Annotated in this window: 62 protein-coding genes (2 of these 62 running past the window's edge); 53 read left to right on the top strand and 9 right to left on the bottom strand. The window is 38.9% G+C overall.

Annotated features, from left to right (window positions below):
* Nucleotides 1-400 carry the 5' portion of an alpha/beta hydrolase gene (locus A3GQ_RS0105505; RefSeq protein ID WP_028776200.1) on the bottom strand. Its footprint begins 422 nt before the window's first position, so only the first 400 of its 822 coding nucleotides appear in the window; its start codon is at nt 398-400; its stop codon lies beyond the left edge, outside the window.
* A 408-nt stretch (nt 401-808) separates the two neighbouring features.
* Here A3GQ_RS0105505 and A3GQ_RS0105500 point away from each other — a divergent pair, with 408 nt between their 5' ends.
* The 8 genes from A3GQ_RS0105500 to A3GQ_RS0105465 all read left to right on the top strand — a co-directional run bounded on the left by A3GQ_RS0105500 (nt 809) and on the right by A3GQ_RS0105465 (nt 8318).
* The gene (locus A3GQ_RS0105500; RefSeq protein ID WP_028776199.1) at nt 809-1549 is read left to right on the top strand and encodes an SDR family NAD(P)-dependent oxidoreductase; all 741 of its coding nucleotides are present in this window, start codon (nt 809-811) and stop codon (nt 1547-1549) included.
* Between the two features lie 561 nt (nt 1550-2110).
* Nucleotides 2111-2569: a hypothetical protein gene (locus tag A3GQ_RS23505; RefSeq protein ID WP_051271233.1), complete on the top strand. Its 459-nt coding sequence runs from the start codon at nt 2111-2113 to the stop codon at nt 2567-2569.
* A gap of 6 nt (nt 2570-2575) precedes the next feature.
* Nucleotides 2576-4153 carry a hypothetical protein gene (locus A3GQ_RS0105490; RefSeq protein WP_028776198.1) on the top strand — a complete coding sequence of 526 codons (1578 nt, stop codon included), beginning with the start codon at nt 2576-2578 and terminating at the stop codon, nt 4151-4153.
* 7 nt (nt 4154-4160) lie between these two features.
* Nucleotides 4161-4352, top strand: a complete 192-nt coding sequence (locus tag A3GQ_RS0105485; RefSeq protein ID WP_169818250.1) for a hypothetical protein — start codon at nt 4161-4163, stop codon at nt 4350-4352.
* Nucleotides 4349-4867 carry a hypothetical protein gene (locus A3GQ_RS0105480; RefSeq protein WP_028776196.1) on the top strand — a complete coding sequence of 173 codons (519 nt, stop codon included), beginning with the start codon at nt 4349-4351 and terminating at the stop codon, nt 4865-4867. The genes A3GQ_RS0105485 and A3GQ_RS0105480 overlap by 4 nt, the downstream gene beginning before the upstream one ends.
* Entirely contained in the window at nt 4867-6417 is a 1551-nt protein-coding gene (locus A3GQ_RS0105475) for an AAA family ATPase (protein ID WP_028776195.1), read from the top strand. The genes A3GQ_RS0105480 and A3GQ_RS0105475 overlap by 1 nt, the downstream gene beginning before the upstream one ends.
* 116 nt (nt 6418-6533) lie before the next feature.
* Entirely contained in the window at nt 6534-7964 is a 1431-nt protein-coding gene (locus A3GQ_RS0105470) for an amino acid permease (RefSeq protein ID WP_028776194.1), read from the top strand.
* A 69-nt stretch (nt 7965-8033) separates the two neighbouring features.
* A complete protein-coding gene (locus A3GQ_RS0105465) occupies nt 8034-8318 on the top strand; it encodes a hypothetical protein (RefSeq protein ID WP_028776193.1) in 285 nt (94 codons plus the stop codon).
* Between the two features lie 34 nt (nt 8319-8352).
* Here A3GQ_RS0105465 and A3GQ_RS0105460 read toward each other — a convergent pair whose 3' ends face one another.
* Both A3GQ_RS0105460 and A3GQ_RS0105455 read right to left on the bottom strand, forming a co-directional pair.
* On the bottom strand, nt 8353-8967 hold the full coding sequence (locus A3GQ_RS0105460; RefSeq protein ID WP_028776192.1) for a PspA/IM30 family protein: 615 nt from the start codon (nt 8965-8967) through the stop codon (nt 8353-8355).
* A gap of 27 nt (nt 8968-8994) precedes the next feature.
* Nucleotides 8995-9369, bottom strand: a complete 375-nt coding sequence (locus A3GQ_RS0105455; RefSeq protein ID WP_028776191.1) for a hypothetical protein — start codon at nt 9367-9369, stop codon at nt 8995-8997.
* 316 nt (nt 9370-9685) lie between these two features.
* Between A3GQ_RS0105455 and A3GQ_RS0105450 the strand changes: the two genes are divergently transcribed.
* Complete coding sequence (locus A3GQ_RS0105450) at nt 9686-10201, top strand: NUDIX domain-containing protein (RefSeq protein WP_028776190.1); 516 nt, start codon at nt 9686-9688, stop codon at nt 10199-10201.
* 202 nt (nt 10202-10403) lie between these two features.
* On the opposite strand, the gene A3GQ_RS23500 is transcribed toward A3GQ_RS0105450, so the two are convergent.
* Nucleotides 10404-10901, bottom strand: a complete 498-nt coding sequence (locus A3GQ_RS23500; protein WP_051271232.1) for a CAP domain-containing protein — start codon at nt 10899-10901, stop codon at nt 10404-10406.
* A gap of 497 nt (nt 10902-11398) precedes the next feature.
* On the opposite strand from A3GQ_RS23500, the gene A3GQ_RS0105435 reads away from it, so the two are divergent.
* Nucleotides 11399-12220 carry a sugar nucleotide-binding protein gene (locus A3GQ_RS0105435; RefSeq protein WP_028776189.1) on the top strand — a complete coding sequence of 274 codons (822 nt, stop codon included), beginning with the start codon at nt 11399-11401 and terminating at the stop codon, nt 12218-12220.
* Between the two features lie 246 nt (nt 12221-12466).
* The gene (locus tag A3GQ_RS0105425; RefSeq protein ID WP_028776188.1) at nt 12467-13078 is read left to right on the top strand and encodes a tetratricopeptide repeat protein; all 612 of its coding nucleotides are present in this window, start codon (nt 12467-12469) and stop codon (nt 13076-13078) included.
* Here A3GQ_RS0105425 and A3GQ_RS0105420 read toward each other — a convergent pair.
* Both A3GQ_RS0105420 and A3GQ_RS26690 read right to left on the bottom strand, forming a co-directional pair.
* Nucleotides 13073-13489 carry a hypothetical protein gene (locus A3GQ_RS0105420; protein ID WP_028776187.1) on the bottom strand — a complete coding sequence of 139 codons (417 nt, stop codon included), beginning with the start codon at nt 13487-13489 and terminating at the stop codon, nt 13073-13075. The two genes, A3GQ_RS0105425 and A3GQ_RS0105420, sit on opposite strands and share 6 nt — an antisense overlap.
* A 78-nt stretch (nt 13490-13567) precedes the next feature.
* Nucleotides 13568-13957, bottom strand: a complete 390-nt coding sequence (locus tag A3GQ_RS26690; RefSeq protein ID WP_156877558.1) for a hypothetical protein — start codon at nt 13955-13957, stop codon at nt 13568-13570.
* An 869-nt stretch (nt 13958-14826) separates the two neighbouring features.
* Between A3GQ_RS26690 and A3GQ_RS0105405 the strand changes: the two genes are divergently transcribed.
* Nucleotides 14827-15156 (top strand): hypothetical protein, encoded by a 330-nt coding sequence (locus A3GQ_RS0105405; protein ID WP_028776185.1) that lies wholly within the window; start codon nt 14827-14829, stop codon nt 15154-15156.
* Here the strand turns inward: A3GQ_RS0105405 and A3GQ_RS0105400 are convergent.
* Nucleotides 15144-15359, bottom strand: coding sequence for a hypothetical protein (locus A3GQ_RS0105400; RefSeq protein WP_028776184.1), 216 nt, complete (start codon nt 15357-15359; stop codon nt 15144-15146). The two genes, A3GQ_RS0105405 and A3GQ_RS0105400, sit on opposite strands and share 13 nt — an antisense overlap.
* 249 nt (nt 15360-15608) lie before the next feature.
* On the opposite strand from A3GQ_RS0105400, the gene A3GQ_RS26685 reads away from it, so the two are divergent.
* From A3GQ_RS26685 to hslU, 9 genes are all read left to right on the top strand, one after another.
* Nucleotides 15609-15752: a hypothetical protein gene (locus A3GQ_RS26685; RefSeq protein ID WP_156877557.1), complete on the top strand. Its 144-nt coding sequence runs from the start codon at nt 15609-15611 to the stop codon at nt 15750-15752.
* A 158-nt stretch (nt 15753-15910) separates the two neighbouring features.
* Nucleotides 15911-17071, top strand: coding sequence for an ADP-forming succinate--CoA ligase subunit beta (sucC, locus tag A3GQ_RS0105390; RefSeq protein WP_028776183.1), 1161 nt, complete (start codon nt 15911-15913; stop codon nt 17069-17071).
* A gap of 24 nt (nt 17072-17095) precedes the next feature.
* A complete protein-coding gene (sucD, locus tag A3GQ_RS0105385) occupies nt 17096-18001 on the top strand; it encodes a succinate--CoA ligase subunit alpha (protein WP_028776182.1) in 906 nt (301 codons plus the stop codon).
* A 126-nt stretch (nt 18002-18127) separates the two neighbouring features.
* Nucleotides 18128-19111: a Gfo/Idh/MocA family protein gene (locus A3GQ_RS0105380; RefSeq protein ID WP_028776181.1), complete on the top strand. Its 984-nt coding sequence runs from the start codon at nt 18128-18130 to the stop codon at nt 19109-19111.
* 192 nt (nt 19112-19303) lie between these two features.
* Nucleotides 19304-20395, top strand: coding sequence for a DNA-processing protein DprA (gene dprA / locus A3GQ_RS0105375; RefSeq protein WP_037464017.1), 1092 nt, complete (start codon nt 19304-19306; stop codon nt 20393-20395).
* A gap of 159 nt (nt 20396-20554) precedes the next feature.
* Nucleotides 20555-22630 (top strand): type I DNA topoisomerase, encoded by a 2076-nt coding sequence (topA, locus tag A3GQ_RS0105370; RefSeq protein WP_028776179.1) that lies wholly within the window; start codon nt 20555-20557, stop codon nt 22628-22630.
* Between the two features lie 2 nt (nt 22631-22632).
* Nucleotides 22633-23964, top strand: a complete 1332-nt coding sequence (gene trmFO, locus A3GQ_RS0105365) for an FADH(2)-oxidizing methylenetetrahydrofolate--tRNA-(uracil(54)-C(5))-methyltransferase TrmFO (protein ID WP_028776178.1) — start codon at nt 22633-22635, stop codon at nt 23962-23964.
* 21 nt (nt 23965-23985) lie between these two features.
* On the top strand, nt 23986-24525 hold the full coding sequence (gene hslV / locus A3GQ_RS0105360; RefSeq protein ID WP_028776177.1) for an ATP-dependent protease subunit HslV: 540 nt from the start codon (nt 23986-23988) through the stop codon (nt 24523-24525).
* Between the two features lie 3 nt (nt 24526-24528).
* Nucleotides 24529-25908: an ATP-dependent protease ATPase subunit HslU gene (gene hslU / locus A3GQ_RS0105355; protein WP_028776176.1), complete on the top strand. Its 1380-nt coding sequence runs from the start codon at nt 24529-24531 to the stop codon at nt 25906-25908.
* Between the two features lie 27 nt (nt 25909-25935).
* On the opposite strand, the gene A3GQ_RS0105350 is transcribed toward hslU, so the two are convergent.
* Nucleotides 25936-27165 (bottom strand): PIG-L family deacetylase, encoded by a 1230-nt coding sequence (locus A3GQ_RS0105350; protein WP_028776175.1) that lies wholly within the window; start codon nt 27163-27165, stop codon nt 25936-25938.
* Between the two features lie 253 nt (nt 27166-27418).
* On the opposite strand from A3GQ_RS0105350, the gene A3GQ_RS0105345 reads away from it, so the two are divergent.
* From A3GQ_RS0105345 to pnp, 24 genes are all read left to right on the top strand, one after another.
* Nucleotides 27419-28141, top strand: a complete 723-nt coding sequence (locus A3GQ_RS0105345; protein ID WP_028776174.1) for a tetratricopeptide repeat protein — start codon at nt 27419-27421, stop codon at nt 28139-28141.
* A 158-nt stretch (nt 28142-28299) separates the two neighbouring features.
* Nucleotides 28300-29004: a 30S ribosomal protein S2 gene (gene rpsB, locus A3GQ_RS0105340; RefSeq protein ID WP_028776173.1), complete on the top strand. Its 705-nt coding sequence runs from the start codon at nt 28300-28302 to the stop codon at nt 29002-29004.
* Between the two features lie 118 nt (nt 29005-29122).
* Nucleotides 29123-29776, top strand: coding sequence for a translation elongation factor Ts (tsf, locus tag A3GQ_RS0105335; RefSeq protein ID WP_028776172.1), 654 nt, complete (start codon nt 29123-29125; stop codon nt 29774-29776).
* Nucleotides 29777-29841: 65 nt separating this feature from the next.
* Nucleotides 29842-30570, top strand: coding sequence for a UMP kinase (pyrH, locus tag A3GQ_RS0105330; protein WP_028776171.1), 729 nt, complete (start codon nt 29842-29844; stop codon nt 30568-30570).
* Nucleotides 30567-31124, top strand: coding sequence for a ribosome recycling factor (gene frr / locus A3GQ_RS0105325; RefSeq protein ID WP_028776170.1), 558 nt, complete (start codon nt 30567-30569; stop codon nt 31122-31124). The genes pyrH and frr overlap by 4 nt, the downstream gene beginning before the upstream one ends.
* 95 nt (nt 31125-31219) lie before the next feature.
* Nucleotides 31220-31990, top strand: a complete 771-nt coding sequence (locus A3GQ_RS0105320; RefSeq protein WP_037464013.1) for an undecaprenyl pyrophosphate synthase — start codon at nt 31220-31222, stop codon at nt 31988-31990.
* Between the two features lie 209 nt (nt 31991-32199).
* Nucleotides 32200-33003: a phosphatidate cytidylyltransferase gene (locus A3GQ_RS0105315; RefSeq protein ID WP_028776168.1), complete on the top strand. Its 804-nt coding sequence runs from the start codon at nt 32200-32202 to the stop codon at nt 33001-33003.
* 37 nt (nt 33004-33040) lie between these two features.
* Entirely contained in the window at nt 33041-34189 is a 1149-nt protein-coding gene (locus tag A3GQ_RS0105310; protein WP_028776167.1) for a 1-deoxy-D-xylulose-5-phosphate reductoisomerase, read from the top strand.
* 12 nt (nt 34190-34201) lie between these two features.
* A complete protein-coding gene (gene rseP / locus A3GQ_RS0105305; RefSeq protein ID WP_028776166.1) occupies nt 34202-35467 on the top strand; it encodes an RIP metalloprotease RseP in 1266 nt (421 codons plus the stop codon).
* 20 nt (nt 35468-35487) lie between these two features.
* Nucleotides 35488-37182 (top strand): proline--tRNA ligase, encoded by a 1695-nt coding sequence (locus tag A3GQ_RS0105300; RefSeq protein WP_028776165.1) that lies wholly within the window; start codon nt 35488-35490, stop codon nt 37180-37182.
* 920 nt (nt 37183-38102) lie between these two features.
* Nucleotides 38103-39002 carry a hypothetical protein gene (locus A3GQ_RS27980; RefSeq protein WP_245596739.1) on the top strand — a complete coding sequence of 300 codons (900 nt, stop codon included), beginning with the start codon at nt 38103-38105 and terminating at the stop codon, nt 39000-39002.
* A gap of 3 nt (nt 39003-39005) precedes the next feature.
* Nucleotides 39006-39593: a class D sortase gene (locus A3GQ_RS23485; protein WP_083964109.1), complete on the top strand. Its 588-nt coding sequence runs from the start codon at nt 39006-39008 to the stop codon at nt 39591-39593.
* Nucleotides 39594-39880: 287 nt separating this feature from the next.
* A complete protein-coding gene (rimP, locus tag A3GQ_RS0105280; RefSeq protein ID WP_028776164.1) occupies nt 39881-40333 on the top strand; it encodes a ribosome maturation factor RimP in 453 nt (150 codons plus the stop codon).
* 19 nt (nt 40334-40352) lie between these two features.
* A complete protein-coding gene (nusA, locus tag A3GQ_RS0105275; RefSeq protein WP_028776163.1) occupies nt 40353-41426 on the top strand; it encodes a transcription termination factor NusA in 1074 nt (357 codons plus the stop codon).
* Nucleotides 41423-41701, top strand: coding sequence for an RNase P modulator RnpM (rnpM, locus tag A3GQ_RS0105270; protein WP_028776162.1), 279 nt, complete (start codon nt 41423-41425; stop codon nt 41699-41701). The genes nusA and rnpM overlap by 4 nt, the downstream gene beginning before the upstream one ends.
* On the top strand, nt 41691-41990 hold the full coding sequence (locus tag A3GQ_RS0105265) for a YlxQ family RNA-binding protein (RefSeq protein ID WP_028776161.1): 300 nt from the start codon (nt 41691-41693) through the stop codon (nt 41988-41990). The genes rnpM and A3GQ_RS0105265 overlap by 11 nt, the downstream gene beginning before the upstream one ends.
* 17 nt (nt 41991-42007) lie before the next feature.
* The gene (gene infB, locus A3GQ_RS0105260; RefSeq protein WP_028776160.1) at nt 42008-44203 is read left to right on the top strand and encodes a translation initiation factor IF-2; all 2196 of its coding nucleotides are present in this window, start codon (nt 42008-42010) and stop codon (nt 44201-44203) included.
* On the top strand, nt 44204-44485 hold the full coding sequence (locus A3GQ_RS0105255) for a DUF503 domain-containing protein (RefSeq protein WP_028776159.1): 282 nt from the start codon (nt 44204-44206) through the stop codon (nt 44483-44485).
* A 12-nt stretch (nt 44486-44497) separates the two neighbouring features.
* A complete protein-coding gene (gene rbfA, locus A3GQ_RS0105250; protein ID WP_028776158.1) occupies nt 44498-44845 on the top strand; it encodes a 30S ribosome-binding factor RbfA in 348 nt (115 codons plus the stop codon).
* Between the two features lie 10 nt (nt 44846-44855).
* A complete protein-coding gene (locus A3GQ_RS0105245; protein ID WP_028776157.1) occupies nt 44856-45800 on the top strand; it encodes a DHH family phosphoesterase in 945 nt (314 codons plus the stop codon).
* Nucleotides 45797-46696: a tRNA pseudouridine(55) synthase TruB gene (gene truB / locus A3GQ_RS0105240; protein ID WP_028776156.1), complete on the top strand. Its 900-nt coding sequence runs from the start codon at nt 45797-45799 to the stop codon at nt 46694-46696. Before A3GQ_RS0105245 ends, truB begins: the two co-directional genes overlap by 4 nt.
* A complete protein-coding gene (locus A3GQ_RS0105235; protein WP_028776155.1) occupies nt 46696-47676 on the top strand; it encodes a bifunctional riboflavin kinase/FAD synthetase in 981 nt (326 codons plus the stop codon). The genes truB and A3GQ_RS0105235 overlap by 1 nt, the downstream gene beginning before the upstream one ends.
* A 134-nt stretch (nt 47677-47810) precedes the next feature.
* Nucleotides 47811-48080, top strand: a complete 270-nt coding sequence (gene rpsO / locus A3GQ_RS0105230) for a 30S ribosomal protein S15 (RefSeq protein ID WP_028776154.1) — start codon at nt 47811-47813, stop codon at nt 48078-48080.
* 118 nt (nt 48081-48198) lie between these two features.
* Nucleotides 48199-50322 carry a polyribonucleotide nucleotidyltransferase gene (pnp, locus tag A3GQ_RS0105225; RefSeq protein ID WP_028776153.1) on the top strand — a complete coding sequence of 708 codons (2124 nt, stop codon included), beginning with the start codon at nt 48199-48201 and terminating at the stop codon, nt 50320-50322.
* Nucleotides 50323-50456: 134 nt separating this feature from the next.
* On the opposite strand, the gene A3GQ_RS0105220 is transcribed toward pnp, so the two are convergent.
* Nucleotides 50457-51581 carry a winged helix-turn-helix transcriptional regulator gene (locus A3GQ_RS0105220; RefSeq protein ID WP_028776152.1) on the bottom strand — a complete coding sequence of 375 codons (1125 nt, stop codon included), beginning with the start codon at nt 51579-51581 and terminating at the stop codon, nt 50457-50459.
* A 121-nt stretch (nt 51582-51702) separates the two neighbouring features.
* Between A3GQ_RS0105220 and A3GQ_RS23480 the strand changes: the two genes are divergently transcribed.
* The 8 genes from A3GQ_RS23480 to A3GQ_RS0105180 all read left to right on the top strand — a co-directional run.
* On the top strand, nt 51703-52665 hold the full coding sequence (locus A3GQ_RS23480) for a polysaccharide deacetylase family protein (protein WP_037464004.1): 963 nt from the start codon (nt 51703-51705) through the stop codon (nt 52663-52665).
* A gap of 78 nt (nt 52666-52743) precedes the next feature.
* Nucleotides 52744-53973 (top strand): M16 family metallopeptidase, encoded by a 1230-nt coding sequence (locus tag A3GQ_RS0105210; protein WP_028776151.1) that lies wholly within the window; start codon nt 52744-52746, stop codon nt 53971-53973.
* 26 nt (nt 53974-53999) lie between these two features.
* The gene (gene dut, locus A3GQ_RS0105205; RefSeq protein ID WP_028776150.1) at nt 54000-54443 is read left to right on the top strand and encodes a dUTP diphosphatase; all 444 of its coding nucleotides are present in this window, start codon (nt 54000-54002) and stop codon (nt 54441-54443) included.
* 92 nt (nt 54444-54535) lie between these two features.
* Complete coding sequence (locus tag A3GQ_RS26115; RefSeq protein WP_169818247.1) at nt 54536-54712, top strand: aspartyl-phosphate phosphatase Spo0E family protein; 177 nt, start codon at nt 54536-54538, stop codon at nt 54710-54712.
* 139 nt (nt 54713-54851) lie between these two features.
* The gene (locus A3GQ_RS0105195; protein ID WP_028776149.1) at nt 54852-56000 is read left to right on the top strand and encodes a DUF418 domain-containing protein; all 1149 of its coding nucleotides are present in this window, start codon (nt 54852-54854) and stop codon (nt 55998-56000) included.
* Between the two features lie 68 nt (nt 56001-56068).
* The gene (locus tag A3GQ_RS0105190; RefSeq protein ID WP_028776148.1) at nt 56069-56686 is read left to right on the top strand and encodes a TetR/AcrR family transcriptional regulator; all 618 of its coding nucleotides are present in this window, start codon (nt 56069-56071) and stop codon (nt 56684-56686) included.
* A gap of 111 nt (nt 56687-56797) precedes the next feature.
* Nucleotides 56798-57475 (top strand): response regulator transcription factor, encoded by a 678-nt coding sequence (locus tag A3GQ_RS0105185; RefSeq protein ID WP_028776147.1) that lies wholly within the window; start codon nt 56798-56800, stop codon nt 57473-57475.
* On the top strand, nt 57472-57671 hold the 5' portion of the coding sequence (locus A3GQ_RS0105180) for a sensor histidine kinase (RefSeq protein WP_028776146.1). Its footprint extends 1183 nt past the window's final position; 200 of the gene's 1383 nt are visible here — the first part of the coding sequence; its start codon is at nt 57472-57474; the stop codon falls past the right edge of the window. The genes A3GQ_RS0105185 and A3GQ_RS0105180 overlap by 4 nt, the downstream gene beginning before the upstream one ends.

Raw genomic sequence — 57671 nt, 5'->3', positions numbered from 1 at the left:
AAGTAAGTGGTGGACTGATGGCGATAATCCCCATCACTTGAAGACTACCATCTTGCTCGAGTTGATCAGAAAGTGTCGAAGCTAGCAGACTGAAGAGCCCTCCCATGGAGAAGCCTGCCAAATAAATCTTTTTGACCCCGTACTCTCTGATCTCCAGCAACCGTGTCCAGTATGAACTCCACCAGTCAGTCCACTTGATGGTAGAGGAATAATCTGGATAACTCGGAACGACTACAGAGTATCCAAGATGATGAAGATAACAAGCTGCTGGTTGTAGGGACTTTGGCGTTTCCGACCATCCTGGACAGAAATAGATGAGGATATCATTGGATCCTTGCAGGAAAAAGGAACCTTCAAAAGCCTCACCCAAATCAATCCCAAGAGATTCGTTGTATGGCATACTGCCCTCTCTATTCCAAGGAAAACGGAGAATTTAACTGTTTCTATTTCTACCATATCTATACTTTTATTTGCAGTCAATACAATTTACATGGTGGCAGGAAGGAGAATGGACCATTTTCACACATTGGAATTAGTAAAAATAAGATTATAATTTATTATTTTAAATAAAATATAAGATTTGAACAGATTGTTATAAAAGATTGTTGACTGAGTTTATTTGTTGTAAGTTGCATGAGTATAGTAATTACTAACCTTGTTGATCCATCTGTTTTAAGAATATTATGTAGATAAATTGAAAAAAATGTTATAATGTTTTATATATTCTACTAATGATTCATTTTTCTTTGAAGTTGAATACGTCTTATCTCAGAAAAATAGGCTTTCATTTTAAAGGGGTATGGTGTTTATGGGACGCTTAGTGGGGAAAGTAGCAATAATCACAGGAGCGGCAAGTGGTCAAGGAAAAGCAGAGGCTGTTCTTTTCGCGAATGAAGGAGCAAGCGTTGTTTTAATCGATATTCAAGAACAAAAAGTACATAAAGTTGCAGATGACATTCGAAAAAAAGGAGGGGAAGCAATTTCTTTTTATCATGATATCGCTATAGAAGAACATTGGAGTAGCCTGGTTAGGAAGATTTGTGAAAAATATGACAAAATAGATATTTTAGTGAATAATGCTAGTACACCTGCAAATCATGATGATGTTATCGAGGAATGGAGAAGAGTATTGAATGTCAATATGATCGGAACTTTCTTAGGAATGAAGTATGTTATTCCTATTATGAAGGAAGTAGGAGGAGGTTCGATTATCAATATTTCATCAGTTGCCGGGTTAATAGCAGGAGGAGTCAATCCCTACACAGCTTCAAAAGGAGCCATTCGTGCGATTAGTAAGAGTGCAGCTGTAGAATATGCCAAATATAAAATTCGTGTAAACTCGGTATATCCTGGAATGATTCATACTCCGATGACTGAAGATTTACTTGCAAATGAGGGAGTCAGGAAACACTTTGAATCGGTAACACCACTTCCTTTTTTGGGCGAGTCAAATGATGTTGCTAACGGAGTGTTGTATTTGGCTTCTGACGAATCAAGATTCACAACAGGTACAGAATTGGTTATTGATGGAGGATGGACTTCTCATTAAAGAACTTTCTTTTCCTGTTTTCGATGTATTTTAGAAAAACTGTAGCTGTTAGAATGAACTTGTTGTATGGTTCGTGTCAATTAATAATAAGTAGTTTGGATCAGAAAGAAGATGTCAGACGAAACTAAGTAATTTTAAAAGGACGGATTTGCGCATTGATCGGTTAGTTCCGTTATTAACTAGAAAGAATATTGATTAAATATATTGAATCATTTTATAATTTCTTTAATGGAATCTCCTCTGCACAAGGCACGGTTGTTGGACTGTGGTAGACCTCCTTTTGGGGGAGTAGCTGACGTATTGCAATTCATAATGATAGTGCTTCGGTCCCAAAAATAATCACATTTATACAAAACAACAAGGTTTATGGTGCAATGAAATCATAAACCTCGTTGTTTTGTTGTGCGGAAACAAATACTCCGTTTTTCCTAGTGAATGATTGACTTGCGTTAAAATAGGCAAGAAAAAGAAAGGTAGGTATTAAACACAAACCTTTTCTTTTTTGTCTATTCTTTTTGCAATATAATGAAGGAAAGTTCTTTTTAGAAAGGACGGATTATTTTGCGTCGACCTATAATTCCAGGTTTAAAAGAAAGAAGCCAGGATAACAATACAATCATTCGTCCAATCAGATCAAAGTTCGAATTGTTGGAACGATTGAGACAGAAAAGGACAGATGAATATTTAAAATTGGTTGCTGATTTGGATGTGAATAGTCAAGTAGAATGGGATATAGATGCTGTTTTTGCATCGCTTGAGAAGCAGTTTGCAGATGTACCAAAGCAAGAACAATTGATAGGAATATTGGCAAAATGTTATTTGGATGATTGTTATGATGTCCATCTTATTGATCGAAATCAAACCATTATACACCATATAAAAAAGACGGACTCTGTACCTAATGAATTTGCAAAAGCCAGAGGGCTAGCACTTCACCCGAGTTATGAATTTATTGAAGTGTACAAAGATTGTATCAGGGCAGTTGCGAGGAATGGAGAAGTTTCTGTTGTGAAGGAGTGAATATAAATGCCACAAATTGATTTACAATTAGCAGAGATCAAACTGGTACGCGTAAGACAAGAGCTTGAGCAAAAGTTTGCGCACTATGATCAACTTAGACGTACTGCAACAGGTATCTTGCAAGCGATTGATTTGTCACTTGTGCGGTCCGATGTGATTAAAAATGTTACAGAAGAGATGATGATCACTACCCCAAAGTATTGGTTAGCGCCTGCATTGATTGCATTAACAGGTTGGGTCAGTGATCAGAGGGAATTGGCTGAGCGAGCTTTGGAAGAAGCTATGCGTCGGAATCCGAAAAAAACATCCCTATTTTTCGCGTTAGTCAGCAGGAGATATAATCGACAAGAAGCGTGCCGACAATGGTTCGAACAATATTTTCAAGAAGTGAATCCAATGCAAGCAGACCGTGATTTGGTTATGGTGATGGATGGTATAACAAATGGGGTGTTTCCCTTAGCCATTTGTCAATCTTTTCTCGATCAGAGCGAACAATGGATGGACGAGTTCACTTCAAAAGTAGATTTACTGAGTGAAGAGAGAAAAAATTGGCGAAATGCATTGTTTCAACGTGTAAAATACCCTTCGATGGAAGAAAAGTTCCCTTATTTAGTTCAAAATAGTAACTCTTGGAAAGAAATAGGGTACTCTGCTCAGATTGTTCAGTATCATGAAGAAATTGGTGGGTATTTACAAGGAGCACTTGATCAAGACTTTTCTCCATCTTCACGTGTAGAAGAAGCAGTGGATGCTTTATTAGAAAAATTGGTGTTTCAGTATGAGGATGATGAACTCGAACTTCGTAGAGAAGAGCGGTCTATGCAAATTGTGATTGAGTCAAATGGGGAGAAAGATATTTTTGAGGAAAAAGTATTAGCTGAAAAAGAATTATTTGCTCCTGTACAAAATTATTTAGAATTGCTTCGCAACATGGCAATGTATCCAGAAACCTTGCAAGTATCCCCTTCTTCACAACGTTTTGCCTTGGCTATGTTAAAAGATGTTATTGTAGAGACACATAATGACCTTACACTATCTATTCGAAATCAAGTGCCTATGGATATTGAGCTGACCAGTCCTAAAAAAGTTCAAGAAATACATTTGATGGAAAATTGGGCCTTCCATACTCAAAATGGTGATAACGAAGAATCCTGTGAGACTTCCGTGCACAAAGCCTTGACGGAGTCTTATAAAAAACAAATGAAAAAGATTTGGAAGTTACGTTTATCAAAAGGTTATATGAAACAGAAAAAAGCAAAATTAATCCTTACTGCAGTTCTAGCGGGTGGTCTCTTTGTGTACACGTCCATCGCTATATCCCCAATTTTTAGCGTTATTGCATTATTAGCAGGAGGGTTTCTTTATAAATGGATGAAAGAAAAACCAGTTCGTGATCAAATGAAAGAGGTTGAGACTTTTGTTCAAAATGAAATGAAAGCTACATTAGCTGATGTAGTTGATTATCGACAAGCTTTCAAACAAGCGGATCAAAAAGCAGAAAAGTTACCGGAACTATTAAAACCTTTACATGTAAAAGAGACATTACAACGCAATTACGATAAGACTCGTGTTGTCATACGTTAGGAGGATAATGATGAATGATAATCCGTTTAAAGATGAAGAACCTATGAGTGTATTTAAAGATGAACTTTCAAATGAGGATCCCAAAAAATCTGTTTTTGTATCCAATGAGAAAAATCAGGACGAAGGTGGCTATTCCAAATTTCCACAATGGGATCTGCTCCCGCCATTTAAACTTATAAAGAGAGGAAAAAACAAATGAGCGAAGGTCTGAAATCACCAACTACCTATGCAGATTGGGTATCCAGTTTTCAAATTTTTCGCGATGGACAGCGAGATGAAGAATTAGTGGTTGCAATATCGAAAGGGAAAGTGCCTTGGACAAAAGGGGTTGCGGAACGTTTTACACAAAAAATGAGTGAGGCAGTTTCTGCACGGTTACAACGAGCAGTTGATCAATTTGGTAAAGAGCTTGGCAGAGCACAAGGAGAAGAAAACAACGTCGTACAAGCTATACTTGCCCTGCGTCGCCAAATCAGTTACCTGTTTCGTTTTGTAACTTCGCCAACATTTCCAGATGAAATAACGAAGAAGTTTAGTGAGGAAATTGAAAAAAATGCTCAAAATTTACAAAATTACTTGCTCGAAGAGGTCAAAAAAGGTTCAAATAGTAGATTGATTCGAGTGGTTCAACATACCCCTATACTAGTCAAACAACCAGAGACAAATGAAGCCCCGATTCCAATGGGGAAAACGAAGAGGAGAATTATATTCTAATGAGCGATCTCAAAGGTTTTACGGATGTTCTGGAAAGATACTTAAAAGCACGTATCCCTTTTATATCGATTCGTAGTTCAGAACGTTCACGTGTTCTTGAAGTCATTAGGAACCTGGCTCAAAAGATCAATATACCTGCTTATGTGCATACTCTTTCACAAGGAATGCGAGATTTAGTTCATCATCGTACTATTAGTGAAGATCGATCTATTATGGGTGCTATTGATTTTATCAGTAGTCAGTTTGCTCAGAGACAGAACCTTACCTATGTACTTACCGAAGTTTCGGATCTAGAAGACGACACCCCTACTGCCCGTTATTTTTATGATGTAGCAATGCTTGCAGCAGAGACTGGCGGTTCTGTCGTAGTGGTAACTTCAAATCCAGTGTGGAATCCATTGGCGCGTTTAGGGATGTCTGTGACTCTTGATGTCCCTACTGAAGATGAAATGTTATTGATTATACGAGAACAAATAGGACCTTATAAAGGGCAAATCCCTATTAGCTGGACTGACAAAGATGAAAAAGAAGCGGCAGCTATTTTGTCAGGAATAAGTCAGATCGAAGCAGAGAATGTAATCGCAACCTTACTGGCGAAAGGGAGTATCGAAAAAGAAGATCTTGCAGAATTAACTCAAGTGAAAGATAGTGTTTTTTCTGATATCTCCGGATTAGAGCGTATTTTTGTCCGAGATCAGGATCTAACTGTTGGAGGTTTAGAAGGTTTACGAAAATGGTTGGATCATGAAAGACCATTATTGACTGCTGATTTGAGAGAAAGAGGGATTCGACCTCCACGGGGAGTGCTTTTAGTAGGGGTTCCAGGTTGCGGAAAATCATTATCTGCCAAAGCTATTTCTGTAAGTTGGAATATGCCGTTATATCGCTTGGACTTCGCTACTATATTCGGCCAATATGTAGGGCAATCAGAAGGTAGATTGAAAGATGCCCTGAGTACAGCAGATCATGTCTCTCCTTGTGTGTTGTGGATTGATGAGATTGAAAAAGGTTTAGCTGGAACGCAAGGCGATAATACGGGAGTCACCAATCGCTTGGTTGGACAGTTTTTATTTTGGTTGCAAGAAGCTCGTTCCCGTGTATTTGTTGTTGCTACTGCCAATGATGTATCGAAACTTCCACCAGAATTGTTGCGTCGAGGACGTTTTGATGAGCTGTTTTTTGTGGATTTACCTACTCCTGAAGAACGAAAAGATATCATTAATATTTATATTCATCGAGGTTTAAAACGAAGTTTAGATGATCGATTATTGGATGAGTTGGTTCGTCTATCAGATGGATTTGCAGGAGCAGACATTGAATCTGCTGTACGTGATGTAGTAAAACAAGCATTTTTAAATGGGGATAATTCTATTACCGTAGATCTGTTTCGCAAAAGTTTCCAAAATGTCGTACCATTGTCCCAAACAAGTCCAGAACAAATACGGGCTATTCGTAAGTGGGGAAGAGAAAGAGCTGTATCTGCCTCCGGAAGACCAATCATAGATGATCCAGAAATGGGAAAAATAAAAAGAAATATGTTATACCCATAAAATAACAATAGTATTTTTTGACAAATGTTGAAATTAGAATCATGAATCGATATCCTATGTATAGAAGCAACCGCTTTCAAAGCGGTTTTTTTAATGGATTCTTTGGAGGTGTTGATTTGGGAGAGAACGATCTACGTCGTGATCTGTCTTCTCGCCACATTTCTATGTTGGCGATAGGTGGATCCATTGGAACTGGTTTGTTCTTAGCTAGTGGGACAGCCATTCATCAAGCGGGTGCAGGTGGTGCGATTTTAGCTTATGCAGTTATAGGATTCATGGTCTTTTTTTTGATGACTAGTCTTGGGGAAATGGCAAGCTTCATGCCTGTTACTGGTTCGTTCAGTACATATGCTTCGCGTTTTGTTGATCCAGCTCTAGGTTTTGCCCTTGGATGGAATTACTGGTATAACTGGGCAGTCACAATTGCAGTTGAATTATCTGCGGGTGCCCTTTTGATGAAATTTTGGTTTCCCACCGTACCTTCCTATTTATGGAGCTTGTTATTTTTATTTGTATTTGTTGTTTTTAATCTAATCTCTGTTAGGGGCTTTGGAGAATCAGAGTTTTGGTTTGCATTAATTAAAGTAGTAGCTATTATTGTTTTTATTATTGTAGGAATACTAATGATTTTTGGTGTGATTGGAGGTTCTGCAGTCGGATTTTCAAATATTCATGCAGGATCTGGTGCATTTCATGGCGGTTATTTCACGTTGTTTCAATTGCTTATTGTTGCGGGATTCTCTTTCCAAGGTACCGAATTAGTAGGAGTAACTGCTGGAGAGAGTAAAAATCCTGAAAAATCTTTACCAAAAGCAGTCAAACAAATCTTTTGGCGCATACTTTTGTTTTATGTGCTTGCATTACTTGTCATTGGATTTCTTATTCCTTCAAATGATCCACGACTATTAGGTGGAGACGAAATTGCGCTTAGTCCTTTTACGATTGTTTTTTTCAATCTTGGGTTTGAAGGCGCAGCTTCTTTCGTTAATTTTATTGTCTTGACAGCTGTTCTCTCAGCGGGTAATTCCGCTATCTATGCTTGTACTCGTATGCTGTGGAATCTTTCAAAAGAAAAGCAAGCACCAAAGAGTCTAGGAAAAGTGAATAGAAGAGGCGTTCCTGTTGTAGCATTATTGTTTACTGTTTTGGTTGGAGGGCTCACATTCTTATCTTCTATCTTTGGAGATGGAAAGGTTTATTTGTGGTTGCTTAATGCCTCGGGATTATCAGGATTTTTAGCTTGGCTAGGTATTGCCATTAGCCATTATCGTTTTCGGAAAGCATGGGTAGCTCAAGGGAAAGATTTGAATTCTTTGCCATATCGGGCAAAATGGTATCCATTTGGACCGTTATTTGCCGGTATTTTCTGTTTGGTAATCATCATTGGTCAAAATGTACAAGCATTTACAGGTCAGCAAATTGATTGGCAAGGTGTACTAGTATCCTATATTAGCATTCCATTATTTTTACTTCTATTTTTCATCTATAAATGGAAAAAGAAAACCAAACAAATTCCATTGCATCAAGTTGATTTCGATAATCGCTGATTTCCTTTCATCTATTACATTGTATGCGAAACAAAATGATAGCAAACAATGATAGTAGGTGATGAGAGCATGAAACTATTAATAGTACTAGGGAATATATTTGTCCCGCTTCTCTTCTATTTAGTTCAATGGGTATGGCCCAAAACAAAAATAATTTTTAATGGTATTGCCGTATTGTCCTTCATGGTTTTTAGCAGTATTGCTTCCTTAGGTATTTATAGCGTTATTCGTGATCATGAAGTTTATATGACAAGTATCCATGGATTATTCTTGAATCCGTTTTTCTTGATTTCGGCTTCCTATTTGGGCATATATTTGCTTTATCGTTTGTGGTTGATTACTACGGTAGAATAGCAAAAAGCAGAGGAGATTATCTCTGCTTTTTTTGCTATTCAGATGCTTTTAATTTGCTAATACGCAAGTCAATTTCATCTAATTCATCGATTTCATTTGGTTTGGTCACTTCTTTTTGTCCACTTAGATGGTTAATCTCATCATGGATTCTTTGAAAATCATTTAAGATTTCTTCTGATTGAAGAGACTGTAGGGTTTGATCAATGCTATTTTGTGCTTTGGCACGGCTTATTCGAGCAATTAAACTATTTTTCTTATCCACTAAGTTGAGATACTCACGCTCTAAGGTATAGAGTTTTTCTTTTAAATCTGCAATGCCTGTTTCTGTTTCTTGAATATAGGTCGCATACTCTTCAATCTTTGCTTGGTAGTGTATTTTTTCAGCAGTCGCTTTCTTTGCTAATGCATCTTCTCCTGCTTTAGCTGCTATTTCTGCCTGCTTTTCACGTTTGATTACTAATAATTGTGCTTCTTTATGTTGATTTTCAAAGTTTTGTAAGTATCCAATCTGTTTGCTAATCACATCTTTGACAACAATAATTTCTTTCTCCATCTCTTTTAAATACTGTTTCAACATGGATTCTGGATTTTCTATATCACTCATCACCTGTCGATACGTGGATTTAAAAAACCGACGAAAACGTCCCATTTCTTTCTCTCCCTTCAAGTATAACCCTTAGTTGTTTTTATTTTTATTTACAAATGCTTGCCAATCCGCGTCAAAGCTTTTGTCGAATGAAGGCTTGGTTGCTGTTGATGTAGCAAAAACTTCGCTGGTGGGTTGGTCGATTAGTTTCCAACCAACATAAAGGAAAGCACCGCTGATCAGCAGCGTAAGTAGAAACGGTATATTAAACAAACCGCATAATGCTGCTATTCCGAAAAAGAGATAAGCGATATTTCTTTCTTGCTTGGTACGTGCGTGTTTTAATTTTCTAGCACCAATAAATGCAAGACCTGCCATGAGTACCAAGAGGAATAAATGTCCAAATTGGCAGAGCAATACAATGGCACCGATAATCAAAAGGCTGATTCCTGCAAACTTCTTCATGTTGTTTCCCTCCTTTTGTTGTGTTGGTATTAGCATACGGCAGATCGAAAGGATGAAAAACGATCCAAAGGTTTATCTTTATCTAAGACTTTGGTCGCAGAAGGTTAAGCTTTCTTTGGGGAATACAAGTTACATAATTTCTGACAACATTATGATCAATAACTTGGATACTATACTTAATTAGATTTCAAGCTTATTTTCTCCTCTATATTCTATTATTTTAATGAATTCAGTCATTTATATGGAAAAGTCATTCTATGAAAGATGATTGTAGTAATGGAGTTGTTCGATCACGACACACTCACAGAAGGCCATCATGTCTCAAGAAATCATCGTTACTCTCGGTCCAGGTGTAACAAATATTACAGAAGAAGAGGTGCGACGATCAGCTCTGTTCACCCAGTGGGTAGAGCGCATGGATACGGCAGGAATGAATGTCAGGAAGGTGGACATTCATCACGTTCTTCAGTGGGGGAAGCCGACTGAGCCGAAGATGATCTATCTATCGGCTTGGGCGGTTGATCCAGATGGGACAGAGCTCCCTCCCATTGCAGCTCACCTGCGGGGTGACACGGTCGACACTCTTGCGATCCTTCAGTGCGAAGGGGAGGAATATGTCGTTTTCGTGATGCAACCTCGTGTACCTGGTGCGTCGATCTGTATCTCCAATCCCTCAGGGATGGTGGATACAGGAGAGGAAGTCAGCATCGCCGCTCTTCGTGAGGTCGATGAAGAACTAGGCCACAAGATCAAGTGGAGCAAACCCGAGCGCTTGGTATATCGTCCGCTCCTCGTAAGCCCTGGAGGCACTGCACAACCGTTTTGGGGGTGAAGCGGAAGAAGGGGAACGGACTCAAGTCCTTGTCGTTCCTCTTTCCGAAGCTCTTGGGAAGACAGGTTGCGTAAAGACTCACCACAGTCTTTGCTGTTACCTGTTGCGAGCCATGTCATCTTCGTGATCACCCGGGGTACCTGTTCGCAGGTACCCCGCACTGCATTTTCCTTTTATCTGCATAAAAAAAGCAGTGAAAGAATCACTGCTCACCATAAAATTGTTGAGTCCAGTAGGTGCCGTATCTTCCACCTTTTGCATACCCAACACCAATATGCGTATAGTTTTTATTTAAAATATTCGCTCGATGACCCTCGCTTTTCATCCAACGTTCCATCACTTCTTTGGGAGTAGCACTTCCCGCTGCGATGTTTTCTCCACAATAACCGTTGCCAACTCCTTGTTTTTTCATATGTTCACAAGGATCTCCGTAAGTGGGTGAATGATGGTCAAAATAATCTTTATCCCGCATATCCTCTGACTTTTCACGTGCTAGTTTACTCACTTTTAAACTCAAAATAAGTGGTTTTACATTCTGTTTTTTTCGTTCTTCATTTACTAGATCAAATACTTCTTGTTCAAAGGGGGATACAGTGTAGGTAGAAGTTTTGGTATCTTCTTGTGCATAAGTGATAGGGTTTAAAGAGAATAAACTGCCGATCAAAGAAAAAACAAACAAAAAGGAAAAGAATCGATTCAATGTAAAAACCCCTTTCCTCCCTTGATGGGAATATCTTCATTGTAATGAAAAATGGTGAAAAGAAGCGTGACAAAAACATTAAGATAATTATTTTTTTTTTGCATGTTAATAAAAATCCTCTCGAAGCCAATAGGCATCAAAACTGCATGAAATTTCGGAAATGTCCCAATGAAGTTGAGAGAATTAATATAAGATACTTTGAAGGACAGCGGAACAGAAAAATTTATTTAAAAATTACTGGTAGTTGAATCTACTTTGTGGTTCATATTTCGTAGAAGTTACATTTTACGAAGTTTTATGTGATGTGATTCTAAATAATATGAATTAATCGTTTTTCAGGATTATAGTTATTGTTTTGGTAAAATGCAGTTAATCGATATAATTTAAATCGATGATCTCAAGGGAAAGTAATAACCAAAAAAATTGCCTCCCTATTTGAGACTAGCAGGTGTTATTTTTAATTGAATGGCAGATACCTATGTTAAAGAGGAGGAATTATGGGTAAGGTCCTTGTTCTTGGTGCAAGCGGGCTTGTAGGTAGTGCTTTAATCCATGAATGGAAAGACGGGTATAAATTATATGGAACATACTCTTCTTCTTCGTTATCCAGTCTCCCCTTCGATCATCAATTCCAGTTAGATGTTCAGCAAATTGAGAAGATGAAAGAAATGATACAAGTAATAAAACCCGACTTTGTGATTTCTTGCTTAAGAGGGGATTTTGACAATCAATTTAGATTTCATAAAGAGTTAGTGAAGGTGTTAAGAAATACGAGTAGCCGTTTGTATTATTTTTCTACCACAAATGTATTTGATGGGGATTTTTCAAGGCCTCACACAGAAACAGATACACCTATTGCTGAATCAGATTATGGGAAATTTAAAATAAAATGCGAAAATATGCTGAAAGAAATTTTGGATGAGCAAGTGATAATCATTCGAATCCCCGCAATATGGGGAAAAACTTCTCCTAGATTGAACTTAATCAAAGAAAGTATAAAAGAGAATAAAGAAATAGATGTATATAGCAATCTTGTATGTAATAATCTTTCAGATGCACTTCTAGCAAAACAACTACGTTATATTATGGAAAAAGAGCTAAAAGGAACATTTCACTTAAGTTCAATGGATATGGTAACTCAGGAAGAATTTTATAGACAAATCATAAGTGGATTTTCGAATGAAAAAAATATTTTACAAAACCATTTATACCAGGATAAAGCCGAAAATTTTTATTTTTGTCTGCATTCTAATCGTGAGGATATTCCAGCATCTTTACGAGTTACAAATAAAGATATTATCTCTTACTTGCTAAATTAAGATGTGTGGGATAAGAGGGGACGTATGCGATAGAATGGAGACGATTGGACACTTCACACTAAATCTCTTTGAAGATTCCAAACAAAGTGAATTACCTTTTCTTCATTTTTTACAATCATAAAGAAACTGATGGATATCATGCCCAAAAGCTCCTCTCTGACTGGTTTTCCTTCCTATGTTTATGCTTCCTAATAAGGTAAGGTCACCCATATTCGTGCTATAATAAAGAGGGGAAGGGGTCAAAAAATGAAATTATCCAAACTGAAAGAAAAACTGCCTAACTTATCACATTATATGCAATACAATCCTTCACAATTTCTGCGAGAACAACCAGTAGATGAAGAAGAATTAAAGGCAGTAATAGAGGAAGCCAATACATATTTACGGCAAATATTGCAAGAACCAAAAGTGGATCCCCAAGTACTGATTTACCTATACAGTTATTTAGGTAATGGTTATCGGGTATTGTACCAAACGACAAAAGCGGTTCAGTATTTGGAAAAAGCACTGGATTTAACGAAACAAGAAGAAGATTTACAAGGAGAACTTCGTGCTCTTATTCGGCTTGGTGAAGCTTTTAAATACGATGAAAGACATGAAGCTGCTCTTGCTTGTTTTGAACAAGCGCTAGCGATAAGCAGTTACAAAGACTTAGAGAAGTACCGGGATTTTGCCTTACAACATATGGGGAAATGTTTACTGGAGTTAGGGGAGTTTGAAAATGCGATCCTTCGGTTCGAAGAAGCGTTAGAACTGCGAAAAAAGAAAAACAATCCTTCCCTCGTTTTGGCAACAGAGACCGCGATCGTTTTAACTCACATTATCAAAGAAGATGAGGGAAGTACGCCCAGTCTATAGCATATGTGGATGAGTAGATCGGAATTGTTGAATGACTTGTCCATATGATTGCTCTGGAATATCCATGAGTTCGCTTTCTCTCAAAAAGAAGAAATAAGGGATGCTGTTTATCTCTTTTTTCGTATAATACATACCGACAGTTTGATCGTGAAAAGCAAAAGTTGCTCCAAGTATAACAGGTATTTCCTTTTGATCCTCTGACAAAAGGACTTGAAAGAAGTAAGGTTCAAGTTCATCCAATATACGTTCCCGATATGTTTCCCCTGGATACCGGAGGGTGAGTGTATCGGGTGTTTCTGTTTCTACTATATATATATCTTTTCGTGTTTCTTTGTCCCAGATGAGAAGGACATGCTGGATATGGTGATGAGAAAAGATGTATTGATGTTCAGTAGCAAAATGTACGTTCAAGGGAAAAACCTCCTTAAAATGCGCGGCGCCCAAGCTTCGTACGTGATGTACGATGCTCGGGCGACCATAGATCCAGTGTTATCCGAAGATGTCACGGATCCTGCTGCTCACCTCTCCGGAGGGAGTGGTGGGAGCGGGGGTGATCACAGGCATGGCCTGCAGTCGGTCGTTGATGACGTGAAGCGCCGAGAAGAGCTTCTCGTTGCGCTCGATGAGCTGAGCCGCTTCTTCCGGGTGCATGCGCTGCTGGAACACGTAGTTCACGATGTATTCGAGCTGAGCGCGAAGTGTCATCTGACCCTTTTCGTAGTAGTACTTGCCGTCGATCTCTCCGCGGAACGGGAGGTCAACCGTCTGAGTCAGCTGGAAGAACGCCTCGTTGCAGGCGGACTTGAGCTGGTCGTCATTTTCATCGATCTCACGCTGCGGGAGCAGGGGGATGAGAGCGAAGAGAATGGCACCAATCATGATGGGACCTCGACCTTTCCGTGTGCCTTTCGGCGACCAATACTTGTCTTAATTATGATTATACGGGCAATTTTGTAGAAATGCTACCTTTTCCAAAAATTATAATGTTTTATGATCAAGTCTGTCTTGCTAAAGGAAGGTAGTCACTAATGCATAAGCATGGTTGGATTAATCAGTGTGAGGAATTTTCAAGACAGAGGTGAAAAAGCAAATTCTAATTAATTGATTGAAAATTACATATTTATTCAGAGCTCTTCTCAAAAGCTTTGAAGTATTGTTATAGTAAAATTACTCGATGTGAACAAATGTTCGCATCATACCTTCAGGAGATGAATCCATGGCTGGTTTCAACGGCGGTTCCGCGATCGACATGTCCGGTCCCCTCCCGCAGGTGCCACCAACGTCCCGCTCACCGAGCCGGCACCGCAGCCCGCTACGCCGGCGATCACGGGGCAGCCGAACGCGGAGACGAAGGCTCCGTCGGCGTCTCCCACCTACGGTGGGACTGTCGTGAAGTAGATCTCCTAGCTACCAACTAGTCGAGATCCGTCCAGGATAACTGGAGCGCCGGTCGCAGAGCAATCTGTGACCGGCACCCAAATGTAAATAATGAATAAACGATAAATAACCGCCTTTATTAGCCGATTTGGCTTTTAAGGCGGTTTTAATTTTGAGATAATGGAGATAACTCTTTTATCGTTTTTTTACTTTCTTCTATGATAAGAAGTTTGTTATGAATGGAATATACGAAGATCTCCTGTCTAATTTCCTTTTTATTCATAAATTCTAATTTGTGCTACAATATTTGAGTATGGGGCAAAGAAATTCGTTTGAGTCTTCAAATAAATATAAAAATGGATAATAATCGGATGAATAAATCACTTAAGGATGGGGATTATCATTTGAGCTTTACCAAACAACGTATTTTACATATGTGGGAACTAGAAAAAAAGCGATTGCAGTATGTACTGCCTTTGGCTGATGACGATATGGATTGTTTGACACTTGGTTATCAGATGATGTCACGAATGGAATCACTTATTTATCGTGCTTACCAAGAGGATCATCCTGATAAAAAGCCATACATGATTGATGTTATTTATTGGATGGAAGATCAAGGTTGGAACGAGATGAGTCAAGAATTTATGTATCTGCTTGATCAATCCAAAGCATATAATAAAGCCCATCAAGATGGATAGGCTTGTTTGCTTTTGATTTTATTTTTACCTTTATTACCTAACGACATAGCTTGCTGGATATCTCGTTCATATTGTTCTCGCTCTAATTGTTTGATTTCGCGTTCTTCTTTTTTCTTCTTGACTCTTACACTGTAGTCTTTGCTTTTGTAATTACTGTGAAACAAACCAAATCCATATTTTTGCTTAGCATCATACCATTTCATCAATAACTCTCCTTTTTAGGAGACCCACATGGTGAACTTTTTGTGCTCTGTATTTTTACAATTGGTGGGATTCCTGTATCGAATAGCGAACCTGTGTTCTATTGTACTCATCTTCCTTCTTTTTGTCATCTCTTATTTTTTGCTCCTTAGAAGCCTGTGAAAGGGAGAAGTTGGATGTAGCCAGATTAAGATGTATTCCTTCCTTTTTTTTGGTATACTAAGCCTGTTGTAAGAGGGGAGGTCCTTTTGATGAGTGCACAAGTGCAGGCACATGATGATTCAAATGAAAACAAAGAGAATGAGTTCCTCGATTTTATGGTATCCGCTGGGGTATTTGGTGGATTACTCTTCGGCATATTTATCATTGCTACAATCGTAAAATTAATGATGTAAGGACACCATCATCAGGTGTCCTTTTTCTCTTGGCAAGCTTTCACAGATAAGCTATACTTGCAAGGGAGCCAAGGGAGAAAAACTCGGCGGATGATTTCTATTTGCCCCTTACATATATACCCTGATTGGCTTTTTATCTATGGACTGGAGGATGGAGCATGAACGTACATGAGTACCAAGGAAAAGAAGTGCTAAAGAAATTTGGCGTCCAAGTACCAAATGGATATGTTGCTTTTAATGCTGATGAGGCAGTACAAGCAGCGCAATCCTTAGGTGGCAACCTATGGGTGGTAAAAGCACAGATCCATGCAGGTGGTCGTGGAAAAGCTGGTGGAGTAAAACTAGCAAAAAGCTTAGATGAAGTACGTGAATTTGCAAATGAATTAATTGGAAAAGTACTAGTTACACATCAAACTGGTCCAGAGGGCAAGGAAATCAAACGTCTTCTTATTGAAGAAGGCTGCCCTATTGAAAAAGAATACTATATCGGTGTTGTTATTGATCGTTCTACAAACTCTGTTGTGATGATGGGTTCTGAAGAAGGTGGAACCGAAATCGAAGAAGTAGCAGAAAAAACTCCTGAAAAAATCTTTAAAGAAGTGGTGGATCCTGCTGTAGGTTTACTACCGTTTCAAGCTAATCGCCTAGCAAATCGGATTAATATTCCAAAAGAAAAAGTAAGAGAAGCTGTGAAATTTATGCTTGCTCTCTATCGAGTATTTGTAGAAAAGGATTGTGCAATAGCAGAAATAAATCCGCTTGTTACAACGACTGATGGTCGTGTAATGGCCTTAGACGCAAAATTAAACTTTGACTCCAATGCGTTGTATCGTCAAAAAGATATCGTAGCACTCCGCGATTTAGACGAAGAAGATGCAAAAGAGATCGAGGCTTCCAAATATGATTTGAGTTATATTGCCCTAGATGGAAACATTGGCTGCATGGTAAATGGTGCTGGACTTGCAATGGCAACAATGGACATCATTAAACATTACAGCGGCGACCCAGCTAACTTCTTGGATGTTGGGGGCGGTGCAACTGCTGAGAAAGTGACAGAAGCTTTCAAAATCATTTTGTCAGATGAAAAAGTCAAAGGTATCTTCGTGAATATCTTTGGTGGAATCATGAAATGTGATGTTATTGCAGATGGTGTCATCCAAGCTGCAAAACAAGTGGAATTGGATCGTCCTCTCGTCGTTCGTTTAGAAGGAACGAATGTAGAGCTTGGTAAGAAAATGTTAAATGAGTCCGGTCTTGCAATTGTAGCAGCAGATTCCATGGCTGATGGTGCACAAAAAATCGTCGAGTTAGTGAAATAGGTTGGATAGAGAGGAGCATGCAAGGTGAGTATTTTTGTTAATAAAGACACAAAAGTGATCACACAAGGGATCACCGGAGCAGTGGGTTTGTTTCATACCCAACAAGCACTTGCGTATGGAACTCAAGTAGTAGGTGGTGTAACACCTGGTAAAGGTGGTACGACGGTTGAAGGTCTTCCTGTCTTCAATACGGTTGTAGATGCAGTAGCTGCAACTGGTGCTACCGCTTCTGTTATTTATGTAGCAGCTCCATTTGCTGCAGACGCGATCATGGAAGCGATCGATGCAGAACTTGATCTTGTTGTATGTATTACAGAAGGTATCCCAGTTTTGGACATGGTAAAAGTGCGTCGTTATCTTGAAGGCAAGAAAACTCGTTTGATTGGACCTAACTGTCCTGGAGTTATTACCCCTGATGAGTGTAAGATCGGTATTATGCCTGGATATATTCACAAAAAAGGTCATGTTGGTATCGTTTCTCGTTCCGGTACCTTAACTTATGAAGCAGTGCATCAGTTGAGCACACGTGGTATTGGACAATCTACTGCTGTTGGTATTGGTGGAGACCCAGTAAACGGAACTAACTTTATTGATGTATTAGAAGCATTTGAAAATGATCCAGAAACCAAAGCAGTTATTATGATTGGTGAAATTGGTGGAACCGCAGAAGAAGAAGCAGCAGAATGGATCAAAGAAAACATGACCAAACCTGTGGTTGGATTTATCGGTGGACAAACTGCACCTCCTGGAAAACGTATGGGCCATGCTGGTGCGATTATTTCCGGTGGTAAAGGAACAGCTGCTGAGAAGATTGCTACTTTGGAGCGTTGTGGTGTATCTGTAGCATCTACTCCTGCTGTTATTGGCGAAACGCTTGTAAACTTGTTAGAGGCAAAAGGATTATTGGATGAATTTGTAGTAAAAAGCTAATTGTCTGAAAAAGGAACCCGATAGTGGTTCCTTTTTCTATAGGAAAATTTCAAACATAGGGAACTCATCTACTGAAAAAGGCATACCAAAAAGATGTTTTCCATCGATAGAAATAGGGTGTGTAAGTTGAATATTGCAACGATAGGCACAGGACCGATCGTAGACAGCATGATGCCTGCGATCCAAGAGTTAGAAGATATACAATGTATTGCCATGTACTCACGGAAAGAGGAAACAGCAAGAGCATTAGCTGAAAAACACAAGATCACTACTATTTATACCGGACTAGATGCTATGCTGATGGATCCGAGTATTGATGTTGTGTATGTTGCATCCCCAAATAGTTTGCATTATACACACTCATACCAAGCGTTACAAAAAGGTAAACATGTAATTTGTGAAAAACCATTTACCTCTACGGTTCAGGAATTAGAAGTACTTATTGCGTTAGCAAAAAGCAAAAATCTGCTGTTATTCGAAGCAATTACAACGATTCATTTACCAAATTATCAATTTATTAAGGAGAATATATCAAAACTTGGACCAATCAAACTTGTTCAGTGTAATTATAGCAAGTACTCCAGTAGGTATCAGCAGTTGCTAACTGGTGATACACCAAATATATTTAATCCAGTATATTCTGGTGGAGCACTTATGGATATAAATATTTATAATTTACACTTTGTGGTACATTTATTTGGAAAACCGGCATTGGTAACTTATATGGCTAACAAACATTCCAATGGCATTGACACGTCTGGTGTACTGGTTTTAAGATATAAAGATTTTATAGCTGAATTAGTAGGAAGCAAAGATTCCAATAGTATGCATTTTGCAATGATTCAAGGGGAAAACGGCTATTTACATGTGGAAAGCAGCGTTGGTGAGTGTAGAAAAGTGATGCTAGATGTACCAGATCAAAAGATGGAGTGGAATAACCAGACAAATGCCAATCAGCTATTTTACGAAATGCAGACATTTCATCAGATTTACCAAGCTGGCGATACAACCACATGCTATCAATTGCTGGATCACAGCCTTGCTGTCATGCAGATAGTAGAAACAGCCAGAAAAGATGCTGGCATTGTTTTTTCAGCTGATAAACACTAATTGGCTACTCATTTGATAACGAAGTAGCCGCCTTTTGAAAGTGTTAGCCAAACTAGTACTCCCTCGCTTGACAAAATCTAATCTGAAGTTTAGACATGAAAAGGATTATGATACGATTTTGTCGTAAAAAGCAATTAGCAGGAAAGAGGAACCTGTAAAGGTTCTTTTTCCGTTTCAAAGGAGGCTTCGCTATTGCTGCGAGAATCATTCATTGCTATTCATCATTTATCAGGAGTTGGATGGGCGACAATTGGGCGGTTGATTCAGTTGGGATGGGAAGGAGGCAAAATACCGGATAATATGGTGTGTCACTTGCCTGCAAAAGTAGCTCAGGTTATTCGCGATAATTGGTCTGGAGTTTATAGAGAAAAAGTATTTCAAGAGCTAAGTCAAAAAAATATTGATACACTGACAATTTTAGATGAAGACTATCCTCCGCTTTTGCGTGAGCTTCCGCAAGCACCATGGGTTTTGTATTTACTCGGAAATCGAAAATTACTCTCGACCAAATGTCTCGCAATGGTTGGTACACGAAAAGCGAGCACCTATGGAAAAAGAGTGACGGAACAATTGAGTCGTGAGCTTTCTCAAGCTGGTTGGACGATTGTAAGTGGAATGGCTGCTGGTATTGATGGGATTGCTCATCAAAGTGTTTTGGCAGCTGGCGGAAGTACAATTGCAGTTTTGGGTACAGGTATCGATGAAATTTATCCCAAATTTCATCATAAATTGTACAAACAACTTATTGAGTCGGGTCTCGTAATTTCTGAGTATCCTTCAGGTACACCTGGGCACCCTGGGCTATTTCCTCAACGTAATCGGATCATAAGTGGTTTATCTTATGGTACCGTTGTGGTAGAAGCTGCTGAGCGAAGCGGATCACTAATCACTGCTGAATTTAGCATGGAGCAAGGCCGAGAAGTTTTTGCTATTCCAGGTCCTATCCAATCACCAGGTAGCAAGGGAACGCTCTCTTTGATTCAACAAGGAGCGAAATGTGTACAGTCAGTTGATGATATAGTAGAAGAGTTGCCGAAATGGCGAACAGATCCAATATCAGAAGCAAAACAAGAGATTGCAGTAGCAGTATCTCTAACAGATACAGAAGAAGAAATTCTTACCTTCATAACAGATGAACCTGTACAGATTACGACGTTAATGGAAAGTGTAGTTGGAAAAATATCAATTAGCGATTTGCATACTTCTTTGCTATCCTTAGAATTAAAAGGATGTATTTCTCAACTACCTGGTGCACATTACGTAAATAAACTGGTTGTCTCGTGATATATGATACAAAAAGAGTTTAAATGCACTTCGGTAGACAAAAAAAGGCTTTCTGATCTACAAAAAAAATACATAAAAGGCATATCTGTTGTTGCACAACTTATGTTTGGTCTGGTATCTTAACAGTTATGAATGAAAGGCGAGGAAGGAGGGCCCCCGATGGCCGACTCGTTGGTGATCGTAGAGTCCCCAGCAAAAGCAAAAACAATCAGCAAATACTTGGGTAAAGGATATATCGTAAAGGCATCAATGGGCCATGTTCGAGATTTGCCAAAAAGCCAACTAGGTGTTGATGTAGAACAAAATTTTCAACCTAAATATATTACGGTTCGTGGCAAAGGCGATGTAATGAAACAATTAAAAGATGCCAAAAAACGTGTAAAACGCGTTTTTCTCGCAGCTGACCCTGATCGTGAAGGCGAAGCAATTGCGTGGCATTTGGCCAATAGCTTAAATATTGATCCTAGCGAGAGCTGTCGTGTAGTATTTCGTGAGATTACCAAACAAGCGGTAAAGGATGCATTTAAACAACCACGTCCCATTAATATGGATTTAGTAAATGCTCAACAAGCTCGGAGAATCCTCGATCGATTAGTAGGGTATGGAATAAGCCCTTTATTGTGGAAAAAAGTAAAACGAGGTTTAAGCGCAGGTCGTGTTCAGTCTATAGCTGTAAAATTGGTGATTGATCGGGAGAAAGAGATACGTAACTTCAAACCAGAAGAGTATTGGACGGTTACGGCTCATTTATCAACCGGAAAAGAAACAATAACTGCTCAGTTTTATGGATACGAAAATAAGAAAACGGAACTAAAAAAAGAGGCAGATGTAGAAAAACTTTTATCAGCAATCAAAGGGAAAAGATTTATTGTTTCAGACGTTCGGCTAACAGAACGAAAACGAAATCCAGCTCTTCCCTTTATTACAAGTACCTTGCAGCAGGAGGCAGCTCGAAAGCTTAATTTTCGTCCGCAAAAAACGATGGCTATAGCTCAGCAGCTGTATGAAGGTATCGAACTGGGTAAAAAGACAGGAAGTGTAGGTCTGATCACCTACATGCGTACCGATTCTACTCGTGTGAGTGATAGTGCAAAAGAAGAGGCCATGAATTATATTCGTCAAACATTTGGAGATTCTTATGTTTCCAAAGGAAGCAAAATCTCACCGAAAAAAGCAAATGCGCAAGATGCACATGAAGCAGTTCGTCCTTCCTCTGTGTTGCGTACTCCTTCAGAAGTGAAGGAATATTTGAAGCGGGATCAATTTCGGTTATATAAGCTCATTTGGGAAAGATTTGTTGCGAGTCAGATGGCATCTGCTATTTTGGACGCAGTAACTGCAGATATTCAAGCAGGGACTGCAACTTTCCGTGCAACAGGATCAAAAATAAAATTCCAAGGGTTTATGAAGGTATATATTGAGGGAACAGATGAAAAGAAACAGGAAGAAGAAAAATTTCTACCTGCTTTGGAACCAAAACAAAGCTTAACCAAGAAAAAAATTGATCCAAAGCAACACTTTACCCAGCCTCCTCCTCGTTATACGGAAGCTAGATTGGTCAAAACATTAGAGGAAAAAGGGATTGGTCGACCGAGTACCTATGCTCCTACTCTTGATACGATTCAAAAACGTGGATATGTATTGATGGAAGATAAACGATTTATTCCTTCGGAACTGGGTGAAATTGTTCTTAGTATGATGGAAGAATTTTTCCCAGAGATTTTGGATGTCACTTTTACTGCCCATATGGAGGAAGATTTGGATCAAGTAGAAGATGGACAAATCGACTGGGTGAAGTTGTTAGCCCAATTCTATAAGCCATTCCAGAGTCGCTTATCTGTAGCAGAGGAAGAGATGGCCGAGGTGGAGATTGCTGACGAAGAATCCGATGAGATCTGTGAAAAGTGTGGCAAGGTCATGGTATACAAACATGGCCGATTTGGTAAGTTTTTAGCTTGTTCAGGATTTCCGGAATGTCGAAATACGAAAGCAATCGTTAAATCAACAGGAGTTACTTGTCCTGCATGTCATGAGGGAGAAGTAGTAGAACGTAAAAGTAAGAAAAATCGCTTGTTTTATGGGTGCACTCGTTATCCAGACTGTGATTTTGTCTCCTGGGATAAACCAGTACCGCGCCCATGCCCTAAGTGTAAGGGTATGATGGTGGAAAAAAAGAAAAAGAAAGATACATTTATTGTATGCACCCAGTGTGATTACGAAGAGGAGAAAAATTGAACATGACTAGGGTTACAGTAATTGGTGCAGGGCTTGCTGGAAGTGAAGCTGCTTGGCAAATCGCTTCTCGTGGAATACCAGTTAAATTGATCGAGATGCGACCAGTTCGCAAAACACCTGCACATCGCGGGGATCAATTTGCAGAGTTGGTCTGTAGTAATTCTTTACGGGCTGACGGACTTACTAATGCGGTAGGAATATTAAAAGAAGAGATGCGTAAATTAACATCTTTGATCATAAAAAGCGCTGATTTACATGCGGTACCAGCTGGTGGAGCACTTGCTGTAGATAGAGAAGCATTTTCTCAGACTATTACCCGTACTTTATCCGAGCATCCTCTCATAGAAGTAGTCAAGGAGGAGGTAACAACATTACCTTCGGGTATAACCGTGGTAGCTACTGGACCACTAACATCACCTGATTTGTCCACTGAACTGCAAGCATTGACAGGAGAAGAATATTTATATTTTTATGATGCTGCTGCTCCCATTGTAGAAAAAGATAGCATAGATATGGAAAAAGTATTTCTCCAATCTCGCTATGATAAAGGAGAGGCTGCATATCTTAATTGTCCGATGAACGAAGGAGAGTTTAATCGATTTTATGATGCACTCCTCTCTGCTGAAGTGGCTCCTTTAAAGGAATTTGAAAAAGAGATTTACTTTGAAGGTTGTATGCCAGTAGAAGTAATGGCACGTCGAGGTAAGAAAACATTATTATTTGGACCAATGAAGCCAGTTGGTCTGACAGATCCACGTACTGGGAAACGACCATTTGCAGTTGTTCAACTAAGACAGGACAATAGTGCAGGTACATTGTTTAACCTAGTTGGATTTCAGACACATTTGAAGTGGGGGCCTCAAAAAGAGGTGCTTCAGATGATTCCCGGTTTAGAGAATGCTGAGATTGTTCGATATGGTGTCATGCATCGTAATACCTTTTTAAATTCTCCTCGATTGCTTTATCCGACTTATCAATTTCGTGGACGAGAAGATTTATTTTTCGCAGGCCAGATTACAGGAGTAGAAGGGTATGTAGAATCTGCTGCTGCAGGTCTCTTGGCAGGAATCAATGCAGCACGGCTTGCAAAAGGGGAACAACTCATAACTCTTCCTGCTACTACAGCAATGGGTAGTTTGGCTCATTACATAACCACAACAGATGCGAAGCATTTTCAACCAATGAATGCTAATTTCGGTCTTTTTGCTTCTTTGGAATCTCCCATGCGAGGAAAACGAGAACGAGCGGAACAGTATGCAGAGCGTGCATTAGTCGAATTAGAACAAATAGCGAGTGAGATCAATATTCAGTCCGATCATGCGATCATCTCATAATAGATAGGGAGTAGAGATTTAATGGAGCAATTTCATGCAACTACTATCTTTGCGATACGCCATAACGGAGCAGCTGCGATTGCAGGTGATGGTCAAGTTACATTTGGTAATCAAATGATCATGAAACACGGAGCAAAGAAAATTCGAAGGCTTTATCGCGGCCAAGTGGTGGCAGGATTTGCTGGATCAGTAGCAGATGCTATCACTTTGTTTGAAAAATTCGAGGGCAAATTAGAAGAATATCAAGGATCGCTAACTCGAGCAGCTGTTGAATTAGCGAAAGAATGGCGTACAGATAAAATGTTGAAGTCACTCGAAGCCATGCTCATTGTTTTGAATAAAGAACAATTACTTTTAGTCTCTGGAAATGGAGAAGTTATCGAGCCGGACGATGATGTCTTAGCTATTGGATCAGGCGGAAGCTATGCTCTGTCAGCTGGTCGTGCGTTAAAACGTTATGCACCGGATTTAACTGCGAAAGAAATTGCAAAAGCCTCTTTAACTATTGCGAGTGAAGTTTGTGTGTTTACCAATGATCAAATCATCGTTGAGGAGGCTTAAAACATGCTCACGCCAAGGGAAATTGTTACAGAGTTAAACAAACATATAGTAGGTCAAAATCAAGCGAAGCGGTCTGTCGCTATCGCACTACGAAATAGATACCGTCGAAGTTTATTGCCAATAGATTTGAAAGAAGAAATTGTACCCAAAAATATTTTGATGGTAGGACCTACTGGTGTAGGTAAAACAGAGATTGCACGTCGTCTTGCAAAATTAGTAGGAGCTCCTTTTATTAAATTAGAAGCTACTAAGTTTACAGAAGTAGGGTATGTTGGTCGAGATGTAGAATCGATGATTCGAGATCTTACCGAAACAGCTATTCGGATGGTCAAAGGAGAAAAATTGTCAAAAGTAACGGAGCAAGCCAAAATCTTAGCAGATGAGCGTTTAGTAGAACTTTTGGTGCCAGATAAAAAAACAGCTTCCTCCTTTAAGAATCCGATTGAGATGCTATTTCAATCCAATCAACCCAAAGAAGAACCTTCTAGAGAAGAAAGTGCAACCCTACGTTTGGAGCGCAACCAAATGGCTCAGAAACTGCGAAATGGAGAACTAGAAGATCAATTAGTCGAACTCGAAATTGAAGAGCAGATAGGGTCGATGTTTGACATGTTTGCTGGTATGGGCGGAGACCAAATGGGTATGAATATGCAAGAAATGTTTGGGAATATCATGCCAAAGAAGAAGAAAAAGCGCCGATTACCAGTAAAAGAGGCAAGAGAGGTTTTGATCCAAGAAGAAGGACAGAAATTGATTGATATGGATCAAGTAACACAAGAAGCATTGGAGAGAGTGGAGCAGTCAGGTATCATTTTCTTGGATGAAATAGATAAGATTGCTGGCAAGGATAATCATGGTCCTGATGTTTCGCGTGAAGGGGTGCAACGAGATATCTTGCCCATTGTAGAAGGATCGACTGTTGTTACCAAGTATGGTTCGATTCGTACCGATCATATTCTATTTATCGCAGCAGGTGCTTTTCATGTAGCAAAACCATCTGATTTAATACCAGAACTTCAAGGGAGATTCCCGATAAGAGTGGAATTAAAAGATCTTACTACGGATGATTTTGTTCGTATTTTGACAGAACCTAAAAATGCACTCTTAAAACAATATACTGCACTATTAGAAACAGAAGGGATCAAAGTGACATTTACTGAACCAGCTATACGTGAGATTGCTAGTTTAGCTGCAAATGTTAATAGTCAAACAGAAAATATCGGAGCCAGAAGATTGCATACCATTTTGGAGCGTTTGTTAGAGGAACTTTCTTTTGAAGCACCAGATATTACATTAGAAGAGATTGTTATCACTCCAGAGTATGTGAACGAGCGACTACGTAGCATCGTTTCTGATCGGGACTTGAGTCAGTATATATTATAAAAAAGAAGCCTAATACAGGCTTCTTTTTTATTGGGTTGGTGTATGCTGTCTGTTTTGTATTTTTGCTAACAGAGAGTTGAATTGTGTAGATACACTATGATAGCCAATAGCAAAAGACTCTACAACTGGATTCCAGGCTTGGTATACCATTGCTGCCTTTTTAATTCGAAAGGCTTGGTTTGTCGTAGGTGTGACCAGTGACCCAACAGTAACTCTGGTAAAATCATTTCGTGATACATATAGTCGAGCGTCGGAAATAGCTTTTTGTTTGTACAAATCCACTAAGGCTTGTCCACTAAGGGCATGGGATAAGGAGCCATCGTGTTGAGACATTGCTTTGTGACTCGCTTTTGGATATTTGGATTCATATTCCAGTACCAACTGTTTGACTTCATTCAAAGTAAGGATTCCATCAGATGATAAGTTTCGGATATGGATATTCTCTGGTTTTACTCCCAATTGCATTAATGCTGACTTTAACTCATTGGTTCTGGATGATGAAAATTTCGGGTTATCTATATGCCCATATCCCTCTTTTACAGGGTTATGAGTACCACCCCACCAACTAGAACCTACTTCCCCGTTCAATATTTTTTGGGCAACAGATCCAGCGCCATCCGTGTAAAGAACAGCAATTACTTCTCTACCAGCATCTAAGTGTTGAGTTATCCCGACACCCATCGATAATGTTTCATCATCTTGATGAGGGATGTAGAAGATAGCTGGTGGAGTAGTGGTAATAGTACTAGTTGTAGCACTAGCAATTTTTGAAGATGGAGCAGTTGTATCTGGTGCTAAGCTGTTGGGACTTTCTAATGTAGCGTCTTGGGTATATACGATAAAGTTTCCTCCACCCGAGACTTCAGCTGAGATGCTATCATTTTTCGCATCGTAAGTTTGCTTTTCTACTCGAAAGTAACCTGCTTCTTCTTCACCAGATGATTGATATTGGTAAAGTACTCCACCTTTTGCATCCTTTTTTACTGGGATTTTTAAAGAATAATGGAGATTATGATCATTCGATTTTAATTCGAATTTCATGTCCTCTCCCATTTTTAAAGCTTTAAGATTACTAGGCCCAATAGAGAATTTTTTACTTACGTCTCCTTCTCCTTTAACAGTTCCTGCAATTTTCCACTGGTTTTTGGGGATAGAACTAATTTTTTTATTCACCGCATTTGCAGATGAAATGGAGAAACTGGTGATGGTAAGTAAGGAGCAGCCTAGAATAGCTGCTGCGACATTGAATTTTCTCAAATCTTTTCACCTTCTCCTTTGCAAATTAAATAACAACTAGCTATTGGATGATAATTATGATAATTATATTTTAATCAATGGATAGCAATTTTGTCATGCAAAAGATAGGATTGTTGAAAAGTGCATGTTTTTTGTATTTTTAGCAAAATAGAATCAGCTTAATGGATGATTTTTCTCTATTTGTCTACCATTTTCTCTATTTTTGTGATAATAATATTTGTTGTAATAATGTTAATAAAGGAGTTGGAGATACATGAGTGATCAATCAAATTTGGGAGCTGCTCAACCAATGGGTGGTCCAGTAATGTCTGATGGTGAAAAATGGTTACGAAAATCAGCTGAATTAGGTAATGTAAAAGCAATGCATAATTTAGGATGGCGTTTATTGGATGGCGCAGGTTTATCTCATAATGAACAAGAAGGGGAAATGTGGTTAAAAAAAGCTATTTCTCTTAACTATGATCCCGCACTAAGTGCTTTAGGGTGGAGACTATTAGATGGAAAAGGTATCACTCAAAATATTCCAGAGGGGGAGCGGTTACTGCGAGAAGCAGCTAACAAAGGAAATACATATGCGATGTGCTCTCTTGCATGGGCGATTTTAAAAGGAACTCTTTCTAATAATGATCTGCAAGAAGCAGAACAACTACTTACCCGCGCTGCTGAGGGTGGAAATTTAGATGCAATGGATAGTTTGGGTTGGAGATATCTAGATGCAAGTGGTCTGCCATATAATCAAGAATTAGGAGAGCACTGGTTGAAAAAGGCATCTGATGCAGGAAGTTCAGAATCAATGTACCAATTGGGATGGCGTTTGGTAGAAGGCTTTACTTTGCCACAGAATGAGGCAGAAGGTATTATGTGGCTGGAAAAAGCTTCGAATGCTGGTCATACTCATGCCATGTCGTATTTGGGCAACTTACTTTTAGACAAAGAAGAATTCGCTCAAAAAAATCCTCCCAGTAATTTACACTAAGTTACTAACTTAGCCTTGCAAGCTCTTTACATTGTGTGATATATTCGTCATTGGTGTAAAACACACGCCAAAGGAGTGAGCAGTGGTGCCAATTTATTTGGTTGCTGATTTCTCGATGATCCTTGGCGGAGGATAAAAACCATAAGGAGGCTGGATTCATGGCAGTTGTATCCATGAAGCAATTATTAGAAGCAGGTGTTCACTTCGGTCATCAGACACGTCGTTGGAACCCTAAAATGAGTCGTTTTATTTTTACCGAACGTAATGGTATTTACATCATTGATCTTCAAAAAACAGTGAAAATGATGGAGCAAGCTTACCAATTCGTACGTGATCTTTCTCGTGATGGCGGTAATGTATTATTTGTTGGAACAAAGAAACAAGCACAAGAAGCAGTAAAAGATGAAGCTATTCGTTCTGATATGTTTTTTGTGAATCATCGTTGGTTAGGTGGAACGTTAACCAACTTCGGTACGATTCAAAAACGTATTCAACGTCTTCATGAATTAGAGCGCATGGAAGAAGACGGTACTTTTGAAGTACTACCTAAAAAAGAAGTTGTTCTCTTGAAAAAAGAACAAGCTCGTCTAGAGAAATTCTTGGGCGGCATTAAAAATATGAAAAAACTTCCTGATGCAATCTTTATTATAGATCCTCGTAAAGAACGGATTGCTGTTGCAGAAGCTCGCAAATTAAACATTCCGATCATCTCCATCGTAGATACTAACTGTGACCCGGATGAAGTAGATTATGTCATCCCGGGCAACGATGATGCTATCCGTGCTGTACGTCTGTTTACTGCTAAAATCGCTGATGCGATTATTGAAGGAAGACAAGGCGAGCAACAAAGTTCAGCTTCGTAAGTTTATGTGCGTAGGGGTGGTAGATCCACCCCTTTTTATTAGAAATTCTACTCCTATAGGCATTGTTCATAATAGAAATTTTCAATTGATTAGTTAGAGTGAAAGGTAGTGGCAAGAGATGGCTATTTCTGCTTCAATGGTTAAAGAATTGAGACAAAAAACTGGCGCTGGGATGATGGATTGTAAAAAAGCGCTTACAGAAACAAATGGAGATATGGAAAAAGCAATTGAATATCTTCGTGAAAAAGGGATCGCTGGGGCTTCTAAAAAAGCAGATCGTGTAGCTGCTGAAGGTGTTGTTGAGTCTTACATACATGCTGGTGGTCGTATTGGTGTGTTGGTAGAAGTAAACTGCGAAACCGATTTCGTAGCAAAAACACCTGAATTTGTTGGATTTGTAAAAGATATCGCCATGCAAATTGCAGCAATGAACCCAAAATATGTTCGTCGCGAAGAAGTTGCAGAAGAAGAAGTAGAAAAAGAACGTGAAATGTTGAAACAACAAGCGCTTCAAGAAGGAAAACCTGCAAATATTGTAGATAAAATGGTTGAAGGTCGATTGGTGAAACATTTCAAAGAAATTTGCCTTCTTGATCAAGTTTTTGTAAAAGATAATGAGAAGACAATCGATCAATTAGTAAAAGAACAAATTGCACGGATTGGAGAAAATATCACCATTCGTCGTTTTGTTCGTTTTGAACTAGGAGAAGGTATCGAAAAACGCCAAGATAACTTTGTAGAAGAAGTTATGTCTCAAGTAAACAAAGGTTAAAGCGATATGGGGAGCACATTTCGTGTATCCCCTTTTTCAACTACTGACAGAAATGTGGGGATCGTATGAGCACTCCCAAATATAAACGTGTTGTCTTAAAATTAAGTGGAGAAGCACTAGCTGGTGAACAAGGTTATGGGATTGATTCAGCGGTATTAACTTCTATTTCCCGTCAGATCAAAGAGATCATTCAATTGGGTGTCGAGGTCGCGATTGTAGTAGGCGGAGGAAATATTTGGAGGGGTATCGCTGGAACAAAACGTGGGATGGATCGTGCAACTGCTGACTATATGGGCATGTTAGCAACTGTAATGAATTCACTCGCATTGCAAGATTCATTGGAGTCGATGGATGTAGCTACGAGAGTTCAAAGTTCGATTGAAATGAGGCAAATTGCTGAGCCTTATATTCGACGCAGAGCTATTCGCCATTTGGAGAAGGGACGAGTTGTTATTTTTGCGGCAGGTAATGGAAATCCTTATTTTTCCACTGATACAACTGCTGCTCTTCGTGCTGCAGAAATAGAGGCAGAAGTAATCCTCATGGCGAAAAATAATGTAGATGGTGTATATAACACAGACCCAAGACTGGATCCAAATGCAGAGAAGTATGACACACTCACCTTCTTAGAAGTATTGAATAAAGGTTTAGCTGTAATGGATTCAACAGCTTCATCCTTATGTATGGATAACAATATTCCATTGATCGTGTTCAATATAACAACAGAAGGTAATATCCGTCGCGTATTAATGGGAGAGTACATAGGAACTGTTGTAAGGGGGAACCACGCATGATTAATGAAGTGAAATCAACGATGCAAGAAAAGATGGACAAAGCTGTACAGGTATTAAAAAGAGATTTAATGTCCTTACGTGCAGGTCGTGCTAATCCTGCTCTATTGGACAAAGTGATGGTAGATTATTATGGAAGTCCTACACCAGTAAATCAACTTGCAAATATTAGTACTCCTGATCCTCGTACGCTTTACATTCAACCTTGGGATAAGACAGCAGTAGCACAAATTGAAAAGTCAATCCTAAAATCGGAACTCGGGTTGACTCCAAACAATGATGGTGCTGCTATTCGTATAAGTATTCCTCCATTAACAGAAGAACGTCGTGGAGATTTGGTGAAAATGGCAAGAAAAATGGGTGAAGAAGCAAAAGTAGCCATTCGGAATGTTCGACGGGAAGCAAATGACGAGTTGAAAAAACTTGAAAAAAATGGTGAAGTGAATGAAGATTCTTCTCGCCGTGGTCAAGATGAAATACAAAAAGTAACAGATCAATTTGTCAAAGAGATTGATAAGATAGTAGCAGATAAAGAAAAAGAAATCATGGAAATTTAACATTGGGTAATGGAAAACTCCCTCCTATTTGAGGGGGTTTTCGACTACACCTTTTCATATCCACAGTGGCGATTATCAGTGGTGGAGGTATAAATATGCGGTTAGGATTGAAGCGCCTGTTCAACCAGCGTAATCAAGGCGATGGATTTGCAGATGTGATCGATAAACAAGCATTGCCAAAGCATGTTGCAATTATTACGGATGGGAATGGACGTTGGGCTAAAAAAAGAGGTTTACCACGGACAGCAGGACACGCTGCTGGAATGAGAAGAGTAAGAGAAACAATACGAGTCGCAAATGATTTGGGGATCGAAGTTCTTACTTTTTATTCTTTTTCGACTGAAAATTGGAAAAGACCAAAAGAAGAAGTGGAATATCTCATGAAACTCCCTGTTGAATTTTTAAAAACAGATTTACAAGAGCTTGTGGATCGTAATGTTCGGGTGCAGATGCTTGGTGAAAAGAAACAAACACCTACCTTTACCCAAGAAGCACTATCTCAATTCGAAGAGAAGACAAAGCACAATACTGGGATGATTCTTAATTTTGCCATTAATTATGGTTCTCGAGATGAGATTCTAGCTATGATACATCAGATTATAGATGACGTCGAATTAGGAAATATTAGTAAAGAAGATATCTCTGAACAAGTGGTGAGTGATCGTCTCCTGACAAAAGGTTTGCCAGACCCAGATCTTGTTATCCGTTCAAGTGGTGAAATAAGGATAAGTAATTTTTTGTTATGGCAAATAGCTTATAGTGAGTTTTGGTTTACTGAAGCACTGTGGCCCGATTTTTCTAAGGAGATGTTCATAAAAGCAATCGGAGAGTATCAACGAAGATCAAGGAGGTATGGATCCCTGTAGTACAGATACTTAAGAGTTTAGATTATATAGGAGTAACAAAAACGATAGTATAACAGGATACATGATTCGGTCGCAATAAAAATGGATATGTATCTAGCAATTCCTGTAAAGGAGGGAGGACAGGAGAGGATCGTTGCTCTCAGTTCGGAAACTGAGAAATGCCGACATTCCTCTACACCAAAACTTTAAAGGTGGTCCTGTCGGCAATTATGAAAGAACGTATCATTTCAGGAGTACTAGGAGCAATCTTCTTTTTGCTCATTCTATGGCTAGGCTCTTGGTGGTATTCCGTGCTTATTTCGATACTAGCATCTATTTGTTTTTTGGAATACTGTCGACTTTTCGGTTTTTCCTATCGTAAACCACAAGTAATTCTTGGGTTACTGTTCGTTTGGCTTATTATCGTTTCTGGTTTAAAAACACAGTTTGGGTTAGATTCAGTAGCATTGTTTGAGTACACAAACATCATCATATTGGGTTTGGTTATTTTTCTTGCTTTATTGGTATTTTCTCGTAATCAATTTGATATTTATCAAATGGCGCACTTATTTATTGGTACGATATACATAGGTTTAGGATTTTCTTATATGATTCAAATGATTTGGCATCCAGATGGGTTAATATGGTCTTTATTTGTTCTGCTCATTATCTGGGCTAATGATACAGGTGCGTATTTTACAGGGAAAAATTTAGGTAAACGTAAGTTGTGGCCATCCATAAGTCCGAATAAGACTGTTGAGGGTTCTATTGGAGGGATTTTGCTAGGAGTAATTGTTAGTGGCTTTTTTAGTTATTTTTGTCCGCAGATTTGGACAATGGGCTATGCAATTATACTAGGATTACTCATCTCGGTAGTTGGTCAGTTAGGTGATTTAGTCGAGTCTGCAATCAAACGTTCTACTGGAGCAAAAGATTCAGGTCGGATTTTACCAGGACATGGTGGTGTACTCGATCGTTTTGATAGTTTAATTTTTACTTTTCTTATCCTGCAAATTTTTACAAGTACATTTTAGTAAGAGCGTTGTTATTGGAATGAAGAGGAGAACTTAAATGCTAGAGAAAATAGCTATCTTAGGCTCAACGGGATCAATAGGAACTAGTACATTGGATGTGGTAAAACAACATCCTAATCATTTTCAAGTAGTCGCGCTTGCTGCAGGTAGCAATGTCGAAGAAATGATTCAACAAGCACTAACTTTTAAACCTCATATGATTTCTATGGCTACGAAAGATTTAGCTGAAAAAGTAGCTCAAGCGCTGCCTGATTCTATAAAAGTAGTATGGGGTGAAGAAGGACTTATTGAAGTAGCAACTCACTCAGATGCTACCTATGTTGTATCTTCTTTGGTTGGTAGTAGAGGGCTAGAACCTACATTAGCAGCTATCGAAGCTGGAAAACGAATAGGACTCGCAAACAAAGAAACATTGGTAACGGCTGGTCATTTAGTAATGGAGAGAGCCAAACAAAAAAAAGTTGATATCTTACCAATCGATAGTGAGCATTCCGCAATTTTTCAATGCCTTAATGGTGAGAGAAATGAAGATGTTCGCAAATTGATTTTAACAGCTTCAGGTGGAGCTTTTCGTGATTTTACAAGAGATCAATTAGCCACTGCTACACCAGAGATGGCCTTAAAGCATCCGAACTGGGCAATGGGGGCCAAAGTTACCATTGATACAGCAACGATGATTAACAAAGGATTAGAGGTAATGGAAGCACATTGGTTGTTTTCCTTCTCCTATGATCAGATAGAAGTTTTGGTTCATCCACAAAGTATTATACACTCTATGGTAGAATTTCAAGATGGAGCAGTGATGGCACAATTAGGTACACCAGATATGAAAGTACCCATTCAATATGCCATGTCTTATCCTCAAAGATTAACATTATCCATGCCGCCATTGTCCTTGAGTGATATCAAACAACTAACTTTTCTAGAACCTGATGTATCTCGTTTTCCATGTCTCGCTATGGCCTTTGAAGCGGGAAAAGCTGGTGGTACAATGCCGACTGTTTTAAATGCTGCTAATGAAATCGCAGTAGAGAAATTTCTAAAGAAAACTATTCCTTTTTTGGGTATAGAGGCTATGATAGAAAAAACGTTAGAAACTCATGATTCGATAAAAAACCCACAATTAGAAGAAATTAAACACGCAGACCAGTGGGCACGTGAATTTGCTCGTCAATTAACCTTATAGGTGGTGATGTTGGTGCACATACTGCAAACAGTGGTTTCGTTTATTCTAGTGTTAAGTATTTTGGTTTTCGTGCACGAACTTGGTCATTTTCTTTTTGCAAAAAGAGCAGGGATCTTAGTGCGTGAATTTGCTATTGGTTTTGGTCCCGTTGTTTTCTCTAAGCGAAAAGGAGAGACATTGTATGCAATTCGTCTTCTTCCATTAGGTGGTTTCGTTCGTATGGCTGGAGAAGACCCAGAGATAATTGATATCAAACCAGAATCTATCATACATTTAGATATGAAGCAAAATTTAGTAACGGATGTATGGTTGATTGATCCTCGTGAAGTAAAAGGCGAATTGGTGACAGGAAAACTTGTCGAGATGGATACAGAAAAAGATCTTTTTGTAACTATTTTACTCGACGAATCTGGGGAACAAGTGAGATATCCGTTGCACCGCGAAGCTTTTATTCATCTCAATAAAAAGAATGAGATGCAAATAGCTCCCATTGATCGTCAATTTAGTTCGAAAACAGTTTGGCAAAAAGCTCTTACCATTTTAGCCGGACCTATATTTAATATCATTTTGACGATCATCTTATTTGGAGTATACACAGCAGTGATTGGCGTGGAAGCAAAGCTTCCTATTAGTATGGTTACCAAAAACTCCCCTGCAGAGAAAGCTGGCTTGAAGCCTGGTGACGTTATTCAAACAGTGAACAATAAGCGTGTAAGTACCATCGATATGCTTCGGGTAGAGTTAATTAATTCGAAAGGGAAAGCTGTACCTTTTGTTGTTAAACGTGGTAATCAAGATCTGCAAGTCAATATTGCTCCACAAAAACAAGGCGAAGTATATATCATAGGAACAATGTTTGATCAAAGGCAAATGATGCGCAAAGCAACAATGATGGAGACAGTCAGAGAAGGTTTTAAACAAACTTATAATTGGTCTGTCATTATATTGGATGGTTTTGGCAAGCTTGTAACAGGCCAAATTTCGATCGATAGTCTGGGTGGACCAGCACAAATGGGATATTTGACTGGGAAAGCAGCAGATGCTGGCTTTGTTGCATTAATCAAGTGGACAGCATTACTGAGTTTGAATCTAGGTATTTTTAATCTACTTCCTATTCCTGCGCTAGATGGTAGTAGACTTATCTTTATCATTATTGAAGGAGTTAGAGGACGTCCAATTAACCCAAGTAAAGAGAGTTATGTCCATCTTGTTGGGTTTGCTATGTTGATTCTATTAATGGTATTTGTCACGATAAACGATTTTAGGAAAATATTTTGACCTAGAAATGAGGAAGGATTTTGAGACAGAAGACTGCGCTTATTCCTACACTTAGGAGTGTTGCCGAAGCAGAAATGATTAGTCATCAGCTTTTGCTTCGTGCAGGTTTTATTAGACAAGTAGCAGCAGGAGTATACACTTACTTACCTCTTGCTCAGCGTGTGTTAAATAAGATCTCAACGATTGTTCGAGAAGAGATGGATCGTATTGGATCGCAGGAACTTTTGATGCCAGCACTTAATCCTGCTGAGCTTTGGCAAGAGTCTGGACGATATGATACATATGGACCAGAACTAGTTAAGTTACAAGATCGTCATGACCGTCGGTTTATCTTAGGACCAACACATGAAGAGACAATTACCGATCTAGTTCGTAATGCAGTAAACACTTATAAAAAACTACCAATGACCCTTTATCAAATTCAAACGAAATTCCGTGATGAAAAGCGACCAAGATCAGGATTGCTACGTGGCAGGGAATTCATAATGAAAGATGCGTATTCTTTTCATGCAGATCGCGAATCACTTGATGAGATCTATCAAGATATGTATCAGGCATATGTCAATATCTTTACTCGTTGCGGTTTGGAATTTGGATCGGTTGAGGCTGATTCCGGTTCTATTGGTGGCAAAGGCACACATGAATTTATGGTATTCTCTGAAGCTGGGGAAGATAAGATTGCCATTTGTACCTCATGTGATTATTCTGCCAATATTGAAATGGCAGAAATTGTAATAGATGAGACTAGCTCAGCTAACGATGAAACAGTTGCACCAATCGAAAAAATCCATACTCCAAATATTAAAACCATTGATCAACTTGCTACATTCTTGCAAGTAGGACCAAACGCTTTAGTAAAAACTCTTTTATTTATAGTGGATGAGCAGCCTGTTATGGTTTTGGTACGTGGTGATCATGAAGTAAATGAAGTAAAAGTAAAAAATATTATGGAAGCAAGTACTTGCTTCATGGCAGATGAGCAAACGATTCGAAACGTAACGGGAGCAAGTCCAGGTTCTTTGGGACCAGTGAACGTGAAGGAAAAAATAACGATTCTTGCGGATCAAGCGCTTCGCGGTTTTGCCCAATGGCATATTGGTGCAAATCAAGATGACTATCATTTCTTGCACGCGGTGGAAGGTCGAGACTTTGAAGTGAGTAAATATGCCGACTTACGTACAATCGAAGAAGGAGACAAATGTCCACGATGCGGTGGAATTATTCGTTTCCAAAAAGGGGTCGAGGTTGGACATATTTTTAAACTTGGCACAAAGTATAGTGATGCAATGAAAGGAACATTCCTCGATGCCAATGGTAGAGAACAAATGTATATCATGGGTTGTTATGGCATTGGAATCTCTCGTACCCTTTCAGCTGTTGTGGAACAACATCATGATGAAGGAGGGATCATCTGGCCTGAAGCCATCTCTCCATATGCAGTTCATTTGATCGCAGTGAATATGAAAGACGAAACTCAGCGCAATTTGGCTGAAAAGCTGTATAAAGATCTCCTGCATGCTGGTGTAGAAGTTTTATTTGATGATCGTCCTGAAAGAGCCGGTGTTAAGTTCAAAGATGCTGATCTCATTGGAATCCCAAAACGTATAGTAGTAGGTTCTAAAGCAACTGAAAATCTCATTGAACTAAAATCACGTCGTTCAGGAGAAAGTCAAGAAGTGAACGCGGATCAAATTTTAACATTAATACAGAAGTAAGAATAAGAAAAACCTTCTCATGTTATGAGGAGGTTTTTTGATGCTTGCCAAGAAGTAGTTGGTTGTATTCATCCCAAAATTGGAGATACATCTTCCTATCAAATTCATCTGTTATTTGCTTTGGTTTGGATTGAAAAAGAAGGTTTTTGCTTTTAGGGCAAATTCAAAAATTTGTTTTTGATAATAATCTTTTCTTAATTCAAGCGTAAGTTCTGGATAATCTTGTGTTCCTTTTTTAGGATCTGTAGTAGTTACTTTTGCAAATCGAGGGAGTAATACATACTTGGTTGTATGCTCTATATTTCAATGAATCGAAATAGGACATGACATCATCAAAATGGAATCACATCCATATAGAATCAAGCCATCTTTATTCATTGGATCAAATATATAATCATGATGGGAAGTATGAAGGAGTGCTAAGGCAGATTCACTAATCCCCCATTGTTCTTGTACTCCATTGTTCGTTATGATGGTATTGCTTCTTTTTCAGTATAAGTTCTCCGTGCTGATCCAATGTGGATTGATTATTTCTAAATAAAAGTTGGTTTTCATCTTTTATAATCTTCTTTCACTGGTAGTTTATCTTAGTTAAAGAAGGAAGAACATCGCATATCTTTTTTATAAGAAGTAATTTTTTAAAGCTTTCTGGAAATAAGTTTTTTTTGGTACTCTTTTGTATAATTGCAGATGATTTGTGACAATTTCAGTTAATTGTTATAAAAAGATCTAAGATTTAGAAGAGAGAATATCTACCTTCTATCTGAAAAAGTTATAACTTATAACAAATTTATTAAACATTGATAATTTGATTGACACTTATTTCACTGACAACTAAGATGAAAATAGACAGATAAAGAGAATTATTTCATACAATTATGGTTGGAAAAGGGAATAGAGCACAGGAAAGGTTGATATTTTTGAAGAGAAAAGTAGTAACAGGATGTTTTGTTTTAGGTTTGTCTGTTTTTGCTCTAAGCCCAGCGGCATTAGCAGCAAATAAAAATTTAGTGGATCTAGATGCAAAAATAAAAGTAGAAGTTCCAAAACCTCCTACAGATAAGCCTCCTTGTGAAGGCGTTAACTGTGGTGAGACAAACGGTGGAAGCACCGATGACGGTGGAAGCTCCGATGACGGCGGAAGCACCGATGACGGTGGAAGCTCTGATGACGGTGGAAGCTCTGATGACGGTGGAAGCTCTGATGACGGTGGAAGCTCTGATGACGGTGGAAGCACCGATGACGGTGGGAGCACCGATGACGGTGGAAGCACCGATGACGGTGGGAGCACCGATGACGGTGGAAGCACCGATGACGGTGGAAGCACCGATGACGGTGGAAGCACCGATGATGGTGGAAGCACCGATGACGGTGGAAGCACCGATGATGGTGGAAGCACCGATGATGGTGGGAGCTCCGATGACGGTGGAAGCTCCGATGACGGTGGAAGCTCCGATGATGGTGGAAGCTCCGATGATGGTGGAAACACTGACAACGGTGGAAACACTGACAACGGTGGAAACACCAACAACGGTGGAAACACCAACAATGGTGGATCTTCCAATAATGGCGGGGTAGATGGTTCTGAGGACAACGGTGGGGTAGTTACCGTACCTAACACCAATGGTGGATCTCCAGTAATCGTTGCTCAAAATAATACGCCAGTGAAAGAAACTGTTACTACTACGACAACTGAGGAACCTACAACTGTTAATGGTGGAAAACTTCCAAAAACAGCTACTCCTTTACCATTTGCTGGTTTAATTGGTGCAGGCCTTGCATCTCTTGGATTACTTATTCGTAGAAAAGTGAAGAAATAGAGAATGAGAAAAACATCACTCTTACTTATTGTAGTAGGAGTGTGTATGATGGGATATACCTTGTTCACTTATGTTCCTCAATTATTTATAGGTGGTTCGGTTAAAAAATCGGATATAAATGAAGTAATGGCTGAAGCAAAAAATCAATCTAGTGTGGATAAAAAAATTTTATATCCGACAAGACCTAAATCTGGCGATAAAGTTGGGGATCTAATTATTCCTAAATTAAGTGCTATTTTACCTATTATTGAGGGAACAGACCCAGATGAATTGGAAAAAGGTGTAGGTCACTTTGCGCAAAGTGTACTTCCAGGTGAAAAGGATAACTCGGTATTAAGCGGGCATAGAGATACGGTATTTCGTAATGTGGGAAAACTGAAAGTTGGTGACCAATTGGTTACCAAGACCAGCGCAGGGATATTTACTTATAAAATCGTAAAAATGTGGATAACAACAGAAGACGACCGAACCGTTATTGTTTCTCATAAAGGGAAACAAATTCTAACCCTTACTACTTGCTATCCCTTTAACTGGATAGGTCCAGCTCCACAAAGGTACATTATTCAATCCGTTTTAGTAAAAACAACATAGTTCTTTCCTTTTTTATCAACCAAGAGGTAGGAGAAATCCACCTCTCTTTTTGTGCCACAGAAAATAGGATACATTTGCCTCAGAAGAAACGATTGTGTTATAATCTTTTTGGCAATACTACACACAGTTACTACATTTGTTTTTGCAGATGTGAATTCTTCACCTTTAGAAACACTTCAGGTGAAGTGCTTTTCTAAGGAATGGGTGATTATTAGATAGGCTCCTGTGAAAGAGTGGGTAAACACCCACTCTTTGCATTTTAAAAGCTACTTATGGAGGTAGTATTCTTGAGTCGACAAGTGGTAGATCAAGTAGAAAAGATTGCCGTTCCACTTCTCCAAGAGTTGGATCTAGAATTGGTTGATGTGGAATATAAAAAAGAAGGACCAAATTGGTTTTTACGGGTATTTATCGATGGGATAGAAAAACCAGTCGATTTGGATGATTGTGCGAAAGCTAGTGAACAACTAAGTATTGCATTAGATCAGAATGATCCAATACCTGGGAACTACTACTTAGAGGTATCTTCACCAGGTGCAGAAAGGCCATTAAAAAAAGAATCAGATTATCAAAAAGCAATTGGAAAAACCGTCCACGTAAGTACATATGAACCTATTGATGGCCAGCGCTCGTTTGAAGGGATATTAGAAGAGGTTACACCAGACTTGATTGTTGTAAAATCACAGTCTATTCCCCGAAACAAAATAGCAAATGCTAGGTTAAGCGTGGTTTTTTCATAATGAAGGGAGGATTAGGCCGGTGAATGCGGAGTTCATCGAAGCGCTCGGTCAATTAGAGAAAGAAAAAGGTATCAGCAAAGATATTTTGATCGATGCAATTGAAGCAGCATTAATTTCTGGGTACAAACGAAATTTTCATTCTGCACAAAACGTTAGGGTAGATATTAACAGAGAATCGGGTAGAGTCCGTGTTTTTGCACGTAAATCAGTTGTGGAAGAGGCCCTTGATCCTCGGTTGGAAATATCTTTAGAGGCCGCAAAAGAAATCAACCCGAATTATACGTTGGATGATGTTGTGGAAATCGAAGTAACTCCTGCCGACTTCGGTCGTATTGCAGCACAAACTGCGAAACAAGTGGTTACACAACGAATTCGTGAAGCAGAAAGAAATATCATCTATTCTAATTTTATCGATCGTGAAGAAGATATTGTAACAGGAATTGTGCAACGTTCAGATAATCGTAACTATTTTATTGATCTTGGGAGAGTAGAAGCATTGCTCCCACATTCTGAAACGATGCCAGGAGAGCGTTTTAAACATGGAGATCGGGTTAAAACCTTTATCACCAAAGTGGAGAAATCTACAAAAGGACCTCAAATCTTTGTATCTCGTACACATCCAGGTTTATTAAAGCGTTTGTTTGAATTAGAAGTGCCTGAAATATTTGATGGTGTAATCGAAATAAAATCAATTGCCCGTGAAGCGGGGCAGCGTTCCAAAGTAGCTGTTACTTCACGTGATCCCAATGTAGATGCTGTAGGTGCTTGCGTAGGTCACAAAGGAGTTCGAGTACAAACGATAGTGAATGAACTTCGGGGTGAAAAGATTGACATTATTCGATTTTCCGATGATTTAACAGAATGGATTGCTGCTAGTTTGAGCCCATCTAAAGTTACTTCGGTTGATATATTCGAAGAAGAAAAAATGGCTCGTGTTATGGTTCCTGATCATCAGTTATCTCTAGCCATTGGTAAGGAAGGGCAAAATGCCCGGTTAGCAGCTAAACTGACAAATTGGAAAATTGACATCAAGAGTGAGTCTGAAGCAGGAGTAGAACTATCGTCTGCTATTTCAGAGGATGAGAACGAGTGAAGAAAAAAAAGATTCCAATGCGCAAATGCATTGTTTCACAAGAAATGTTTTCTAAAAAGAGCCTAATTCGTATTGTGAGAACACCAGATAATGAAGTGTTGATAGACCCAACTGGTAAAAAATCGGGACGAGGAGCCTACCTTTGTGCCAAGGTTGAATATATCGATCTTGCTCAAAAGAAAAAGTCACTTGAACGAATTTTTCAAACGAAGATAGATTCTACTTTGTATGATCAGCTTAGGGAGTATGCAGAGGGAGTTTCACATGAAGAATAATTTCTTTCAGGTGTTAGGTTTAGCACAAAGAGCACGTAAATTAACATCGGGAGAAGAGCTTGTTCTTCAAGCGGTACGCAATGGTCAAGCAAAATTGGTTATTTTGGCAACAGATGCAGGAAAAAATACAACAAAAAAATTCACAGATAAGTGTAATTCTTATCAAGTTCCGTTGCTACAAGTAGGTACCCGATATGACCTTGGGACTGCATTAGGAAAAGGCGAACGAGTCGTTATGGCAGTAACAGATTTAGGGTTCTGTCAGATGCTAAGGGGGCTCGTTACGTAACTAATGGGGGTGAACGGATGACGAAAATCCGTGTATACGAGTATGCCAAAGAGAAAGATATGAGTAGTAAAGAAGTTATTAATATTCTTGAAAAAGTAGGCATTCCTGTTAATAATCACATGAGTGTCATGGACGAAACTGCAACGAAAAAAGTGGAAGAGTTTGTGAATAAATTCAAGCAGGGTTCTACATCTGCAAAACAGGAGAAACCGAAAAGCCAGAAACAAACTGTACAACATGGGGCGGCGAAGTCTATGGAACAAACAAACAATAATTCGACAGAAGAAATTCAAGAAAAAGGCCAACCTTCTTCTCGGGCCAATCAAGAACCTATTAAGAAAAATAAGCAGACACGAAATACCAGTAATTTTTCGAAGGGAAGAGGCCCAAAAGGTAGAGGAAATCGGAGAAGAAATGATAGGCGATCATCCCAAAATAGGGAGAAGCAAGCGCCAGTACTTCCAAAAGAAATCACTGTATCTGGGCCATTGTCAGTAGGTGAGTTTGCAAAGTTATTGAGAAAAGAAGCTTCAGAAGTTATTCGTAAATTAATTCCTATTGGTATTATGGCTACGATTAACCAAGAGATTGATGTTGATACAATGGCATTAGTAGCAGAAGAATTTGGGGTACAGGTTCAATACAAAGAAGAATTTGATGAGTCCAATATTGAAGAGATCGAAGAAGTGGATTCAGAAGAAAGCTTACTAGAGCGTCCACCAGTTGTAACCATCATGGGTCACGTTGACCATGGTAAAACAACGTTGCTGGATAAAATTCGTAGTACCAATGTAACTTCAGGAGAAGCTGGAGGAATAACCCAGCATATTGGTGCCTATCAAGTAGAAATTAATGGGAAGAAAATCACTTTCCTTGATACTCCTGGACACGCAGCGTTTACTACTATGCGTGCACGCGGTGCAGAGGTAACAGATATAACGATCCTTGTTGTTGCTGCTGATGATGGTGTAATGCCACAAACGATCGAGGCGATTAACCATGCAAAAGCTGCAAATGTGCCGATTATTGTAGCAGTGAACAAAATGGATAAATTAGATGCAAATCCAGATCGTATTAAGCAGCAACTAACAGAATATGGTTTGGTATCAGAAGATTGGGGCGGTGACACGATTTTTGTTCCAGTCTCTGCCATCAACGGAGAAGGTATGGAAGATCTTCTGGAGATGATACTATTAGTATCTGAGGTGCAAGAACTTAAGGCGAATCCCGATAAACGGGCTCGTGGAGTTGTCATTGAGTCAGAATTGGATAAAGGACGAGGTGCAGTTGCCACAGTACTCATTCAAAATGGTACACTAAAGGTAGGAGACGGTATCGTAGCTGGTAACTACTTTGGTAAAATCCGTGCGATGATCAATGATCATGGACGACGAGTTAAAGTAGCACCACCATCTACACCAGTTGAAATTTTAGGTCTTCCTGATGTTCCAAGTGCTGGAGATCCAGTTATGGTATTTGATGACGAGAAAAAAGCTCGTGCTATCGCAGATAAGCGTAATCAAAAACAAAAAGAAGAAGAACGCGGAGCTCGTACACGTGTAACCCTTGACGATTTATTTAAACAAATTCAAGAGGGTGAAGTGAAGGAATTAAATGTTATTATTAAAGCAGACGTACATGGTTCAGCGGAAGCGATGAAAGGGTCCTTAGAAAAGATTGATATCGAAGGTGCTCGTGTAAAAATCATCCACACCGCAGTTGGAGCAATTACGGAATCTGATGTGATCCTCGCTTCTGCTTCCAATGCGATCATCATTGGCTTTAATGTACGTCCTGAGCCAAATGCACGTGCAACAGCGGAGCAAGAAAATGTAGAAATTCGATTGCATCGAGTTATTTACAAAGCAATAGAAGAGATCGAAGCAGCAATGACGGGATTACTTGATCCTGAGTATGAAGAAAAAGTAGTAGGTACTGCTGAAGTTAGACAGATCTTTAAAGTGTCACGTGTTGGAACCATTGCAGGATGCTATGTTATCGATGGCAAAGTAGTACGTGATGGAAAAGCAAGACTGATCCGTGACGGAATTGTTGTTCATGAAGGTAGTTTGGATACCTTAAAACGCTTTAAAGATGATGCAAAAGAAGTCGCTCAAGGTTATGAATGTGGAATTACATTAGAAGGTTATAATGATATGAAAGAAGGAGACTTGATCGAGGTTTATGTCATTGAAGAGGTGGCACGTACGTAATTGTTTATTGGATTACTAACGTGTGAAGGGCAAATTCCCACATCCCTTTCACTCAAAGACAAAAGAAGAGTAATTCAGTCCGTTCTGACTCGAATCAAGAACAAATGGAATCTCTCCGTTTCAGAAGTTGGAAGACAAGATGATCGCCAAGTGTTTGAGCTTGCCATTGTTGGGGTAGCAACAGCTAAGCATGTGGTAGAAAAAGAGCTTCAGCGAGCTGTAAAACTCTTAGAAGCGACAGATGAAATGATGATCTTTCATATTGACATCACTTTTGTGTAGGAGGTGTCGCCCTTGGCACGCATCCGTGTGAGCCGCGTTGGCGAACAGATCAAAAAAGAGCTTAGCCAAATTATTCAACAAGAAATAAAAGATCCTCGTATCGGTTTTGTTACTATAACAGCAGTAGAAATGAGTGGTGATCTACAGCAAGCTAAAGTTTATGTGAGTATCTTAGGTAGTCAATCTGAGAAAGATGAGTCTATTGGTGCTCTAGAAAAAGCCAAAGGTTTTATTCGCTCTGAGGTTGGTCGTCGTATTCAATTACGACATGTACCTGATATCCATTTTTCCGTAGACCATTCACTCGACCATAGTGATCAAATAACACGTTTGCTACATGATGTAAGAGACGAAGATTAGGAGATGCAATATGCTAGATTGGACAAGTGCTACTCAAACACTTAAAAATGCTAGTCAAATCCTAGTTGTATCACATGTGAATCCAGATGGAGATGCGATTGGTTCAACATTGGCTGTTGGTAGTATGGTTCAATCGCTAGGTATTCCAGTGACGCTTGTAAATGAATCACCTGTTCCAGAAAAACTGTCTTTTTTACCAGGAGCAGAAAATATTCTATTGCCGTCTCAAGTGAAGGATCGTTTTTCTGTTATTATTGCAGTGGATGCTGCTGATATTTCCCGAATAGGGAATTGTCAGCAGCTTTTTGCCGATCACTCTGTAATCATAAATATTGATCACCATGGAACCAATGATGAATTTGGTAAAATAAATATCGTCAAAGCGGATGCTGCTGCAACAGCAGAAATGCTTTATGATTGGGCAGTCTACCTAGATATTCCGATATCTAGAAGTCTCGCTACTGTCTTATATGCAGGATTGTTAACAGATACGGGTGGATTTCGTTATTCCAATACTTCGTCCAATGTTATGCGTATTGCAGCAAATCTGTTGGAACAGGGGGCGGAATCGTATCAATTAGCTGATCGTTTGTTGGAAACAATCAGTGTACGTTATCTGGAACAGTTGAAAACTTCTTTAGCGACGATGCAAATTACGTTAAACGGAAAAGTAGCTTACCTCGTTTCTGAAGAAGAAGATAACGATGGATTGGTTAATTTTGCCCGTAATATTGAAGGTGTTGATGTTGGCATTTTATTCCGCCCGAGTGATGAAAATCATATTAAGGTGAGTATGCGTTCACGCCAAATTATTGATGTAGCTGCTGTTGCCCTTGAAATGGGTGGGGGTGGGCATGCGAGAGCAGCTGGATGTACAATAAATGGACAAATGGATGAAGTGATAGGTGCAGTATTAGAGAAAGTGAAGGAAGCTTTTAAGGGCGTGAAAGAATGACATTACATGGTATTATACCTGTGTGGAAACCCAAAGGGCTTACATCTCACGATGTTGTGAGTCGAATAAGGAGATTAGCTGGTCAAAAGCGGGTAGGTCATACAGGAACACTCGATCCTGAGGTGGAAGGCGTGTTGCCTATCTGCTTAGGACAAGCCACAAGAGTAGTGGAATACATCCAAGATCTACCCAAACGATATCAAGGAACAATGACACTTGGTACCGCTACGGATACAGAAGATCATACAGGAAACATCATCGATCAGGCCGAAGTTCAATCTACTTCGTTTCCGTTGAAAGAAGTAATGAAACAGTTTCAAGGCAGGATAGAACAAGTTCCGCCTATGTATTCTGCTGTGAAAATAAAAGGTGAGCGTTTGTATGATTTGGCTCGAAAAGGCCGTGTAGTAGATCGACCAGCAAGACAAGTTTTTATCTATCATTTGTTTATGGAACAGACAGAACATCAAAATATATTTTCTTTTGATGTCACATGTTCAAAAGGTACTTATATTCGTACTTTATGTGTAGATATTGGTAAATATATGGGGTATCCTGCTCATATGAGTAAGTTAACTAGAGTACAAAGTGGTCCATTTCAAAGTGTAGATTGCTATACATTTGAGGAGTTAGAAGAATCCAAAGAAAAAGGTACATTTGCTGAATCAATGGTTGCAATGGATGAAGCATTATGTCATCTTCCAGCCCTTGTGGTAGATCAGGAAGACGGCAAGCGTGTGTTAGATGGGATTGTATTTGAATGGGAACCAACGAATGAAATACCTGCTTCATCTTTGGTTCGTCTCTATGACGATGCGGGTAGGTTTTGTGCTATTTACGAGATTCATCATCAAGAATTAAGACCAGTAAAAGTATTTCGGGATGTGCATGAATAATGAAAACCATAGAAATTACTTATCCATTTAACATGGACAATCTCCTTGTTAAACCAACTAGTTTAGCTATAGGTTTTTTTGATGGATTACACCTTGGACACCAAGCAGTGATCGATCAAGCCATAGAAAAAGCAAACAAATTAGATATTGTTCCAGCAGTTATGACATTTTCTCCACATCCAAGAGAAGTGCTGGGCAAAACCACCTTTGACGGATACTTAACACCACTAAAAGAGAAGTTATCTCAATTAGAAGCACTCGGAATCGAACGAGTATATGTTGTTACCTTTAATCCGACTTTTGCAAATTTGGAAAAGGAAAGTTTTATTACAAATGTATTAGTACCACTACAAGTATCTGCTGTAACGACTGGTTTTAATTTCACTTTTGGGCACAAAGGGTTGGGAAAAGCTACGGATTTGGCTCATTTAGGAAAAGGGTCTTTTGATGTGAAAATTGTAGATCCTGTTATCATAAGAGACCAAGCAGTCAGTAGCACGAGAATACGTCAATCCCTTACTTCAGGTGATATTCAATTAACTACTGAATTGTTGGGCAGACCTTACCGAATCCAAGGAAAAGTGGTACATGGAGATAAACGTGGTCGTCAAATCGGTTTTCCTACAGCTAATGTAGAACCCGAGCAACCTTATTATCTTCCTGCTCACGGAGTTTATGTTGTGCGTGTTGTAAACAAAAATACAACAGCTTATGGTGTGATGAATGTAGGAGTTAGACCTACTTTTGATGAATCAGCGGCGAAGACCAAATTAGAGGTTCATCTTCTTCATCAACCTTCTCATCTGGATTTATATGGAGAAACATTAAAACTAGAGCTTTTGTATTATTTGCGAAGAGAAGTAAAATTTACATCTGTGGAAGCATTGGTAGCCCAGATCAAATTAGATCGTGATCAGGCTATTCAATGGATAAAGGACAAGTCGTTGTTTTTCGATGAAAGACAAAATAGCTTTGTCTGATTCTTATCAGCAAACATTTACAAGGAACTTCCTTTACGCTATAATGGCTTAGGAACCATGACTCGGTTTTCCGTTTGCCTCAACGGTGCACTGGGTTATTGGGGTTGACTGAAATTAGTGGAGGTGAAAGAAAGATGACAATTTCTCTTGAGAAAAAACGTGAGATTATTAATGAGTATAAAACCCATGAGAGTGATACGGGATCTCCTGAAGTTCAAGTAGCAATTTTAACTCATCGCATTAATGAGTTGAACTCACACTTGCGCGATCATAAAAAAGATCACCATTCACGTCGTGGTTTGCTTAAGATGGTCGGTCAACGTCGTAACTTGCTTACTTATTTAAAAGATAAGGATGTTGCACGTTATCGCGAGTTAATTCAAAAACTTGGATTACGTAGATAGGAAAACTGCGGGGTATTACACCCCGTTTTTTTGTACCTTTTGAAAATCGGATAAGCAGGAAATACTAATAAAAAACAAGAATAGAAAAATGTTATACGTCTTGTAAGGAGGCAATAAAGTGGAGTCTCAACTGTTTGAAACGGAACTTGGTGGGCGAAAACTCTCATTTGAAATTGGGAAGTATGCTGCTTTAGCAAATGCATCAGTCATGGTAAGATACGGAGATTCTGCTGTACTTGCTACAGTTGTCACTTCGAAAGAACCCAAAGAGCTGGATTTTTTCCCACTGACTGTGAATTATGAAGAAAGACTGTATGCTGTCGGAAAGATACCTGGTGGTTTTATTAAAAGAGAAGGACGTCCAAGTGAAAAAGCGATTTTAGCAAGTCGGTTAATTGACCGTCCTATTCGTCCTTTGTTTCCTGAAGGTTTTCGACATGAGGTTCAAGTTGTTACAACAGTGATGTCTGTTGACCAAGACTGTTCTACAGAAGTTGCTGCTATGATAGGAGCATCTCTTGCCCTTTCTATCTCTTCTATACCATTCGCGGGTCCTATCGCAGGTGTAATTGTCGGACGAGTAGATGGTAAATTAATTATTAATCCTACTGTTGCACAAATGGAACAGTCTGATCTGCATTTGGTAGTTGCTGGAACAAAAGACGGCATTAATATGGTAGAAGCAGGATCGAAAGAAATACCTGAAGCTATTATGTTAGAAGCAATATTACTTGGACATGATGAAATCAAAAAAATGGTTCAAGTTCAAGAAGAGATTGTTTCAAAGTGTGGAAAAGAAAAAATGGTTCCTGTTCTTGCTTCCATTAATGAGGATGCAGAGAATCGTGTGCGTGATTTAGCCACAAAAGAATTAATTGCGGCGATTCAAGTGACAGAGAAACTAGCAAGACAAGAAGCAATCGATGAAGTGAAAAAAACTACTATCGAAACATTGCAGGAACAGTTGCCTGAAGAAGAGTTTACTTTACTAGAGAAAGATTTCTATAAAACACTGGATATGATTGTCAAAGAAGAAGTACGACGGCTGATTTTAGAAGAAGGAAAAAGACCAGACGGTCGTACAACGGAAGAAATTCGGCCGCTTTCAAGCGAGATTAATCTTTTACCACGTACACATGGTTCTGGTTTATTCCGTCGTGGACAAACACAGGTATTGAGTATTTGTACATTGGGTGCACTTGGAGATGTACAAATACTAGATGGTTTGGATTTAGAAGAATCCAAGCGTTTTATGCATCATTACAATTTTCCGCCATTTAGTGTTGGAGAAGCAAGACCTATGCGTTCCCCTGGTCGAAGAGAAATAGGCCATGGTGCTCTTGGAGAACGGGCTTTAGAGCAAGTGATTCCTAGTGAAGATGAATTTCCATATACGATCCGATTGGTTTCCGAAGTATTAGAATCCAATGGTTCTTCCTCTCAGGCAAGTATTTGTGCTTCTACATTGGCTTTGATGCATGCAGGTGTACCAATTAAGTCCCCTGTTGCGGGAATAGCCATGGGATTAGTAAAAGAAGGCGATTTGGTTAGTATCTTAACTGATATTCAAGGGATGGAAGATCATCTTGGCGATATGGATTTTAAAGTTGCAGGAACAAGAAAAGGTGTTACTGCGCTTCAAATGGATATCAAGATAGCAGGTATTGATCGTCCTATCTTGGAAAAAGCTCTGCAACAAGCAAGTGCTGCAAGATTAACAATTTTAGACAATATGGAAGCTACGATTAAAGAACCAAGTAAAGAGCTATCCAGCTTTGCACCAAAAATCTTGACGATGCGCATTCATCCAGATAAGATTCGCGATGTAATCGGTCCAAGTGGTCGTGTGATCAACAAAATTATCGAAGAAACCGGAGTAAAGATCGATATCGAGCAAGATGGTCGTATCTATATCGCTTCTTCTGATAGTGAGCAAAATGAAAAGGCAAGAAAGATCATTGAAGATCTTGTACGCGAAGTAGAAGTAGGTCAAACATACCTAGGTAATGTAAAACGCGTAGAAAAGTTTGGTGCGTTTGTGGAACTTTTCCCTGGTAAAGAAGGTTTGGTACATATTTCTCAACTAGCATTAGAACGTGTTGCTAAAGTACAAGATGTTGTCTCTATCGGAGATCAGATCATGGTAAAAGTGACAGAAATAGATGATCAAGGTCGTGTGAACCTCTCACGCAAAGTGTTGCTAAAAGAGGAAGAAGCGAGGAAAAAAGAAGCATCAAAGTAAAGATAGGAGTCAGATATGCCAAAAATGGTAAATCTGTCTCTTTTTATTTTGGAGCACCCTCCATCCTATTTCTATCACTTTTCATGTGATTATGGGATGGAGGGTGTTATAGCAAAAATTGAGCTGCTCTCAACTCATAGCTGGTGCAACCCAGATGGAGAGAGTGCATAGTAGATGTATTGGTTTCTGGTTTCTCTTTTGACTAGTCCTGTTCTGTGCAATTCTACCATCGACTGAGTGCTGTATTGTTTCATTTGATCTTCTCGAACCCACATGAGTCCTGCTTTGTATGTCTTATACAATTCCAAGAGAATCAGGAACTGTTGAATAGCGTTGTAAGAAAGCCCTGTTACCTTAGAGAGCTGTTGGAGGCTCAGATCAGGGTTTTGTGCCAAGTGTGTCTTCAAGCTCCTTTTTTGAGCAGGATTGAGCGGGAAGGTCTTCTTTACCTTTGAAGCTAGACAGTAGCCTAGTGATTCCTCACTAAATACAACTATCCCATCTTGCACCAATGGACGCAGATTCTTGTCAATAGCGTATCTACCCACCCCGATTTTCTCTTGAAGCACCCCTATTGTGAGATTGGAGGTCCGTTCTAGCACATCTAGGATCTTTTTTTGTACTTGTGAAGCAGGGATTTCATCATTTGCTTTGGAAGACAAGGAGTAGAGTCGAGGGTCACTTTTACTTCCTGATCCTGTACTTACTACTTCCTGCATCTTTTGCAATTGATCGAGATGATGATAAATGGCAAACTTACTCTCCCCAATGTTTTCCTCGAGTTCACGTACAGATAGCCAAGAGGATTTTTCTAGTTCGCTTACAATCCTTACTTGTGTGGGGTGTAGAGAGGAAGGTTGTTTTACTTGAGAGGATAGGGCATAGAGGATTGGGTCATTTTCGCACTCCACCACTAGACCATCTTTTTGCAATCTATTGAGATGTAGGCTGAGAGCTTCTTGTTCCATATCCAATCGTGCACTAAGTTCTCGGATGGAGAGTCCAGAAGATCGTTCGAGGACTTCCTTGATTTTCTCTTGAATTCTACGGACCTCAGGGTCAACATAGAAGAAGTGGGTTTTTCTCCCTTTAGCTACAGTAGCGGTCTTTACTGTCCCAGATTTCCGAAATGGATGGAGTTGTTTTCTGATATTTTCTGTATTGAGTCCCGTCCTATCAGCAATCTGTTGCAAAGTTAGTCCAGTGTTGGATTGAAAAAGCACATCCAAAATTTTTTCTTTATTGGATTTTTGGGACATGGAAACTCCATTTTTCAAAGTAAAGCAACTACTTTGTAAGTATAGCATTGTTAAAATGAGACAATCAAAGCATTTTTCCTTTTTCCTCTCATAAATAAAAGAAGAAAGGAGATGACAAGCTTTGAAAAAGAATGTTTATTTTGTAGGTGTTTTTGCAGTTATGGTTAGTATTTTTATTTGTTATTCGTCTCCTATATCTTTGTATGTATCTTCCCTTCGGAAACAAACAGTCATCCCAGTTTTTGTTACAGATGATTTGGAGCTGCAGGCAAAGATCAATAGAGAAGCTCCCAAGCATGAAGTTGCACCTATTAATGCTCGAAATGATCGTGTCTGGAAGTTAGTTCCCGGTATGGATGGAATAGTAGTAGACAAACAAAAAACATTAGAAAAAACAAAACGAACTCATTCGAAAGAGATCCAATGGGTGTATCGAATAGTAAAGCCTGCCGTAGATTTAAAGGATTTAGGAATCGGACCGATCTACCGTGGCAATGAACAGCAAAAAGCAGTTGCTCTGATGGTCAATGTCGCATGGGGAACAGAGTATCTATCTGAAATGCTCGAAATTTTTCAAAAAGAGAAGATTAAAGTTACTTTTTTTTTAGATGGCACTTGGTTAAATAGCCATCGCAAAGAAGGTTTAGCATTGGAAAAATCAGGGCATGAAATCGGGAATCATGGGTATACCCATAGAATGATGAGTCAGGTTCCCGCAGATAGAATGCAAAGAGAAATTGGAAGGACAGAAGAAGTAATCAAACAAGTATTTCATCATCCAAGTAGTTGGTTTGCCCCGCCTGCTGGAGATTACAATAACAAAGTAGTCCAAGTAGCATATGATTTTCATTTAGGAACCGTTCTTTGGACATTGGATACGATTGATTGGCGAAAAACGACTTCTTCTAATTCAATGGTACAGAAAATCAGGACAAAAGTCGAACCTGGAAACTTGATTTTGATGCATCCAACTGATCGGACCGTAAAAGCTTTGCCAAGGATTATTCAGGAAATTAAGCAAAAAGATTTAGCCCTCACAACGGTTTCGGAAGTGCTTTCTTCCAAACGTATCAACGCCCGTTGAGCGTTTATCTTTAATCTGATATAGTGAAAATACTTCTTGAATTTGGAATCAAGTAGTGCAAGCTAGGAGGTTTTTTCAATTCTTATACATACTTTAAAAAATGGAATACGCATTGTAGCAGAGGAGATTCCTCATGTGCGTTCTATTGCATTAGGAATCTGGGTAGGTGCAGGTTCTGAAGGAGAATCCAAACAAGTAAATGGGATATCTCACTTTATGGAACATATGCTTTTTAAAGGCACAACTACACGAACAGCAAGACAAATTGCAGAAGGATTTGATCAATTTGGTGGTCAAGTCAATGCATTCACTTCAAAAGAAGTAACGTGCTACTATGCAAAAGTGTTAGATCAACATTTTTCTATGTCCCTAGACCTTTTAGCAGATATGTTTTTTCACTCTACATTTGATGAATTAGAGATAGAAAAAGAAAAAAAGGTAGTCTTAGAAGAGATATCGATGGTAGAAGATACACCAGACGATTTGATTCATGATATGCTATCAGAAATATCTTTTTCTGAACATCCTCTTGGCTATCCTGTTATTGGAACAATGGATAATGTTTCTTCTTTTACAAGAGATCAGCTTATCGCTTATCGAAAAAGTTACTACAATCCACATAATGTGGTGATAGCACTTGCTGGAAATCTCCCCAACGATTATGTCCAGCAAGTAGAGCAGTATTTTTCTCATCAGCAAGGTGAGGAAAATATTTTAGACGATACGACTCCCCTCTTTACACCACAGGTAATAGCAAAACAAAAAACAACAGAGCAAACGCACCTTTGTATTGGCTATCAAGGAGTGTCTCTAAAAGATCAGCAGATCTATCCGTTGATTCTATTAAATAATATTCTTGGTGGCAATATGAGTTCGCGTTTGTTTCAAGAAGTCCGAGAAGAAAGAGGATTAGCGTATTCTGTTTACTCCTATCACTCTGCTCATCGATATAATGGATTGTTTGCCATTTATGCAGGTACAAAGCATGGTCAAGAACAAGAAGTATGTAATGTGATTTATGATGTTATTAATCAAGTGGCAGATTGCGGTGTTTTGGAGCAAGAATTGATAAAAGCACAAGAACAATTAAAAGGCAGTATGATGTTAGGATTAGAAAGTACCAATAATCGAATGAGTCGTTTGGGACGAAATGAATTATTATTAAAAAAACATCAAACTCTCGATGAGATTATTGGCCAAGTAGAAAAAGTAACATTGGAGGATGTCAATAAAATGGCAAAGCGAATTTTCCAGTCTTCCTATTCATTGGCCCTCATTTCACCAAGTGGAAAATTACCCACCATATAGTTTGTAATAAAAGGAGTATTACTGATATGCTTACCGTACAAATTTGTCGTATACCTGGAAACGAAGATATATCCTTACCAGAAAAAATGTCTACAGGTGCTAGTGGTTTTGATTTATGTGCTGCTGTTACGGAGGAACTTTTACTTCAGCCAGGAGAATGGAAGCTAGTTCCTACAGGGATTTGCATTGCGATGCCAGAACATTTAGAAGCACAAGTTCGTCCGAGAAGTGGCCTAGCATTTAAACATGGCATCTCCATGCTAAATTCTCCAGGAACCATTGATGCAGATTATCGTGGAGAAATAAAAGTGATTATGGTCAATTTCGGGGACAAACCTTTTCGAGTAAATCGAGGAGACCGGATTGCTCAACTTGTTTTTCAAGAAGTAGCAAAGGTTCACTTGGAACAAGTAAAAGAATTGGTCAGTACCGTTCGTGGAGCAGGTGGATTTGGTCACACTGGCGTATAAGTATAGAGAAGATATATATGGGTCAAAGCTTAGAGAAGAAGTGTATAGCTACCAATTTACCTTATTCTATGCTAAGGCAGGGGGATCTTTCCATGGAAGATGTACGTCCACTGAAGCGTTTAGAAAAAGAGTTGGAGCGAGTACGCAAAAAGTTACATCAATCTGTGAGGGGAGAACCAAGTAGATTGTTGGATCCTACCGTTTTACCCATTAGTCGAGAGTTAGATTTACTTATCGTGCAATACCAGTACCTGAAGCACAATATATAGTAAGTGTCTTTCCTACCCCAGAGAATATTTATTCTCTGGGGTATTGTGTATATTTTGAAAAAACCTTTGTTTTTATCGCACGATCGTGCTATTATTTTTTATAGGACGATCATGCCGAAATAAAACAGGGGTGGAATATATGAATACACAAAAACAAAATAGAATTAAAATATTAGATATTTTAAGAGGTTTTGCTATTTTGGGTACATTGGGAACGAATATTTGGATTTTTGCCCATTTAGGTGATTTAAACGCTATGCTGACAGACCCAAATAAGGTTTGGTGGTCATCGCTAGATACTTTTATCTCTACCATTGTCCTTTTTTTAGTAAATGGTAAATTTCTTGGATTATTAGCTATCATGTTTGGAGTAGGTCTTGAACTCAAATATCAACAATCTGTACGAAAAGGGAATCCATGGCCAGGTATGTATATTTGGATCTCCATTATCCTAATGGTAGAAGGTTTCTTACATTTCATGCTGGTTATGGAATATGACATCTTGATGAGTTATGCTTTGACAGCAATTATTGTGGCTTTTATCGTCAAGGCAGGAGAGAAGTCTATAAAAAGAGCGATGATTGGCTTTGGGAGTATTCATGTTTTGGTCTATCTAGGAATTCTATATTTGCAATTCAGTGGAGCTCAGATTACTGGTGGAGATGCAACAGAAGTGATATCCCTCTATCAAAACGGAACATGGCTAGAGCAAGTTTTCTATCGATTGAATAATTTTGTTGAACTTCGGTTTGAGCTGATTCTAGCATTTAGTTCAAATATATTTTTATTTCTTACTGGAGTACTTCTCATGAGAAAGGGAGCCTTTTCTTCAGATGAAAAGGGCAGAAAGATTCGCAGCAAAATGTTGAAGTTTGGTTTGCTGGTAGGAATACCGTTAAATATGCTTCTATTGGTACCTGGTGGTTATTTTGATATTATTGTTCGGTATGTTTTTGCTCCTGTATTATCGATTGGGTACATGGGTTTGCTTGCTCATTTGGTCGAGAAACAAGAAAAATGGGTGTTATGGAGATGGCTTGGACAAACAGGGAAAATGTCGCTTAGTTGCTATGTGTTACAAAACATTCTTTGTTCTATCATTTTTTATGGTTGGGGAATGTCGCTTGGTGGAAAGGTAAATTCTATTACCATCATTGGAATTTGGATAATAATTATGTTTTTCCAAATTACTTTCACTTCTATATGGATGAGGTTCTTTGCTTTAGGACCAATGGAAATAGCGCGAAAAAAGGCAGCTGGGATGATTTCTCCTACAAGCGGCAAGTAAATTGCTTGTTTAACATAGAATCCAAAATGTCTTACTGGTACAATTGTACAAAAAAGGATTTGGAATGTATGCCTAAAATCGTTGATCACCAAAAACAAAAGGAAAAAGTAGCCCAAGCTGTTTGGAAGGTGATCTTAAAAAGTGGAATTGAAAAAGCTACTGTACGAAACATTGCAGAGGAAGCGAATTTATCTGTAAGTACGATGCGACACTATTTTACCAATCAATCTGAACTACTGTATTTTTCCATGGAACTCATCATAGAACGAATGGAAGAACGTATAAAAAATAGAGTCCAGCAATTCGAAGGATCACCTTTTGACGCAGCTAAAAGAATAGTTTTATTTTTCATACCGTCAAATGAGGAAGAACACATGGAGTTACAAGTTTGGCTGTCCTTTAATGCTAAAGCACTAAGTAACAATGAAATGCGCAAATTGATCGACAAAATGTATATGGATATGTACAAGGGGATGGAATGGGCTCTCCATATATTGAAAGAATCCAAGTGGCTAAAATCAGAAGTAGATATGAAATTAGAAATAGATCGTTTGTATGGTTTAGTGGATGGTTTGGCGATTCATCGGATTCTAAAACCGGACATACTAACACCTGAAGACATTGAAATGATAATATCTCACCACTTGAAAGAGCTATGCAAAGAAGAGTTTGAAAATAGGGTCTAAAGGAATACTGGGAAGCACCAAATTGGTGCTTTTTCTATTGTCTTATGCTAATGATATAAGGGAAGTAATCAATCGACAGTGCAAATGCTCACTTGAAGGATGGGTTGCAAAATGTTACAACTTTTAGTTGTTGATGATGATTCACATATTCGGGAGTTGGTTCGTTTTCATTTACACACAGAAGGATATGTAGTTTGGGAGGCTGAGGATGGAGAGCAAGCACTAAATATTCTACAGAGGGAGAATATAAAATTAGCCATTATTGATATTATGATGCCTCGCATGAATGGTTTTGATTTATGCAGGAAAATTAGGACTACATATGATATACCGATCTTGATGTTGACAGCGAAAGATCAGTTACAAGATAAAGAACGAGGCTTTGAATTAGGTACGGATGATTATATGGTCAAACCTTTTGAACCAAAGGAAATACTGTTTCGTGTAAAAGCATTGCTTCGCCGTTATCAGGTTTTGCATTCAGATTCTATTTTAATCGGACATACTGTAATTGACCGAAAAAGTTATGAAGTGAGATGTGATGGAAATACGATATTATTGCCGTTTAAAGAATTTGAATTGCTGTCTCAATTAGCGAGTCATCCTAATCGCGTTTTTACGAGAGAAGAACTTATTCAGTTGATATGGGGGATGGAGTTTGTAGGAGATGAACGAACTGTTGATGTACACATCAAACGATTGCGAGAACGTTTCGCGAATAAGACAAACGACTTTATAATCAAAACGGTTCGGGGAGTAGGATATAAATTGGAGGTCTTCCAAGCGTGAAAACTTTGTACTTGCGGTTTGCACTGACCACTGTATGCATTATGCTGGTTAGTGGATGCCTTGCTTTTGTTCTAAGTAACTGGTATTACCAAAGTAATTTAAAACCATACAATGATCAAAAGATAACTGAAATCACACAAACTATTGCTAATTACTATGAAAATAATAAGGGGTTAGATTTTCCTAATTACTTCGA

Source organism: Shimazuella kribbensis DSM 45090 (genome assembly GCF_000428065.1).
In the GTDB taxonomy this organism is placed as follows: Bacteria; Bacillota; Bacilli; order Thermoactinomycetales; family Thermoactinomycetaceae; genus Shimazuella; species Shimazuella kribbensis.
This window is presented reverse-complemented; position numbering and strand designations above follow the sequence as displayed.

Excerpts from the sequence above, each read along its gene's own strand:
- infB (WP_028776160.1), top strand. The coding sequence starts at position 42,008 with ATGACGAAAATCCGTGTATACGAGTATGCCAAAGAGAAAGATATGAGT.
- A3GQ_RS0105455 (WP_028776191.1), bottom strand. The coding sequence starts at position 9,369 with ATGAAGAAGTTTGCAGGAATCAGCCTTTTGATTATCGGTGCCATTGTA.
- A3GQ_RS0105315 (WP_028776168.1), top strand. The coding sequence starts at position 32,200 with ATGAAAGAACGTATCATTTCAGGAGTACTAGGAGCAATCTTCTTTTTG.
- rpsB (WP_028776173.1), top strand. The coding sequence starts at position 28,300 with ATGGCAGTTGTATCCATGAAGCAATTATTAGAAGCAGGTGTTCACTTC.
- A3GQ_RS0105480 (WP_028776196.1), top strand. The coding sequence starts at position 4,349 with ATGAGCGAAGGTCTGAAATCACCAACTACCTATGCAGATTGGGTATCC.
- truB (WP_028776156.1), top strand. The coding sequence starts at position 45,797 with ATGACATTACATGGTATTATACCTGTGTGGAAACCCAAAGGGCTTACA.
- rpsO (WP_028776154.1), top strand. The coding sequence starts at position 47,811 with ATGACAATTTCTCTTGAGAAAAAACGTGAGATTATTAATGAGTATAAA.
- A3GQ_RS26690 (WP_156877558.1), bottom strand. The coding sequence starts at position 13,957 with ATGATTGGTGCCATTCTCTTCGCTCTCATCCCCCTGCTCCCGCAGCGT.
- topA (WP_028776179.1), top strand. The coding sequence starts at position 20,555 with ATGGCCGACTCGTTGGTGATCGTAGAGTCCCCAGCAAAAGCAAAAACA.
- A3GQ_RS0105195 (WP_028776149.1), top strand. The coding sequence starts at position 54,852 with ATGAATACACAAAAACAAAATAGAATTAAAATATTAGATATTTTAAGA.
- dut (WP_028776150.1), top strand. The coding sequence starts at position 54,000 with ATGCTTACCGTACAAATTTGTCGTATACCTGGAAACGAAGATATATCC.
- A3GQ_RS0105190 (WP_028776148.1), top strand. The coding sequence starts at position 56,069 with ATGCCTAAAATCGTTGATCACCAAAAACAAAAGGAAAAAGTAGCCCAA.
- A3GQ_RS0105500 (WP_028776199.1), top strand. The coding sequence starts at position 809 with ATGGGACGCTTAGTGGGGAAAGTAGCAATAATCACAGGAGCGGCAAGT.
- A3GQ_RS0105465 (WP_028776193.1), top strand. The coding sequence starts at position 8,034 with ATGAAACTATTAATAGTACTAGGGAATATATTTGTCCCGCTTCTCTTC.
- A3GQ_RS0105345 (WP_028776174.1), top strand. The coding sequence starts at position 27,419 with ATGAGTGATCAATCAAATTTGGGAGCTGCTCAACCAATGGGTGGTCCA.
- A3GQ_RS0105320 (WP_037464013.1), top strand. The coding sequence starts at position 31,220 with ATGCGGTTAGGATTGAAGCGCCTGTTCAACCAGCGTAATCAAGGCGAT.
- frr (WP_028776170.1), top strand. The coding sequence starts at position 30,567 with ATGATTAATGAAGTGAAATCAACGATGCAAGAAAAGATGGACAAAGCT.
- trmFO (WP_028776178.1), top strand. The coding sequence starts at position 22,633 with ATGACTAGGGTTACAGTAATTGGTGCAGGGCTTGCTGGAAGTGAAGCT.
- A3GQ_RS0105400 (WP_028776184.1), bottom strand. The coding sequence starts at position 15,359 with ATGAAATGGTATGATGCTAAGCAAAAATATGGATTTGGTTTGTTTCAC.
- A3GQ_RS0105235 (WP_028776155.1), top strand. The coding sequence starts at position 46,696 with ATGAAAACCATAGAAATTACTTATCCATTTAACATGGACAATCTCCTT.
- A3GQ_RS0105490 (WP_028776198.1), top strand. The coding sequence starts at position 2,576 with ATGCCACAAATTGATTTACAATTAGCAGAGATCAAACTGGTACGCGTA.
- hslU (WP_028776176.1), top strand. The coding sequence starts at position 24,529 with ATGCTCACGCCAAGGGAAATTGTTACAGAGTTAAACAAACATATAGTA.
- A3GQ_RS0105425 (WP_028776188.1), top strand. The coding sequence starts at position 12,467 with ATGAAATTATCCAAACTGAAAGAAAAACTGCCTAACTTATCACATTAT.
- A3GQ_RS0105460 (WP_028776192.1), bottom strand. The coding sequence starts at position 8,967 with ATGGGACGTTTTCGTCGGTTTTTTAAATCCACGTATCGACAGGTGATG.
- hslV (WP_028776177.1), top strand. The coding sequence starts at position 23,986 with ATGGAGCAATTTCATGCAACTACTATCTTTGCGATACGCCATAACGGA.
- tsf (WP_028776172.1), top strand. The coding sequence starts at position 29,123 with ATGGCTATTTCTGCTTCAATGGTTAAAGAATTGAGACAAAAAACTGGC.
- A3GQ_RS0105310 (WP_028776167.1), top strand. The coding sequence starts at position 33,041 with ATGCTAGAGAAAATAGCTATCTTAGGCTCAACGGGATCAATAGGAACT.
- A3GQ_RS0105405 (WP_028776185.1), top strand. The coding sequence starts at position 14,827 with ATGAATAAATCACTTAAGGATGGGGATTATCATTTGAGCTTTACCAAA.
- A3GQ_RS23485 (WP_083964109.1), top strand. The coding sequence starts at position 39,006 with ATGAGAAAAACATCACTCTTACTTATTGTAGTAGGAGTGTGTATGATG.
- A3GQ_RS0105185 (WP_028776147.1), top strand. The coding sequence starts at position 56,798 with ATGTTACAACTTTTAGTTGTTGATGATGATTCACATATTCGGGAGTTG.
- A3GQ_RS0105220 (WP_028776152.1), bottom strand. The coding sequence starts at position 51,581 with ATGTCCCAAAAATCCAATAAAGAAAAAATTTTGGATGTGCTTTTTCAA.
- sucC (WP_028776183.1), top strand. The coding sequence starts at position 15,911 with ATGAACGTACATGAGTACCAAGGAAAAGAAGTGCTAAAGAAATTTGGC.
- A3GQ_RS0105450 (WP_028776190.1), top strand. The coding sequence starts at position 9,686 with ATGTCTCAAGAAATCATCGTTACTCTCGGTCCAGGTGTAACAAATATT.
- A3GQ_RS26115 (WP_169818247.1), top strand. The coding sequence starts at position 54,536 with ATGGAAGATGTACGTCCACTGAAGCGTTTAGAAAAAGAGTTGGAGCGA.
- A3GQ_RS0105265 (WP_028776161.1), top strand. The coding sequence starts at position 41,691 with ATGAAGAATAATTTCTTTCAGGTGTTAGGTTTAGCACAAAGAGCACGT.
- A3GQ_RS0105475 (WP_028776195.1), top strand. The coding sequence starts at position 4,867 with ATGAGCGATCTCAAAGGTTTTACGGATGTTCTGGAAAGATACTTAAAA.
- A3GQ_RS26685 (WP_156877557.1), top strand. The coding sequence starts at position 15,609 with ATGAGTGCACAAGTGCAGGCACATGATGATTCAAATGAAAACAAAGAG.
- A3GQ_RS0105245 (WP_028776157.1), top strand. The coding sequence starts at position 44,856 with ATGCTAGATTGGACAAGTGCTACTCAAACACTTAAAAATGCTAGTCAA.
- A3GQ_RS0105485 (WP_169818250.1), top strand. The coding sequence starts at position 4,161 with ATGATGAATGATAATCCGTTTAAAGATGAAGAACCTATGAGTGTATTT.
- A3GQ_RS0105435 (WP_028776189.1), top strand. The coding sequence starts at position 11,399 with ATGGGTAAGGTCCTTGTTCTTGGTGCAAGCGGGCTTGTAGGTAGTGCT.
- pyrH (WP_028776171.1), top strand. The coding sequence starts at position 29,842 with ATGAGCACTCCCAAATATAAACGTGTTGTCTTAAAATTAAGTGGAGAA.